Origin of the sequence: Bacillus sp. FSL M8-0025, from assembly GCF_037975475.1 — a bacterium.
Taxonomy (GTDB): domain Bacteria; phylum Bacillota; class Bacilli; order Bacillales; family Bacillaceae; genus Bacillus; species Bacillus subtilis.
In genome coordinates, this window is record NZ_CP150258.1 from 92672 (window position 1) to 149400 (window position 56729).

61 protein-coding genes, 9 tRNA genes, 5 rRNA genes, 1 pseudogene and 2 other annotated features (1 of these 78 cut by a window edge) are annotated in these 56729 nt (G+C 43.9%); all 76 genes and pseudogenes read left to right on the top strand.

Annotation, left to right across the window (positions count from 1 at the left end; translation table 11 throughout):
• Positions 1-1966, top strand: a 23S ribosomal RNA gene (locus MKX38_RS00490) (it extends 962 nt beyond the left edge of the window).
• Between the two features lie 55 nt (positions 1967-2021).
• Positions 2022-2137: ribosomal RNA gene (gene rrf / locus MKX38_RS00495) — 5S ribosomal RNA — on the top strand.
• A gap of 22 nt (positions 2138-2159) precedes the next feature.
• Positions 2160-2235, top strand: a tRNA-Val gene (locus MKX38_RS00500).
• A gap of 4 nt (positions 2236-2239) precedes the next feature.
• Positions 2240-2315: transfer RNA gene (locus MKX38_RS00505), tRNA-Thr, on the top strand.
• Between the two features lie 36 nt (positions 2316-2351).
• Positions 2352-2427: transfer RNA gene (locus MKX38_RS00510), tRNA-Lys, on the top strand.
• Between the two features lie 6 nt (positions 2428-2433).
• A tRNA-Leu gene (locus MKX38_RS00515) sits at positions 2434-2516 on the top strand.
• Positions 2517-2556: 40 nt separating this feature from the next.
• Positions 2557-2631: transfer RNA gene (locus MKX38_RS00520), tRNA-Gly, on the top strand.
• Between the two features lie 14 nt (positions 2632-2645).
• Positions 2646-2731 (top strand) — tRNA-Leu (locus tag MKX38_RS00525).
• A 9-nt stretch (positions 2732-2740) separates the two neighbouring features.
• Positions 2741-2817, top strand: a tRNA-Arg gene (locus tag MKX38_RS00530).
• Positions 2818-2844: 27 nt separating this feature from the next.
• Positions 2845-2921: transfer RNA gene (locus MKX38_RS00535), tRNA-Pro, on the top strand.
• Positions 2922-2929: 8 nt separating this feature from the next.
• Positions 2930-3005 (top strand) — tRNA-Ala (locus MKX38_RS00540).
• Between the two features lie 171 nt (positions 3006-3176).
• Positions 3177-4726 (top strand): 16S ribosomal RNA (locus MKX38_RS00545).
• 170 nt (positions 4727-4896) lie between these two features.
• A 23S ribosomal RNA gene (locus tag MKX38_RS00550) occupies positions 4897-7824 on the top strand.
• Between the two features lie 55 nt (positions 7825-7879).
• Positions 7880-7995: ribosomal RNA gene (gene rrf, locus MKX38_RS00555) — 5S ribosomal RNA — on the top strand.
• The 16S, 23S and 5S rRNA genes sit together here with 9 tRNA genes alongside, the layout of an rRNA operon.
• Positions 7996-8235: 240 nt before the next feature.
• Positions 8236-8700, top strand: coding sequence for a transcriptional regulator CtsR (ctsR, locus tag MKX38_RS00560; RefSeq protein ID WP_003225724.1), 465 nt, complete (start codon positions 8236-8238; stop codon positions 8698-8700).
• Between the two features lie 13 nt (positions 8701-8713).
• Entirely contained in the window at positions 8714-9271 is a 558-nt protein-coding gene (mcsA, locus tag MKX38_RS00565; RefSeq protein WP_015252993.1) for a protein-arginine kinase activator protein McsA, read from the top strand.
• The gene (locus MKX38_RS00570) at positions 9271-10362 is read left to right on the top strand and encodes a protein arginine kinase (protein ID WP_003235007.1); all 1092 of its coding nucleotides are present in this window, start codon (positions 9271-9273) and stop codon (positions 10360-10362) included. Before mcsA ends, MKX38_RS00570 begins: the two co-directional genes overlap by 1 nt.
• On the top strand, positions 10359-12791 hold the full coding sequence (clpC, locus tag MKX38_RS00575) for an ATP-dependent protease ATP-binding subunit ClpC (RefSeq protein WP_003235011.1): 2433 nt from the start codon (positions 10359-10361) through the stop codon (positions 12789-12791). Before MKX38_RS00570 ends, clpC begins: the two co-directional genes overlap by 4 nt.
• 91 nt (positions 12792-12882) lie before the next feature.
• Positions 12883-14259, top strand: a complete 1377-nt coding sequence (gene radA / locus MKX38_RS00580) for a DNA repair protein RadA (RefSeq protein ID WP_038428273.1) — start codon at positions 12883-12885, stop codon at positions 14257-14259.
• A 3-nt stretch (positions 14260-14262) separates the two neighbouring features.
• Complete coding sequence (disA, locus tag MKX38_RS00585; protein ID WP_003225736.1) at positions 14263-15345, top strand: DNA integrity scanning diadenylate cyclase DisA; 1083 nt, start codon at positions 14263-14265, stop codon at positions 15343-15345.
• A gap of 115 nt (positions 15346-15460) precedes the next feature.
• Positions 15461-16561 (top strand): PIN/TRAM domain-containing protein, encoded by a 1101-nt coding sequence (locus MKX38_RS00590; RefSeq protein WP_003235014.1) that lies wholly within the window; start codon positions 15461-15463, stop codon positions 16559-16561.
• 14 nt (positions 16562-16575) lie between these two features.
• The gene (gene ispD, locus MKX38_RS00595; RefSeq protein ID WP_032726598.1) at positions 16576-17274 is read left to right on the top strand and encodes a 2-C-methyl-D-erythritol 4-phosphate cytidylyltransferase; all 699 of its coding nucleotides are present in this window, start codon (positions 16576-16578) and stop codon (positions 17272-17274) included.
• Positions 17267-17743: a 2-C-methyl-D-erythritol 2,4-cyclodiphosphate synthase gene (gene ispF, locus MKX38_RS00600; RefSeq protein WP_014475594.1), complete on the top strand. Its 477-nt coding sequence runs from the start codon at positions 17267-17269 to the stop codon at positions 17741-17743. Before ispD ends, ispF begins: the two co-directional genes overlap by 8 nt.
• Before the next feature lie 90 nt (positions 17744-17833).
• The gene (gene gltX, locus MKX38_RS00605; protein WP_014478617.1) at positions 17834-19285 is read left to right on the top strand and encodes a glutamate--tRNA ligase; all 1452 of its coding nucleotides are present in this window, start codon (positions 17834-17836) and stop codon (positions 19283-19285) included.
• A gap of 2 nt (positions 19286-19287) precedes the next feature.
• Positions 19288-19518, top strand: a binding site (T-box leader).
• Positions 19519-19586: 68 nt separating this feature from the next.
• Complete coding sequence (cysE, locus tag MKX38_RS00610; RefSeq protein ID WP_003225749.1) at positions 19587-20240, top strand: serine O-acetyltransferase; 654 nt, start codon at positions 19587-19589, stop codon at positions 20238-20240.
• The gene (cysS, locus tag MKX38_RS00615) at positions 20237-21637 is read left to right on the top strand and encodes a cysteine--tRNA ligase (protein ID WP_014478619.1); all 1401 of its coding nucleotides are present in this window, start codon (positions 20237-20239) and stop codon (positions 21635-21637) included. The genes cysE and cysS overlap by 4 nt, the downstream gene beginning before the upstream one ends.
• Positions 21638-21640: 3 nt before the next feature.
• Positions 21641-22072 carry a mini-ribonuclease 3 gene (locus MKX38_RS00620; RefSeq protein WP_004399685.1) on the top strand — a complete coding sequence of 144 codons (432 nt, stop codon included), beginning with the start codon at positions 21641-21643 and terminating at the stop codon, positions 22070-22072.
• Entirely contained in the window at positions 22056-22805 is a 750-nt protein-coding gene (rlmB, locus tag MKX38_RS00625; RefSeq protein WP_014475598.1) for a 23S rRNA (guanosine(2251)-2'-O)-methyltransferase RlmB, read from the top strand. Before MKX38_RS00620 ends, rlmB begins: the two co-directional genes overlap by 17 nt.
• Positions 22806-22811: 6 nt before the next feature.
• Complete coding sequence (gene rae1, locus MKX38_RS00630; RefSeq protein ID WP_003235032.1) at positions 22812-23324, top strand: ribosome-dependent mRNA decay endonuclease Rae1/YacP; 513 nt, start codon at positions 22812-22814, stop codon at positions 23322-23324.
• A gap of 62 nt (positions 23325-23386) precedes the next feature.
• On the top strand, positions 23387-24043 hold the full coding sequence (gene sigH / locus MKX38_RS00635; RefSeq protein ID WP_003225758.1) for an RNA polymerase sporulation sigma factor SigH: 657 nt from the start codon (positions 23387-23389) through the stop codon (positions 24041-24043).
• 92 nt (positions 24044-24135) lie between these two features.
• Complete coding sequence (rpmG, locus tag MKX38_RS00640; RefSeq protein WP_003156421.1) at positions 24136-24285, top strand: 50S ribosomal protein L33; 150 nt, start codon at positions 24136-24138, stop codon at positions 24283-24285.
• Positions 24286-24318: 33 nt separating this feature from the next.
• The gene (secE, locus tag MKX38_RS00645; protein WP_004399676.1) at positions 24319-24498 is read left to right on the top strand and encodes a preprotein translocase subunit SecE; all 180 of its coding nucleotides are present in this window, start codon (positions 24319-24321) and stop codon (positions 24496-24498) included.
• 178 nt (positions 24499-24676) lie between these two features.
• Positions 24677-25210: a transcription termination/antitermination protein NusG gene (nusG, locus tag MKX38_RS00650; RefSeq protein ID WP_003225764.1), complete on the top strand. Its 534-nt coding sequence runs from the start codon at positions 24677-24679 to the stop codon at positions 25208-25210.
• A gap of 167 nt (positions 25211-25377) precedes the next feature.
• The gene (gene rplK, locus MKX38_RS00655) at positions 25378-25803 is read left to right on the top strand and encodes a 50S ribosomal protein L11 (RefSeq protein WP_003156430.1); all 426 of its coding nucleotides are present in this window, start codon (positions 25378-25380) and stop codon (positions 25801-25803) included.
• A gap of 94 nt (positions 25804-25897) precedes the next feature.
• Positions 25898-26596 (top strand): 50S ribosomal protein L1, encoded by a 699-nt coding sequence (gene rplA, locus MKX38_RS00660; protein ID WP_003235040.1) that lies wholly within the window; start codon positions 25898-25900, stop codon positions 26594-26596.
• Between the two features lie 45 nt (positions 26597-26641).
• Positions 26642-26782 (top strand) — a sequence feature (ribosomal protein L10 leader region).
• Positions 26783-26847: 65 nt separating this feature from the next.
• Positions 26848-27348, top strand: coding sequence for a 50S ribosomal protein L10 (rplJ, locus tag MKX38_RS00665; RefSeq protein ID WP_003235042.1), 501 nt, complete (start codon positions 26848-26850; stop codon positions 27346-27348).
• Positions 27349-27393: 45 nt separating this feature from the next.
• Entirely contained in the window at positions 27394-27765 is a 372-nt protein-coding gene (gene rplL, locus MKX38_RS00670; RefSeq protein ID WP_003156436.1) for a 50S ribosomal protein L7/L12, read from the top strand.
• Positions 27766-27854: 89 nt separating this feature from the next.
• Entirely contained in the window at positions 27855-28460 is a 606-nt protein-coding gene (locus tag MKX38_RS00675) for a class I SAM-dependent methyltransferase (protein ID WP_339188304.1), read from the top strand.
• Positions 28461-28705: 245 nt separating this feature from the next.
• Positions 28706-32287 carry a DNA-directed RNA polymerase subunit beta gene (gene rpoB / locus MKX38_RS00680; RefSeq protein ID WP_009966326.1) on the top strand — a complete coding sequence of 1194 codons (3582 nt, stop codon included), beginning with the start codon at positions 28706-28708 and terminating at the stop codon, positions 32285-32287.
• A gap of 61 nt (positions 32288-32348) precedes the next feature.
• Positions 32349-35948: a DNA-directed RNA polymerase subunit beta' gene (gene rpoC, locus MKX38_RS00685; protein ID WP_004399688.1), complete on the top strand. Its 3600-nt coding sequence runs from the start codon at positions 32349-32351 to the stop codon at positions 35946-35948.
• Positions 35949-36126: 178 nt separating this feature from the next.
• Complete coding sequence (locus MKX38_RS00690; protein ID WP_003225778.1) at positions 36127-36375, top strand: 50S ribosomal protein L7ae-like protein; 249 nt, start codon at positions 36127-36129, stop codon at positions 36373-36375.
• Positions 36376-36488: 113 nt separating this feature from the next.
• Positions 36489-36905, top strand: coding sequence for a 30S ribosomal protein S12 (gene rpsL, locus MKX38_RS00695; protein ID WP_003225781.1), 417 nt, complete (start codon positions 36489-36491; stop codon positions 36903-36905).
• A gap of 41 nt (positions 36906-36946) precedes the next feature.
• Positions 36947-37417, top strand: coding sequence for a 30S ribosomal protein S7 (gene rpsG / locus MKX38_RS00700; protein WP_003225784.1), 471 nt, complete (start codon positions 36947-36949; stop codon positions 37415-37417).
• 53 nt (positions 37418-37470) lie between these two features.
• Entirely contained in the window at positions 37471-39549 is a 2079-nt protein-coding gene (fusA, locus tag MKX38_RS00705) for an elongation factor G (protein ID WP_003235056.1), read from the top strand.
• Positions 39550-39668: 119 nt separating this feature from the next.
• A complete protein-coding gene (gene tuf / locus MKX38_RS00710) occupies positions 39669-40859 on the top strand; it encodes an elongation factor Tu (RefSeq protein WP_003235058.1) in 1191 nt (396 codons plus the stop codon).
• Between the two features lie 98 nt (positions 40860-40957).
• Positions 40958-41914: an alpha/beta hydrolase gene (locus tag MKX38_RS00715; RefSeq protein WP_339188306.1), complete on the top strand. Its 957-nt coding sequence runs from the start codon at positions 40958-40960 to the stop codon at positions 41912-41914.
• 236 nt (positions 41915-42150) lie between these two features.
• Positions 42151-42459 (top strand): 30S ribosomal protein S10, encoded by a 309-nt coding sequence (rpsJ, locus tag MKX38_RS00720; protein ID WP_003156464.1) that lies wholly within the window; start codon positions 42151-42153, stop codon positions 42457-42459.
• Between the two features lie 39 nt (positions 42460-42498).
• Complete coding sequence (gene rplC, locus MKX38_RS00725) at positions 42499-43128, top strand: 50S ribosomal protein L3 (RefSeq protein WP_004399671.1); 630 nt, start codon at positions 42499-42501, stop codon at positions 43126-43128.
• 27 nt (positions 43129-43155) lie between these two features.
• Positions 43156-43779, top strand: a complete 624-nt coding sequence (gene rplD, locus MKX38_RS00730) for a 50S ribosomal protein L4 (protein WP_003225792.1) — start codon at positions 43156-43158, stop codon at positions 43777-43779.
• The gene (gene rplW / locus MKX38_RS00735; RefSeq protein ID WP_003156467.1) at positions 43779-44066 is read left to right on the top strand and encodes a 50S ribosomal protein L23; all 288 of its coding nucleotides are present in this window, start codon (positions 43779-43781) and stop codon (positions 44064-44066) included. The genes rplD and rplW overlap by 1 nt, the downstream gene beginning before the upstream one ends.
• Before the next feature lie 31 nt (positions 44067-44097).
• A complete protein-coding gene (gene rplB, locus MKX38_RS00740) occupies positions 44098-44931 on the top strand; it encodes a 50S ribosomal protein L2 (protein ID WP_003225795.1) in 834 nt (277 codons plus the stop codon).
• A 57-nt stretch (positions 44932-44988) separates the two neighbouring features.
• The gene (gene rpsS, locus MKX38_RS00745) at positions 44989-45267 is read left to right on the top strand and encodes a 30S ribosomal protein S19 (RefSeq protein WP_003156472.1); all 279 of its coding nucleotides are present in this window, start codon (positions 44989-44991) and stop codon (positions 45265-45267) included.
• A gap of 16 nt (positions 45268-45283) precedes the next feature.
• Positions 45284-45625 carry a 50S ribosomal protein L22 gene (rplV, locus tag MKX38_RS00750; protein ID WP_003156475.1) on the top strand — a complete coding sequence of 114 codons (342 nt, stop codon included), beginning with the start codon at positions 45284-45286 and terminating at the stop codon, positions 45623-45625.
• Between the two features lie 3 nt (positions 45626-45628).
• Positions 45629-46285 (top strand): 30S ribosomal protein S3, encoded by a 657-nt coding sequence (gene rpsC, locus MKX38_RS00755; RefSeq protein ID WP_003242001.1) that lies wholly within the window; start codon positions 45629-45631, stop codon positions 46283-46285.
• A gap of 1 nt (position 46286) precedes the next feature.
• Positions 46287-46721, top strand: coding sequence for a 50S ribosomal protein L16 (gene rplP / locus MKX38_RS00760; protein WP_003225801.1), 435 nt, complete (start codon positions 46287-46289; stop codon positions 46719-46721).
• Entirely contained in the window at positions 46711-46911 is a 201-nt protein-coding gene (rpmC, locus tag MKX38_RS00765) for a 50S ribosomal protein L29 (RefSeq protein WP_003156482.1), read from the top strand. Before rplP ends, rpmC begins: the two co-directional genes overlap by 11 nt.
• Positions 46912-46933: 22 nt before the next feature.
• Complete coding sequence (gene rpsQ / locus MKX38_RS00770; RefSeq protein ID WP_003225804.1) at positions 46934-47197, top strand: 30S ribosomal protein S17; 264 nt, start codon at positions 46934-46936, stop codon at positions 47195-47197.
• A 40-nt stretch (positions 47198-47237) separates the two neighbouring features.
• The gene (rplN, locus tag MKX38_RS00775; protein ID WP_003225805.1) at positions 47238-47606 is read left to right on the top strand and encodes a 50S ribosomal protein L14; all 369 of its coding nucleotides are present in this window, start codon (positions 47238-47240) and stop codon (positions 47604-47606) included.
• Between the two features lie 36 nt (positions 47607-47642).
• Positions 47643-47954, top strand: a complete 312-nt coding sequence (rplX, locus tag MKX38_RS00780; RefSeq protein ID WP_003156486.1) for a 50S ribosomal protein L24 — start codon at positions 47643-47645, stop codon at positions 47952-47954.
• Between the two features lie 26 nt (positions 47955-47980).
• Positions 47981-48520, top strand: coding sequence for a 50S ribosomal protein L5 (gene rplE / locus MKX38_RS00785; RefSeq protein WP_003225809.1), 540 nt, complete (start codon positions 47981-47983; stop codon positions 48518-48520).
• A 22-nt stretch (positions 48521-48542) separates the two neighbouring features.
• Complete coding sequence (gene rpsN, locus MKX38_RS00790; RefSeq protein WP_003156488.1) at positions 48543-48728, top strand: 30S ribosomal protein S14; 186 nt, start codon at positions 48543-48545, stop codon at positions 48726-48728.
• A 31-nt stretch (positions 48729-48759) separates the two neighbouring features.
• Positions 48760-49158: a 30S ribosomal protein S8 gene (gene rpsH / locus MKX38_RS00795; protein WP_003241998.1), complete on the top strand. Its 399-nt coding sequence runs from the start codon at positions 48760-48762 to the stop codon at positions 49156-49158.
• A 29-nt stretch (positions 49159-49187) separates the two neighbouring features.
• Positions 49188-49727 carry a 50S ribosomal protein L6 gene (gene rplF / locus MKX38_RS00800; protein WP_004399690.1) on the top strand — a complete coding sequence of 180 codons (540 nt, stop codon included), beginning with the start codon at positions 49188-49190 and terminating at the stop codon, positions 49725-49727.
• Positions 49728-49759: 32 nt separating this feature from the next.
• Complete coding sequence (gene rplR, locus MKX38_RS00805; protein WP_003225816.1) at positions 49760-50122, top strand: 50S ribosomal protein L18; 363 nt, start codon at positions 49760-49762, stop codon at positions 50120-50122.
• A 24-nt stretch (positions 50123-50146) separates the two neighbouring features.
• Positions 50147-50647, top strand: coding sequence for a 30S ribosomal protein S5 (gene rpsE / locus MKX38_RS00810; RefSeq protein ID WP_003328273.1), 501 nt, complete (start codon positions 50147-50149; stop codon positions 50645-50647).
• Between the two features lie 13 nt (positions 50648-50660).
• Positions 50661-50840 (top strand): 50S ribosomal protein L30, encoded by a 180-nt coding sequence (gene rpmD, locus MKX38_RS00815; protein ID WP_003156497.1) that lies wholly within the window; start codon positions 50661-50663, stop codon positions 50838-50840.
• 30 nt (positions 50841-50870) lie between these two features.
• Positions 50871-51311: a 50S ribosomal protein L15 gene (gene rplO, locus MKX38_RS00820; RefSeq protein ID WP_003225819.1), complete on the top strand. Its 441-nt coding sequence runs from the start codon at positions 50871-50873 to the stop codon at positions 51309-51311.
• 1 nt (position 51312) lies between these two features.
• Positions 51313-52608 (top strand): preprotein translocase subunit SecY, encoded by a 1296-nt coding sequence (secY, locus tag MKX38_RS00825; protein WP_004399662.1) that lies wholly within the window; start codon positions 51313-51315, stop codon positions 52606-52608.
• A gap of 54 nt (positions 52609-52662) precedes the next feature.
• Positions 52663-53316: an adenylate kinase gene (locus MKX38_RS00830; protein WP_004399686.1), complete on the top strand. Its 654-nt coding sequence runs from the start codon at positions 52663-52665 to the stop codon at positions 53314-53316.
• Entirely contained in the window at positions 53313-54059 is a 747-nt protein-coding gene (map, locus tag MKX38_RS00835) for a type I methionyl aminopeptidase (protein ID WP_003225828.1), read from the top strand. Before MKX38_RS00830 ends, map begins: the two co-directional genes overlap by 4 nt.
• A gap of 25 nt (positions 54060-54084) precedes the next feature.
• A pseudogene (locus MKX38_RS00840) lies at positions 54085-54410 on the top strand (RNA-binding protein).
• Positions 54388-54606: a translation initiation factor IF-1 gene (infA, locus tag MKX38_RS00845; protein WP_003156508.1), complete on the top strand. Its 219-nt coding sequence runs from the start codon at positions 54388-54390 to the stop codon at positions 54604-54606. Before MKX38_RS00840 ends, infA begins: the two are co-directional and overlap by 23 nt.
• Before the next feature lie 33 nt (positions 54607-54639).
• A complete protein-coding gene (rpmJ, locus tag MKX38_RS00850) occupies positions 54640-54753 on the top strand; it encodes a 50S ribosomal protein L36 (RefSeq protein ID WP_003156543.1) in 114 nt (37 codons plus the stop codon).
• 22 nt (positions 54754-54775) lie between these two features.
• Complete coding sequence (rpsM, locus tag MKX38_RS00855; RefSeq protein ID WP_003235095.1) at positions 54776-55141, top strand: 30S ribosomal protein S13; 366 nt, start codon at positions 54776-54778, stop codon at positions 55139-55141.
• A 20-nt stretch (positions 55142-55161) separates the two neighbouring features.
• A complete protein-coding gene (gene rpsK / locus MKX38_RS00860; RefSeq protein WP_009966385.1) occupies positions 55162-55557 on the top strand; it encodes a 30S ribosomal protein S11 in 396 nt (131 codons plus the stop codon).
• Positions 55558-55733: 176 nt separating this feature from the next.
• Positions 55734-56678 (top strand): DNA-directed RNA polymerase subunit alpha, encoded by a 945-nt coding sequence (locus MKX38_RS00865; protein ID WP_003225835.1) that lies wholly within the window; start codon positions 55734-55736, stop codon positions 56676-56678.
• Positions 56679-56729 lie beyond the last annotated feature (51 nt).

The window sequence follows — 56729 nt, forward strand, 5'->3', positions numbered from 1 at the left end:
GAATGCCAATGACTTATCCTTGGGAGTCAGACTGCGAGTGATAAGATCCGTAGTCGAAAGGGAAACAGCCCAGACCGCCAGCTAAGGTCCCAAAGTATACGTTAAGTGGAAAAGGATGTGGAGTTGCTTAGACAACCAGGATGTTGGCTTAGAAGCAGCCACCATTTAAAGAGTGCGTAATAGCTCACTGGTCGAGTGACTCTGCGCCGAAAATGTACCGGGGCTAAACGTATCACCGAAGCTGCGGACTGTTCTTCGAACAGTGGTAGGAGAGCGTTCTAAGGGCTGTGAAGCCAGACCGGAAGGACTGGTGGAGCGCTTAGAAGTGAGAATGCCGGTATGAGTAGCGAAAGAGGGGTGAGAATCCCCTCCACCGAATGCCTAAGGTTTCCTGAGGAAGGCTCGTCCGCTCAGGGTTAGTCGGGACCTAAGCCGAGGCCGAAAGGCGTAGGCGATGGACAACAGGTTGATATTCCTGTACCACCTCCTCACCATTTGAGCAATGGGGGGACGCAGGAGGATAGGGTAAGCGCGGTATTGGATATCCGCGTCCAAGCAGTTAGGCTGGGAAATAGGCAAATCCGTTTCCCATAAGGCTGAGCTGTGATGGCGAGCGAAATATAGTAGCGAAGTTCCTGATTCCACACTGCCAAGAAAAGCCTCTAGCGAGGTGAGAGGTGCCCGTACCGCAAACCGACACAGGTAGGCGAGGAGAGAATCCTAAGGTGATCGAGAGAACTCTCGTTAAGGAACTCGGCAAAATGACCCCGTAACTTCGGGAGAAGGGGTGCTCTGTTAGGGTGCAAGCCCGAGAGAGCCGCAGTGAATAGGCCCAGGCGACTGTTTAGCAAAAACACAGGTCTCTGCGAAGCCGTAAGGCGAAGTATAGGGGCTGACGCCTGCCCGGTGCTGGAAGGTTAAGAGGAGCGCTTAGCGTAAGCGAAGGTGCGAATTGAAGCCCCAGTAAACGGCGGCCGTAACTATAACGGTCCTAAGGTAGCGAAATTCCTTGTCGGGTAAGTTCCGACCCGCACGAAAGGCGCAACGATCTGGGCACTGTCTCAACGAGAGACTCGGTGAAATTATAGTACCTGTGAAGATGCAGGTTACCCGCGACAGGACGGAAAGACCCCGTGGAGCTTTACTGCAGCCTGATATTGAATGTTGGTACAGCTTGTACAGGATAGGTAGGAGCCTTGGAAACCGGAGCGCCAGCTTCGGTGGAGGCATCGGTGGGATACTACCCTGGCTGTATTGACCTTCTAACCCGCCGCCCTTATCGGGCGGGGAGACAGTGTCAGGTGGGCAGTTTGACTGGGGCGGTCGCCTCCTAAAAGGTAACGGAGGCGCCCAAAGGTTCCCTCAGAATGGTTGGAAATCATTCGCAGAGTGTAAAGGCACAAGGGAGCTTGACTGCGAGACCTACAAGTCGAGCAGGGACGAAAGTCGGGCTTAGTGATCCGGTGGTTCCGCATGGAAGGGCCATCGCTCAACGGATAAAAGCTACCCCGGGGATAACAGGCTTATCTCCCCCAAGAGTCCACATCGACGGGGAGGTTTGGCACCTCGATGTCGGCTCATCGCATCCTGGGGCTGTAGTCGGTCCCAAGGGTTGGGCTGTTCGCCCATTAAAGCGGTACGCGAGCTGGGTTCAGAACGTCGTGAGACAGTTCGGTCCCTATCCGTCGCGGGCGCAGGAAATTTGAGAGGAGCTGTCCTTAGTACGAGAGGACCGGGATGGACGCACCGCTGGTGTACCAGTTGTTCTGCCAAGGGCATCGCTGGGTAGCTATGTGCGGACGGGATAAGTGCTGAAAGCATCTAAGCATGAAGCCCCCCTCAAGATGAGATTTCCCATTCCGCAAGGAAGTAAGATCCCTGAAAGATGATCAGGTTGATAGGTCTGAGGTGGAAGTGTGGCGACACATGGAGCTGACAGATACTAATCGATCGAGGACTTAACCATATTTTTGAATGATGTCACACCTGTTATCTAGTTTTGAGAGAACACTCTCAATTTGTTTGGTGGCGATAGCGAAGAGGTCACACCCGTTCCCATACCGAACACGGAAGTTAAGCTCTTCAGCGCCGATGGTAGTCGGGGGTTTCCCCCTGTGAGAGTAGGACGCCGCCAAGCAATTGCACGTTAGTGCAATTATGGAGGATTAGCTCAGCTGGGAGAGCATCTGCCTTACAAGCAGAGGGTCGGCGGTTCGAGCCCGTCATCCTCCACCATTATGCCGGTGTAGCTCAATTGGTAGAGCAACTGACTTGTAATCAGTAGGTTGGGGGTTCAAGTCCTCTTGCCGGCACCACTTTTATATGATATAATACTCAAGTCTCTTGTAGAAGAGCCATTAGCTCAGTTGGTAGAGCATCTGACTTTTAATCAGAGGGTCGAAGGTTCGAGTCCTTCATGGCTCACCATTTTACGCGGGTGTGGCGGAATTGGCAGACGCGCTAGACTTAGGATCTAGTGTCTTTATGACGTGGGGGTTCAAGTCCCTTCACCCGCATTATATAGGATAACAGTTAGAAAAACTGGACATCCTGTCTGCGGAAGTAGTTCAGTGGTAGAACACCACCTTGCCAAGGTGGGGGTCGCGGGTTCGAATCCCGTCTTCCGCTCCAACTATACCATCCACGCCGGGGTGGTGGAATTGGCAGACACACAGGACTTAAAATCCTGCGGTAGGTGACTACCGTGCCGGTTCAAGTCCGGCCCTCGGCATTATGTTTTGCGCCCGTAGCTCAATTGGATAGAGCGTTTGACTACGGATCAAAAGGTTAGGGGTTCGACTCCTCTCGGGCGCGCCATATCTTTTAATAGAATAGATGGGAAATCGGGAAGTAGCTCAGCTTGGTAGAGCACATGGTTTGGGACCATGGGGTCGCAGGTTCGAATCCTGTCTTCCCGACCATTTTTTATGGGGCCTTAGCTCAGCTGGGAGAGCGCCTGCTTTGCACGCAGGAGGTCAGCGGTTCGATCCCGCTAGGCTCCACCAAAAGTTTTTAAAAAGTTGTTGACTTTGAAGAAGTGACGTTGTACACTAAGAAAGTTGCTTTAACAAAGCAAGCAAACAAAATGATCTTTGAAAACTAAACAAGACAAAACGTACCTGTTAATTCATTTTTTTATAAATCGCACAGCGATGTGCGTAGTCAGTCAAACTACTTTATCGGAGAGTTTGATCCTGGCTCAGGACGAACGCTGGCGGCGTGCCTAATACATGCAAGTCGAGCGGACAGATGGGAGCTTGCTCCCTGATGTTAGCGGCGGACGGGTGAGTAACACGTGGGTAACCTGCCTGTAAGACTGGGATAACTCCGGGAAACCGGGGCTAATACCGGATGGTTGTTTGAACCGCATGGTTCAAACATAAAAGGTGGCTTCGGCTACCACTTACAGATGGACCCGCGGCGCATTAGCTAGTTGGTGAGGTAACGGCTCACCAAGGCAACGATGCGTAGCCGACCTGAGAGGGTGATCGGCCACACTGGGACTGAGACACGGCCCAGACTCCTACGGGAGGCAGCAGTAGGGAATCTTCCGCAATGGACGAAAGTCTGACGGAGCAACGCCGCGTGAGTGATGAAGGTTTTCGGATCGTAAAGCTCTGTTGTTAGGGAAGAACAAGTACCGTTCGAATAGGGCGGTACCTTGACGGTACCTAACCAGAAAGCCACGGCTAACTACGTGCCAGCAGCCGCGGTAATACGTAGGTGGCAAGCGTTGTCCGGAATTATTGGGCGTAAAGGGCTCGCAGGCGGTTTCTTAAGTCTGATGTGAAAGCCCCCGGCTCAACCGGGGAGGGTCATTGGAAACTGGGGAACTTGAGTGCAGAAGAGGAGAGTGGAATTCCACGTGTAGCGGTGAAATGCGTAGAGATGTGGAGGAACACCAGTGGCGAAGGCGACTCTCTGGTCTGTAACTGACGCTGAGGAGCGAAAGCGTGGGGAGCGAACAGGATTAGATACCCTGGTAGTCCACGCCGTAAACGATGAGTGCTAAGTGTTAGGGGGTTTCCGCCCCTTAGTGCTGCAGCTAACGCATTAAGCACTCCGCCTGGGGAGTACGGTCGCAAGACTGAAACTCAAAGGAATTGACGGGGGCCCGCACAAGCGGTGGAGCATGTGGTTTAATTCGAAGCAACGCGAAGAACCTTACCAGGTCTTGACATCCTCTGACAATCCTAGAGATAGGACGTCCCCTTCGGGGGCAGAGTGACAGGTGGTGCATGGTTGTCGTCAGCTCGTGTCGTGAGATGTTGGGTTAAGTCCCGCAACGAGCGCAACCCTTGATCTTAGTTGCCAGCATTCAGTTGGGCACTCTAAGGTGACTGCCGGTGACAAACCGGAGGAAGGTGGGGATGACGTCAAATCATCATGCCCCTTATGACCTGGGCTACACACGTGCTACAATGGACAGAACAAAGGGCAGCGAAACCGCGAGGTTAAGCCAATCCCACAAATCTGTTCTCAGTTCGGATCGCAGTCTGCAACTCGACTGCGTGAAGCTGGAATCGCTAGTAATCGCGGATCAGCATGCCGCGGTGAATACGTTCCCGGGCCTTGTACACACCGCCCGTCACACCACGAGAGTTTGTAACACCCGAAGTCGGTGAGGTAACCTTTTAGGAGCCAGCCGCCGAAGGTGGGACAGATGATTGGGGTGAAGTCGTAACAAGGTAGCCGTATCGGAAGGTGCGGCTGGATCACCTCCTTTCTAAGGATATTATACGGAATATAAGACCTTGGGTCTTATAAACAGAACGTTCCCTGTCTTGTTTAGTTTTGAAGGATCATTCCTTCGAAACGTGTTCTTTGAAAACTAGATAACAGTAGACATCACATTCAATTAGTAACACAAGATATCACATAGTGATTCTTTTTAACGGTTAAGTTAGAAAGGGCGCACGGTGGATGCCTTGGCACTAGGAGCCGATGAAGGACGGGACGAACACCGATATGCTTCGGGGAGCTGTAAGCAAGCTTTGATCCGGAGATTTCCGAATGGGGAAACCCACCACTCGTAATGGAGTGGTATCCATATCTGAATTCATAGGATATGAGAAGGCAGACCCGGGGAACTGAAACATCTAAGTACCCGGAGGAAGAGAAAGCAAATGCGATTCCCTGAGTAGCGGCGAGCGAAACGGGATCAGCCCAAACCAAGAGGCTTGCCTCTTGGGGTTGTAGGACACTCTGTACGGAGTTACAAAGGAACGAGGTAGATGAAGAGGTCTGGAAAGGCCCGCCATAGGAGGTAACAGCCCTGTAGTCAAAACTTCGTTCTCTCCTGAGTGGATCCTGAGTACGGCGGAACACGTGAAATTCCGTCGGAATCCGGGAGGACCATCTCCCAAGGCTAAATACTCCCTAGTGACCGATAGTGAACCAGTACCGTGAGGGAAAGGTGAAAAGCACCCCGGAAGGGGAGTGAAAGAGATCCTGAAACCGTGTGCCTACAAGTAGTCAGAGCCCGTTAACGGGTGATGGCGTGCCTTTTGTAGAATGAACCGGCGAGTTACGATCCCGTGCAAGGTTAAGCAGAAGATGCGGAGCCGCAGCGAAAGCGAGTCTGAATAGGGCGCATGAGTACGTGGTCGTAGACCCGAAACCAGGTGATCTACCCATGTCCAGGGTGAAGTTCAGGTAACACTGAATGGAGGCCCGAACCCACGCACGTTGAAAAGTGCGGGGATGAGGTGTGGGTAGGGGTGAAATGCCAATCGAACCTGGAGATAGCTGGTTCTCTCCGAAATAGCTTTAGGGCTAGCCTCAAGGTAAGAGTCTTGGAGGTAGAGCACTGATTGGACTAGGGGCCCCTACCGGGTTACCGAATTCAGTCAAACTCCGAATGCCAATGACTTATCCTTGGGAGTCAGACTGCGAGTGATAAGATCCGTAGTCGAAAGGGAAACAGCCCAGACCGCCAGCTAAGGTCCCAAAGTATACGTTAAGTGGAAAAGGATGTGGAGTTGCTTAGACAACCAGGATGTTGGCTTAGAAGCAGCCACCATTTAAAGAGTGCGTAATAGCTCACTGGTCGAGTGACTCTGCGCCGAAAATGTACCGGGGCTAAACGTATCACCGAAGCTGCGGACTGTTCTTCGAACAGTGGTAGGAGAGCGTTCTAAGGGCTGTGAAGCCAGACCGGAAGGACTGGTGGAGCGCTTAGAAGTGAGAATGCCGGTATGAGTAGCGAAAGAGGGGTGAGAATCCCCTCCACCGAATGCCTAAGGTTTCCTGAGGAAGGCTCGTCCGCTCAGGGTTAGTCGGGACCTAAGCCGAGGCCGAAAGGCGTAGGCGATGGACAACAGGTTGATATTCCTGTACCACCTCCTCACCATTTGAGCAATGGGGGGACGCAGGAGGATAGGGTAAGCGCGGTATTGGATATCCGCGTCCAAGCAGTTAGGCTGGGAAATAGGCAAATCCGTTTCCCATAAGGCTGAGCTGTGATGGCGAGCGAAATATAGTAGCGAAGTTCCTGATTCCACACTGCCAAGAAAAGCCTCTAGCGAGGTGAGAGGTGCCCGTACCGCAAACCGACACAGGTAGGCGAGGAGAGAATCCTAAGGTGATCGAGAGAACTCTCGTTAAGGAACTCGGCAAAATGACCCCGTAACTTCGGGAGAAGGGGTGCTCTGTTAGGGTGCAAGCCCGAGAGAGCCGCAGTGAATAGGCCCAGGCGACTGTTTAGCAAAAACACAGGTCTCTGCGAAGCCGTAAGGCGAAGTATAGGGGCTGACGCCTGCCCGGTGCTGGAAGGTTAAGAGGAGCGCTTAGCGTAAGCGAAGGTGCGAATTGAAGCCCCAGTAAACGGCGGCCGTAACTATAACGGTCCTAAGGTAGCGAAATTCCTTGTCGGGTAAGTTCCGACCCGCACGAAAGGCGCAACGATCTGGGCACTGTCTCAACGAGAGACTCGGTGAAATTATAGTACCTGTGAAGATGCAGGTTACCCGCGACAGGACGGAAAGACCCCGTGGAGCTTTACTGCAGCCTGATATTGAATGTTGGTACAGCTTGTACAGGATAGGTAGGAGCCTTGGAAACCGGAGCGCCAGCTTCGGTGGAGGCATCGGTGGGATACTACCCTGGCTGTATTGACCTTCTAACCCGCCGCCCTTATCGGGCGGGGAGACAGTGTCAGGTGGGCAGTTTGACTGGGGCGGTCGCCTCCTAAAAGGTAACGGAGGCGCCCAAAGGTTCCCTCAGAATGGTTGGAAATCATTCGCAGAGTGTAAAGGCACAAGGGAGCTTGACTGCGAGACCTACAAGTCGAGCAGGGACGAAAGTCGGGCTTAGTGATCCGGTGGTTCCGCATGGAAGGGCCATCGCTCAACGGATAAAAGCTACCCCGGGGATAACAGGCTTATCTCCCCCAAGAGTCCACATCGACGGGGAGGTTTGGCACCTCGATGTCGGCTCATCGCATCCTGGGGCTGTAGTCGGTCCCAAGGGTTGGGCTGTTCGCCCATTAAAGCGGTACGCGAGCTGGGTTCAGAACGTCGTGAGACAGTTCGGTCCCTATCCGTCGCGGGCGCAGGAAATTTGAGAGGAGCTGTCCTTAGTACGAGAGGACCGGGATGGACGCACCGCTGGTGTACCAGTTGTTCTGCCAAGGGCATCGCTGGGTAGCTATGTGCGGACGGGATAAGTGCTGAAAGCATCTAAGCATGAAGCCCCCCTCAAGATGAGATTTCCCATTCCGCAAGGAAGTAAGATCCCTGAAAGATGATCAGGTTGATAGGTCTGAGGTGGAAGTGTGGCGACACATGGAGCTGACAGATACTAATCGATCGAGGACTTAACCATATTTTTGAATGATGTCACACCTGTTATCTAGTTTTGAGAGAACACTCTCAATTTGTTTGGTGGCGATAGCGAAGAGGTCACACCCGTTCCCATACCGAACACGGAAGTTAAGCTCTTCAGCGCCGATGGTAGTCGGGGGTTTCCCCCTGTGAGAGTAGGACGCCGCCAAGCAAGCTTAAACCCAGCTCATTGAGCTGGGTTTTTTGTATTTTGGTTTATTGGTATCATAAAATTCCACTTAACTGTATAATATAATAACTTTATACCGAATTTTAAATCAGCAATCAGGTTTTGTGGACCGGGAAAATGGAAATAATGAAGGATAGAGCGAGAAAGTTGAAAATTCTCGAGAAACGGCTTATAGTAAGATTAAAGTCAAATATAGTCAAAGTCAGTAAAGGAGGGGGTTGAGTGGGACATAATATTTCTGACATCATTGAACAATATTTAAAACGAGTGTTAGATCAAAATGGCAAGGAAATTTTAGAGATTAAACGAAGTGAAATTGCAGATAAATTTCAATGCGTTCCTTCCCAAATAAATTATGTCATCAACACCAGATTTACAAGCGAAAGAGGATATATTGTTGAGAGCAAACGCGGGGGCGGCGGTTACATCAGAATCATTAAAATTAAAATGAACAATGAAGTTGTCCTGATCAATAATATTATTTCTCAAATTAATACCCATTTGTCTCAAGCAGCCTCTGATGATATTATTTTAAGGCTATTAGAAGACAAGGTAATTTCAGAAAGAGAAGCAAAAATGATGGTCAGCGTAATGGACCGCTCAGTTTTACACATTGACTTGCCTGAACGTGATGAATTAAGAGCGAGAATGATGAAGGCAATGCTGACTTCTTTAAAATTAAAATAAGCGGGTGAAAAGATTGATTTGTCAAGAGTGCCACGAGAGACCAGCCACTTTTCACTTTACAAAGGTTGTTAACGGAGAAAAAATAGAAGTTCATATTTGTGAACAATGTGCCAAAGAAAATAGTGATTCATATGGTATAAGTGCAAATCAGGGTTTCTCTATTCATAATTTACTTTCGGGTTTACTGAACATGGATTCTTCATTTCAAAATGCAGGAACTCAAATGTTCAGTCACTCGGAGCAAATATCTGCTTGTCCGAAATGCGGAATGACTTTTCAGCAATTCAGAAAAATTGGTCGTTTTGGATGTTCTGAATGTTACAAAACATTTCATAGCAACATTACACCAATCCTACGTAAAGTGCACAGCGGAAACACTGTGCATGCAGGTAAGATACCGAAACGAATAGGCGGCAATCTTCATGTCAGACGGCAGATTGATATGCTAAAAAAGGAATTGGAATCCTTAATCCATCAAGAAGAATTTGAAAATGCAGCTCATGTAAGAGATCAAATTCGTTCATTAGAACAATCACTCAAAAGTACAGATAGTGAGGAGGAACAGGAGTAATGTCGCTAAAGCATTTTATTCAGGACGCACTAAGCAGTTGGATGAAGCAGAAAGGACCTGAAAGTGACATTGTACTCAGCAGCCGCATACGTTTAGCAAGGAACTTTGAGCATATTCGGTTCCCTACGCGGTATTCCAATGAAGAAGCCTCATCCATCATACAGCAATTTGAAGATCAGTTTTCAGAGCAAGAAATTCCCGGAATCGGCAAATTTGTTTTGATTAGAATGAATGATGCACAGCCTTTAGAGAAGCGTGTACTTGTTGAAAAACATCTAATCAGTCCGAATCTGACAGAGTCTCCTTTTGGCGGCTGTTTGCTTTCTGAAAATGAGGAAGTAAGCGTCATGCTAAATGAAGAGGACCATATTAGAATTCAATGTCTTTTCCCTGGATTTCAGCTTTTAGAAGCAATGAAAGCCGCAAACCAGGTCGACGACTGGATTGAAGAAAAAGTTGATTATGCATTCAATGAGCAAAGAGGATACTTAACCAGCTGTCCTACAAACGTAGGTACAGGTTTAAGGGCTTCGGTCATGATGCATCTGCCGGCGCTGGTTTTAACTAGGCAAATAAATCGAATTATACCGGCAATTAATCAATTAGGCTTAGTTGTTAGAGGAATTTATGGGGAAGGCAGCGAAGCAGTAGGGAATATCTTTCAAATTTCAAATCAGATCACGCTTGGTAAGTCAGAGCAGGATATTGTAGAGGATCTTAACAGTGTTGCTGCTCAGTTGATTGAACAAGAACGATCTGCCCGAGAAGCGATTTATCAAACTTCTAAAATCGAACTTGAGGATCGGGTATATCGGTCATATGGGGTCTTGTCTAATTGCCGGATGATAGAATCGAAAGAAACTGCAAAGTGCCTTTCAGATGTTCGGTTAGGCATAGACTTAGGCATAATAAAAGGACTTTCAAGCAACATACTTAACGAACTTATGATTTTGACGCAGCCAGGGTTTTTACAGCAATACTCGGGAGGCGCTTTGCGTCCGAACGAAAGGGACATTCGAAGAGCGGCTCTCATCAGAGAACGGCTTCACTTAGAAATGAATGGGAAAAGACAGGAGGATGAATCGATATGATGTTTGGAAGATTTACAGAACGAGCTCAAAAAGTACTGGCGCTAGCACAGGAAGAAGCACTTCGGTTAGGTCATAATAACATTGGCACTGAGCATATTTTATTAGGACTGGTAAGAGAAGGAGAGGGCATTGCTGCTAAAGCTCTTCAAGCGCTTGGACTCGGTTCAGAAAAAATTCAGAAAGAAGTAGAAAGTTTGATCGGGCGCGGGCAGGAAATGTCTCAAACGATTCATTATACTCCTAGAGCTAAAAAAGTCATTGAGCTTTCAATGGATGAGGCAAGAAAACTCGGTCATTCTTATGTGGGAACAGAACATATTCTTCTTGGTCTGATTCGTGAAGGAGAAGGTGTTGCTGCGAGAGTTCTGAATAATCTCGGTGTCAGCTTAAATAAAGCAAGACAGCAGGTGCTCCAGCTTCTAGGAAGTAATGAAACAGGATCATCAGCGGCAGGAACAAACAGCAATGCGAATACGCCTACGCTTGACAGCTTGGCAAGAGACTTAACTGCTATTGCGAAGGAAGACAGCCTTGACCCTGTAATCGGCAGAAGCAAGGAGATCCAGCGTGTCATTGAAGTGTTAAGCCGCAGAACGAAAAACAACCCTGTTCTCATTGGGGAACCAGGTGTAGGTAAAACGGCTATCGCAGAAGGTTTGGCACAGCAAATTATCAATAATGAAGTACCCGAAATTTTGCGTGATAAACGTGTGATGACATTAGACATGGGAACAGTTGTTGCCGGCACAAAATACCGCGGAGAATTTGAGGATCGCCTGAAGAAGGTCATGGATGAAATTCGCCAGGCAGGAAATATCATTCTATTCATCGATGAGCTCCATACATTAATCGGGGCAGGCGGAGCAGAAGGTGCTATTGATGCATCTAATATTTTAAAACCTTCACTTGCTCGCGGCGAACTCCAATGTATTGGTGCAACGACTCTTGATGAGTACCGTAAATATATTGAAAAAGATGCAGCACTGGAACGCCGTTTTCAGCCGATTCAGGTTGATCAGCCATCTGTAGATGAAAGTATTCAAATTTTACAAGGTCTGCGTGACAGATACGAAGCCCACCACCGCGTTTCTATCACTGATGATGCCATTGAAGCTGCGGTTAAGCTTTCTGACAGATATATTTCTGACCGCTTCCTTCCGGATAAAGCAATTGACTTGATCGATGAAGCAGGTTCAAAGGTGAGACTGCGCTCATTTACAACGCCTCCTAACTTAAAAGAGCTTGAGCAGAAGCTTGATGAGGTTCGTAAAGAGAAGGATGCGGCAGTGCAAAGCCAAGAGTTTGAAAAAGCTGCTTCCTTGCGTGATACTGAACAACGCCTGCGCGAGCAAGTAGAGGATACGAAGAAATCATGGAAAGAGAAGCAAGGGCAGGAAAACTCAGAGGTTACTGTGGATGATATTGCGATGGTTGTATCCAGCTGGACCGGTGTGCCTGTATCTAAAATCGCCCAAACTGAAACTGATAAGCTTCTCAATATGGAAAACATTCTTCATTCCCGCGTCATCGGCCAGGATGAAGCAGTTGTAGCTGTTGCAAAAGCCGTCAGACGTGCGAGAGCAGGATTGAAAGATCCTAAACGCCCAATCGGCTCATTCATTTTCTTAGGCCCTACAGGTGTAGGTAAAACAGAGCTTGCACGAGCACTCGCTGAATCCATTTTTGGCGATGAAGAATCCATGATCAGAATTGATATGTCTGAATACATGGAAAAACACTCAACTTCAAGACTTGTTGGTTCACCTCCGGGTTATGTGGGATATGATGAAGGCGGTCAATTGACAGAGAAAGTCAGAAGAAAACCTTACTCTGTCGTGCTTCTTGATGAGATCGAGAAAGCGCACCCTGATGTCTTCAATATCCTTCTGCAAGTTCTTGAAGACGGACGATTGACTGATTCTAAAGGACGCACAGTCGATTTCCGCAATACCATTCTGATCATGACATCAAACGTCGGAGCAAGTGAGCTGAAACGCAATAAATATGTCGGCTTTAACGTTCAGGATGAAACTCAAAATCATAAAGACATGAAAGATAAAGTGATGGGTGAATTAAAACGAGCGTTCAGACCTGAGTTCATCAACCGTATTGATGAAATCATTGTCTTCCATTCACTTGAGAAAAAACATCTCACTGAGATTGTGTCATTAATGTCTGATCAATTAACGAAACGCTTGAAAGAACAAGATCTTTCTATCGAATTGACAGATGCTGCAAAAGCGAAAGTCGCGGAAGAGGGCGTTGACCTGGAATACGGTGCCCGTCCGTTAAGAAGAGCGATCCAAAAACATGTCGAGGATCGTTTATCTGAAGAACTCCTCAGAGGAAATATTCATAAAGGACAGCATATTGTTCTTGATGTAGAAGATGGCGAATTTGTCGTAAAAACGACTGCTAAAACGAATTAATATAGAAGACGGAAATGAGGCATACAGCATGTAAGTGTATGCCTCACTTTCATATCAAGAAATAGAACAAGGGAGAGGTCTTACACTATATATGGCTAAAACAAAATCGAAATTCATCTGCCAATCCTGCGGCTACGAGTCTCCAAAATGGATGGGGAAATGTCCAGGCTGCGGTGCTTGGAATACAATGGTGGAAGAAATGATTAAAAAAGCACCGGCCAATCGGAGAGCGGCTTTTTCTCATTCTGTTCAAACTGTACAGAAACCTTCACCTATTACATCAATCGAAACATCAGAAGAACCCCGCGTTAAAACCCAGCTTGGCGAGTTTAACAGAGTACTCGGCGGAGGTGTCGTTAAAGGCTCCCTCGTTTTAATTGGCGGTGATCCTGGTATCGGAAAGTCAACGCTATTACTGCAGGTTTCCGCTCAATTATCAGGCTCATCAAACAGTGTCCTGTATATTTCGGGAGAAGAATCTGTAAAGCAAACGAAGCTGCGAGCAGACCGTCTCGGCATTAATAGTCCGTCACTGCATGTTTTATCTGAAACCGATATGGAGTATATTTCGTCTGCTATACAAGAGATGAATCCAGCGTTTGTCGTTGTTGACTCTATTCAAACGGTTTACCAAAGCGATATTACATCGGCTCCAGGCAGTGTGTCACAGGTCAGAGAATGTACCGCTGAGCTGATGAAAATTGCAAAAACAAAAGGTATTCCGATTTTTATCGTAGGGCACGTGACGAAAGAAGGGTCTATTGCAGGTCCGAGACTGTTGGAGCATATGGTTGACACTGTTTTATATTTTGAAGGAGAACGCCACCATACTTTCCGTATTTTGCGGGCTGTAAAAAACCGTTTCGGATCTACAAACGAAATGGGCATTTTCGAAATGCGGGAAGAGGGGCTCACTGAGGTTTTGAATCCTTCGGAAATTTTCTTAGAAGAACGCTCTGCTGGTTCCGCAGGCTCGAGTATCACTGCCTCTATGGAGGGCACTAGACCGATTCTCGTTGAAATTCAGGCGCTCATCTCGCCAACAAGCTTTGGCAACCCAAGGCGTATGGCAACGGGAATAGACCATAACAGGGTTTCTCTGTTAATGGCTGTGTTAGAAAAAAGAGTTGGACTGCTGCTGCAAAATCAGGATGCTTATTTGAAAGTGGCTGGCGGCGTTAAGCTTGATGAACCGGCAATTGATCTTGCGATTGTGATTAGTATTGCATCAAGCTTTAGAGACACACCTCCAAATCCTGCAGATTGTTTTATTGGAGAAGTGGGATTAACCGGAGAAGTCCGGCGGGTTTCAAGAATTGAACAGCGTGTGAAAGAAGCGGCAAAGCTTGGTTTTAAACGCATGATCATACCCGCGGCAAATCTGGATGGATGGACAAAACCAAAAGGGATTGAGGTTATCGGAGTAGCAAATGTTGCAGAAGCGCTTCGTACTTCATTAGGAGGATAATAGATGGAAAAAGAGAAAAAAGGGGCGAAACACGAGTTAGACCTGTCATCTATATTGCAGTTTGTTGCTCCGGGTACACCGCTCAGAGCGGGGATGGAAAACGTCTTGAGAGCAAATACAGGCGGTCTGATTGTTGTTGGATATAATGATAAAGTAAAAGAAGTGGTGGACGGCGGCTTTCACATAAACACGGCTTTTTCTCCGGCGCATTTATATGAGTTGGCTAAAATGGATGGAGCGATCATTTTAAGTGATTCGGGTCAAAAGATCCTCTACGCGAATACTCAGCTGATGCCGGATGCCACAATTTCTTCATCAGAAACAGGAATGCGGCACAGAACTGCCGAAAGAGTAGCTAAGCAAACTGGCTGTCTTGTAATCGCTATTTCTGAAAGAAGAAATGTCATAACGTTATATCAGGAAAACATGAAGTATACACTAAAAGACATAGGATTTATTTTAACCAAGGCGAACCAAGCCATTCAAACACTTGAAAAGTATAAGACAATCCTCGATAAAACGATTAATGCACTGAACGCGTTAGAGTTTGAGGAACTTGTTACCTTCAGTGATGTCTTGTCTGTCATGCATCGTTATGAAATGGTACTGAGAATCAAAAACGAAATTAATATGTATATCAAAGAGCTGGGGACAGAAGGGCATCTGATCAAACTGCAAGTCATTGAATTGATTACGGATATGGAAGAAGAGGCCGCTTTATTTATTAAGGACTATGTAAAAGAAAAGATTAAAGATCCGTTTGTTCTCTTGAAGGAGCTGCAGGATATGTCCAGTTATGATCTGCTGGATGATTCCATTGTGTATAAGCTTCTCGGTTACCCTGCTTCTACTAATCTTGATGATTATGTATTGCCGAGAGGATACAGGCTGTTAAATAAGATACCGCGTCTTCCGATGCCGATTGTTGAAAATGTTGTAGAAGCATTTGGAGTCCTGCCAAGGATTATTGAGGCGAGTGCAGAAGAATTAGATGAAGTAGAGGGAATCGGTGAAGTACGAGCCCAAAAAATCAAAAAAGGATTAAAACGCCTGCAAGAGAAGCATTATTTAGACAGACAACTGTGATTTCGGTTAAAACCTTATGAATACGGGTATATTAATGTTGGTTTTTGTTTATTCTGATATTCGTAGGATGCATAAGACTTTGTGAAATTAAAATGTTAAAAAAGGAGGTGGGGGTATGTTAAAACGAATAGTTCAGGCGTTCTTCATTATTTTTGGCGGCGTTGTTGGTATATTTTTGATACCTGAATTGTTTGTACTGTTAAATATACAGGACATACCTTTAATAACAAACGCATATACGTCTGCGGCAATAGGAGCAATTATCTTTTTTCTCATCAGTATATGGGGTACAGAATACGTTGTGAACTGGGTGAAGTGGATAGAGGATTCATTGTTAAAAGCGCCGGTTCCAGATTTGTTATTTGGAAGTCTTGGCTTAGTTTTTGGACTTATAATTGCTTATCTTATCGTAAATGTTATTCCTTTAGACAATATACCTTACCGCATATTCAGCACAATAATTCCTGTATTTTTGGCTTTCTTCCTCGGTTACCTCGGCTTCCAGGTGGGCTTTAAGAAAAAGGATGAATTGATCAGCCTGTTTTCCATTTCCGCCAGAATGCAAAAGAAAAAAGGAACAGCTGATGAAGAACATGAGGTTCAAGACAAGAAGCTGAAAATTTTGGACACTAGTGTTATTATTGATGGGAGAATAGCAGATATTTGTCAGACTGGTTTTTTAGAGGGAGTTATCGTGATTCCGCAGTTTGTCCTTGAGGAATTGCAGCATATTGCAGACTCTTCAGATGTTTTAAAACGAAACAGAGGACGCCGCGGTCTTGATATCCTGAACCGCATTCAGAAAGAATTAGACATTGAAGTTGAAATTTACGAAGGCGACTTTGAAGATATTCAGGAGGTTGACAGCAAGCTCGTCAAACTTGCTAAGCTGACATCCGGGGTCGTTGTGACGAATGATTTTAATTTAAATAAAGTGTGCGAGCTTCAGAAGGTAGCAGTATTAAACATTAATGACCTTGCCAATGCGGTCAAGCCTGTTGTGCTTCCTGGCGAGGAAATGAATGTTCAGGTCATTAAGGACGGGAAAGAGCATAATCAGGGAGTTGCCTACTTGGATGACGGTACGATGATTGTCGTTGAAGAAGGACGCAATTATATCGGCAAGCATATTGATGTACTCGTCACAAGTGTGCTGCAGACAGCAGCGGGACGAATGATTTTTGCGAAGCCTAAGCTGTTGGAGAAGGCGCTGTAAAGGGAGAAAAAACAATGAGTTATGATGTGGTGATTCCTGCAGCCGGTCAGGGAAAGCGGATGAAGGCAGGGAGAAATAAACTGTTCATTGAGCTGAAAGGAGACCCGGTGATCATACACACGTTAAGAGTGTTTGACAGCCACCGGCAGTGCGAAAAAATCATCTTGGTGATTAACGAGCAGGAGCGGGAGCACTTTCAGCAAATGCTGACCGATTATCCGTTTCAAACATCGATTGAGCTTGTTGCAGGCGGAGATGAGCGTCAGCACAGTGTGTATAAGGGGCTGAAAGCCGTAAAGCAGGAAAAGATTGTCCTTGTACATGACGGTGCCCGCCCATTTATAAAACATGAACAAATTGACGAACTGATCGCAGAGGCGGAACAGACAGGAGCGGCCATCCTTGCTGTTCCGGTAAAAGATACGATTAAACGCGTTCAAGATTTACAAGTCAGTGAGACGATTGAACGTTCAAGCTTGTGGGCTGTCCAAACGCCACAAGCTTTTCGTCTTTCTTTATTGATGAAGGCTCACGCTGAGGCCGAGCGCAAGGGATTTTTAGGGACGGATGACGCCAGCCTCGTTGAACAGATGGAGGGCGGTTCGGTCCGTGTTGTAGAAGGCAGCTATACAAATATTAAGCTGACGACGCCAGACGATTTGACGTCAGCTGAAGCTATCATGGAATCAGAAAGTGGGAATAAACATGTTTAGAATTGGACAAGGATTTGATGTGCATCAATTAGTTGAGGGCCGTCCTCTCATTATTGGCGGAATTGAAATCCCGTACGAAAAAGGGCTGCTTGGCCATTCTGATGCAGACGTATTGCTGCATACTGTCGCTGACGCCTGCCTGGGAGCTGTGGGTGAAGGAGACATCGGCAAGCATTTTCCTGACACAGATCCCGAGTTCAAGGACGCAGATTCTTTCAAATTACTTCAGCATGTCTGGGGAATCGTGAAACAGAAGGGGTATGTCCTTGGGAACATTGATTGCACCATCATAGCGCAAAAGCCGAAGATGCTGCCGTACATAGAAGATATGAGAAAAAGAATTGCTGAAGGCCTTGAGGCAGAAGTTTCTCAAGTAAATGTAAAAGCAACAACGACAGAAAAGCTTGGATTTACAGGCCGGGCGGAAGGAATAGCGGCTCAGGCGACAGTACTGATACAAAAAGGCTAACTTGTTTTGATGCCGGGTCTATTTGGTGGTAGAATAGATTCATACATTTTTGCCTGAGGCCATACATGACATGAAAGGAAGTATTTGAAAATGGGAAACGAAGTACGCGTCCGTTATGCACCGAGTCCAACCGGACATTTGCATATTGGAAATGCCAGAACGGCGCTTTTTAATTATTTATTTGCCCGCAATCAAGGCGGTAAGTTTATCATTCGAGTTGAGGATACAGATAAAAAGCGCAATATTGAGGGCGGAGAACAAAGCCAGCTGAATTATCTGAAGTGGCTAGGTATTGACTGGGATGAGAGTGTGGATGTCGGAGGAGAGTACGGCCCATACCGTCAGTCCGAGCGTAACGATATCTATAAAGTGTACTATGAAGAGCTTCTTGAAAAAGGGCTTGCTTATAAATGTTACTGTACGGAAGAAGAGCTTGAAAAAGAGCGTGAAGAACAGATTGCCCGCGGAGAAATGCCTCGTTATTCCGGAAAACACAGAGACCTGACTCAGGAAGAACAGGAGAAATTTATCGCTGAAGGCAGAAAACCAAGTATTCGTTTCCGCGTGCCGGAAGGAAAAATTATCGCCTTCAATGATATCGTAAAAGGCGAAATTTCTTTTGAATCAGATGGCATCGGCGACTTCGTTATTGTTAAAAAGGACGGAACGCCTACTTATAACTTCGCGGTAGCGATTGATGACTACTTAATGAAAATGACACACGTGCTGCGCGGTGAGGATCATATTTCTAACACACCGAAACAGATTATGATCTATCAAGCATTCGGGTGGGATATTCCTCAGTTCGGACACATGACGCTGATCGTAAACGAAAGCCGTAAAAAGCTCAGCAAACGTGATGAATCCATTATTCAATTCATCGAGCAGTACAAAGAGCTTGGCTACTTGCCAGAAGCGCTGTTCAACTTTATCGGACTGCTAGGCTGGTCACCGGTTGGAGAAGAAGAGCTTTTCACAAAAGAGCAGTTTATTGAAATTTTTGATGTAAATCGTTTATCTAAATCACCAGCTTTGTTTGATATGCATAAGCTAAAATGGGTTAACAACCAATATGTGAAGAAGCTGGATCTTGATCAGGTTGTTGAACTGACGCTTCCGCATTTGCAAAAAGCGGGCAAAGTTGGCACTGAGCTTTCTGCTGAAGAACAAGAGTGGGTTCGTAAACTGATTTCCCTGTATCATGAGCAATTAAGCTACGGTGCGGAAATTGTTGAGCTGACTGATTTGTTCTTTACGGATGAGATCGAGTATAATCAAGAAGCGAAAGCTGTTCTGGAAGAAGAACAGGTTCCTGAAGTGCTCAGTACATTCGCAGCGAAGCTTGAAGAGCTTGAGGAGTTCACTCCGGATAACATCAAAGCATCGATCAAAGCAGTGCAGAAAGAAACTGGCCATAAAGGGAAAAAACTGTTTATGCCGATTCGTGTTGCTGTAACAGGGCAAACTCACGGTCCGGAACTGCCGCAATCAATTGAATTGATCGGTAAAGAGACTGCAATTCAGCGTTTAAAAAATATCTAAATAAATGATTGTTGACAGGGAAGAGTATAAAGCTTTAGGCCATTACAGAAAGGATCTCCATTGGCTGAGAGAGATCCATGAGCCGGGTTTTAGAAGTGCGCCCTTAAGACCTTTGAAGAACGTTTTTTGAAACCAGTATTCAAAGGCGGCCGCCGCCGTTACAGGCTGAAGTTGGGAGAGCAGAAGTCTGCTTTTCAAACAGAGTGGAACCGCGCGGTTAAAGCGTCTCTGTCATGTTTACATGCAGAGGCGCTTTTTTTATTGGGTAGAGGAAATCAGATAGAGAAACGGGGGGAAGCATGTGTTTTTTAGAATGCTCAAAGAAGACATTGATACTGTGTTCGATCAAGATCCCGCAGCAAGAAGCTATTTTGAAGTGATTTTAACTTATTCCGGTTTACATGCTATATGGGCGCATCGGATTGCACATGCTTTATATAAACGAAAATTTTATTTCCTTGCACGCCTTATATCTCAAGTAAGCCGATTTTTTACCGGGATAGAAATCCACCCCGGCGCTACAATCGGGAGAAGATTTTTCATAGACCACGGCATGGGGGTTGTCATTGGGGAGACATGTGAAATCGGCAATAACGTAACCGTTTTTCAGGGGGTTACCCTCGGGGGAACGGGAAAAGAAAAGGGAAAAAGGCACCCAACGATTAAAGATGACGCATTGATAGCCACAGGTGCTAAAGTGCTCGGTTCTATTACGGTCGGTGAAGGCTCAAAGATTGGGGCTGGTTCAGTAGTGCTGCATGATGTTCCTGATTTTTCAACAGTTGTCGGTATCCCTGGACGGGTCGTTGTACAAAATGGCAAGAAAGTAAGACGCGATTTAAACCATCAGGATTTGCCCGATCCAGTTGCTGACCGCTTTAAGTCTTTGGAACAGCAGATTTTAGAGCTGAAGGCAGAACTTGAAGACAGAAAAGAAAGGATCAATCAAAAATGACAATCACACTTTATAATACATTGACTAGACAGAAGGAAACATTCGTTCCTCTTGAAGAGGGAAAAGTGAAAATGTATGTATGCGGACCCACGGTTTACAATTACATTCATATCGGGAACGCGCGTCCGGCAATCGTTTACGATACGGTTCGAAACTATTTAGAGTATAAAGGCTATGATGTGCAGTATGTCTCTAACTTCACAGACGTAGACGATAAATTAATTAAAGCGGCAAATGAACTCGGTGAGGATGTACCCACCATTTCAGAGCGTTTTATTAAAGCATACTTTGAAGACGTAGGTGCGCTCGGCTGCCGAAAAGCCGACCTTCATCCGCGAGTAATGGAGAACATGGATGCCATTATCGAATTCGTAGATCAGCTCGTGAAAAAGGGCTACGCATATGAATCAGAAGGTGACGTATATTTCAAAACCAGAGCGTTTGAAGGGTACGGAAAGCTTTCTCAGCAATCAATCGATGAACTTAGATCAGGTGCACGCATCCGAGTCGGCGAGAAAAAAGAAGATGCTCTTGATTTCGCACTGTGGAAAGCGGCAAAAGAAGGAGAAATCTCTTGGGATAGCCCTTGGGGAAAAGGACGTCCGGGCTGGCACATTGAATGCTCAGCAATGGTGAAAAAGTATCTCGGTGACCAGATTGATATCCATGCGGGCGGACAGGATTTAACATTCCCTCACCATGAAAACGAAATTGCGCAATCTGAGGCGCTAACAGGCAAAACGTTTGCGAAGTATTGGCTTCATAATGGTTATATCAATATTGATAATGAAAAAATGTCAAAATCACTAGGCAACTTTGTGCTTGTGCATGACATCATTAAACAGCATGATCCGCAGCTTTTGAGATTCTTTATGCTATCTGTTCATTATCGCCATCCGATTAACTATTCAGAAGAGCTTCTGGAGAATACGAAAAGCGCGTTCAACCGTTTAAAAACAGCGTACAGCAATCTTCAGCACCGTCTGAACAGCAGTACGAATTTAACCGAAGATGACGATCAATGGCTTGAAAAAGTTGAAGAACACCGCAAAGCATTCGAAGAAGCGATGGACGATGATTTTAATACGGCGAATGCCATTTCAGTCTTGTTTGACTTAGCGAAACACGCCAATTATTATCTTCAGAAAGATCATACGGCTGATCATGTGATTACGGCGTTTATTGAGATGTTTGACCGCATTGTTTCTGTCCTCGGTTTTTCGTTGGGTGAGCAGGAACTTCTCGATCAAGAGATTGAAGACTTAATCGAAAAGCGAAATGAAGCGCGCCGGAATCGCGATTTTGCATTGTCAGACCAGATCCGCGACCAGCTGAAAAGCATGAATATCATTCTTGAAGATACGGCTCAAGGCACTCGCTGGAAACGGGGAGAATAACAGATGCTTGAATTTGATACGATAAAAGATTCTAAGCAGCTTAACGGTCTTGCGCTTGCTTATATAGGTGATGCCATTTTTGAAGTGTATGTCAGGCATCACCTGCTTAAGCAGGGCTTTACCAAACCAAATGATCTTCATAAGAAATCAAGCCGGATTGTTTCAGCAAAGTCACAGGCTGAGATCCTATTTTTTCTGCAGAATCAATCATTTTTTACGGAAGAAGAGGAAGCGGTGCTAAAAAGAGGCAGAAATGCCAAGTCAGGGACAACACCTAAAAATACAGATGTTCAGACGTACCGCTACAGTACAGCATTTGAAGCGCTTCTGGGCTACCTTTTTCTAGAGAAAAAAGAGGAACGACTTAGTCAGCTCGTAGCCGAAGCTATACAATTCGGGACGTCAGGGAGGAAAACAAATGAGTCAGCAACATGATTACGTCATAGGGAAAAATGCAGTGATCGAGACGTTAAAATCTGATCGGAAGCTGTATAAGCTGTGGATGGCGGAAAACACCGTAAAGGGACAAGCACAGCAAGTGATTGAGCTTGCCAAAAAGCAGGGAATCACGATTCAATACGTCCCGAGAAAAAAACTCGATCAAATGGTGACAGGACAGCATCAGGGCGTAGTGGCACAGGTTGCAGCGTATGAATATGCAGAACTGGACGATTTATATAAAGCAGCCGAAGAAAAAAATGAACAGCCTTTCTTCCTCATTCTGGACGAGCTTGAAGACCCTCATAATCTTGGTTCCATTATGAGGACAGCAGATGCGGTCGGCGCTCATGGCATCGTCATTCCAAAACGGAGAGCTGTCGGGCTGACAACAACAGTGGCAAAAGCTTCAACAGGAGCAATTGAGCACATTCCTGTAGCAAGAGTCACCAATTTGGCACGGACGTTAGAAGAGATGAAAGAGCGGGGAATCTGGGTTGTCGGAACGGATGCGTCCGCGCGTGAGGATTACCGTAATATGGACGGCAATATGCCTTTGGCTCTAGTCATCGGAAGTGAAGGAAAAGGGATGGGCCGCCTTGTGAAAGAAAAGTGCGATTTTCTCATTAAACTCCCGATGGCCGGAAAGGTAACTTCACTAAATGCATCTGTCGCGGCTGGTCTTTTGATGTATGAAGTCTACCGGAAACGAAACCCTCTGGGAGAATAAAGACCCATGGATATCCTGTTAGTAGACGGGTACAACATGATTGGAGCCTGGCCGCAGCTGAAGGATTTAAAAGCGAACAGTTTTGAAGAGGCGAGAGACGTACTGATTCAGAAAATGGCGGAATATCAATCGTATACAGGAAACAGGGTTATTGTTGTTTTTGACGCGCATCTCGTAAAAGGGCTTGAGAAAAAACAGACCAACCATAGAGTTGAAGTAATTTTTACAAAAGAAAATGAGACGGCTGATGAGCGGATAGAAAAGCTCGCTCAGGCTTTGAATAATATTGCGACTCAAATTCACGTTGCGACCTCTGACTATACTGAGCAGTGGGCGATTTTCGGACAGGGGGCATTGCGGAAATCGGCCCGGGAGCTTCTGAGAGAGGTAGAAACGATTGAAAGGCGAATAGAGAGACGGGTAAGAAAAATCACTTCCGAAAAGCCGGCGGGTAAAATTGCTTTATCGGAAGAGGTTTTGAAAACGTTTGAAAAGTGGAGGCGGGGAGACTTAGATTAAGTTGACGCTTTTTTGCCCAATACTGTATAATATTTCTATCTACGTGCGCCGGGGGGATCGGAGTGAATCTACAGAACAACAAGGGAAAATTCAACAAAGAGCAGTTTTGCCAGTTGGAGGACGAGCAGGTCATTGAAAAGGTTCATGTTGGGGACAGTGATGCGTTAGATTACTTGATTACGAAGTACCGAAACTTTGTTCGGGCAAAAGCAAGATCCTATTTCTTAATAGGGGCGGACAGAGAGGATATTGTTCAGGAAGGCATGATAGGCCTCTATAAGTCTATTCGTGACTTCAAAGAGGACAAGCTTACCTCATTCAAAGCTTTCGCAGAATTATGTATTACCCGCCAAATTATTACCGCAATAAAGACAGCTACTCGCCAGAAACACATTCCTTTGAATTCCTACGTCTCATTAGATAAACCGATTTTTGATGAAGAATCAGACCGAACGCTGCTGGATGTCATTTCAGGAGCGAAAACCTTAAATCCTGAGGAAATGATCATTAATCAGGAAGAATTTGATGATATTGAAATGAAAATGGGAGAACTATTAAGTGATTTAGAGAGAAAAGTACTCGTCTTATATCTCGACGGGAGAAGTTACCAAGAGATTTCTGATGAACTGAACCGACATGTGAAATCGATCGACAATGCCCTTCAGCGTGTGAAACGCAAGCTGGAGAAGTACTTGGAAATTCGCGAAATCAGTTTGTAATAGGAATTTATGCTATATTGACAGTATTTTTCTGACTATGATATGTTACTAAAGATAAGAACTAATGTCTATTTAGAAAAAGGTGTAATGACATGAGAAAAAAGATTACGTTAGCATGCAAGACATGCGGAAACCGTAATTATACGACAATGAAGAGCTCTGCATCAGCGGCTGAGCGATTAGAAGTAAAGAAATACTGCAGTACTTGCAATTCACATACAGCTCATCTTGAAACAAAATAGTTTTTGCGCTTTTAAATTGTGGAGGTCTTTTACATGCGTATTATGAAATTCTTTAAAGATGTTGGGAAAGAAATGAAAAAGGTAAGCTGGCCTAAAGGAAAAGAGTTAACGCGTTATACCATTACGGTAATTTCAACAGTTATCTTTTTTGTTATCTTTTTTGCCCTCCTTGACACAGGAATTTCTCAATTAATTCGTTTAATAGTTGAATAATGATCAGCAATACGTGCTATAATAGATCATAATATTACTTGCCAAAACCCGTTCAGCGGGTTTTTTATTGTGGCTTAAAATGATAGTTATCATAGGCTTGCCGCCTATTTTTTGAAGCGTTATGGTAATTCACTAAAACCAAATGCGGGGAGGGAAGGACTGGACAGTCCTGAATAGAATGGAAAAGAATTGGTATGTTGTTCACACGTACTCTGGTTATGAGAATAAAGTAAAAGCCAACTTGGAAAAACGTGTTGAATCAATGGGGATGCAGGATAAAATTTTCCGTGTAGTCGTACCCGAAGAAGAAGAAACGGATATCAAAAACGGCAAGAAAAAAGTCGTGAAAAAGAAAGTGTTCCCTGGTTATGTGCTTGTTGAAATTGTAATGACAGACGACTCTTGGTATGTTGTCCGAAACACGCCGGGCGTTACTGGATTCGTAGGATCTGCCGGGTCAGGTTCAAAACCGACGCCGCTTCTTCCGGGCGAAGCAGAAACCATTCTGAAGAGAATGGGCATGGATGAACGAAAAACTGATATTGACTTTGAACTGAAAGAGACAGTGAAAGTAATAGACGGACCTTTTGCTAACTTTACAGGATCAATTGAAGAGATTGATTATGATAAAAGCAAGGTCAAAGTTTTCGTTAATATGTTTGGCCGTGAAACGCCGGTTGAGCTGGAATTTACCCAAATCGATAAATTGTAATGTGAAAAAACTTGAAATTGCTATATATAAATGATAATATAGCAAAGGTACGTCTTGGACTTATCCAAGGCAACTAGCATGATATTTCGTCATTCATATAAAGAATGAAACCTTGAGTGGGAGGGTTTACCCTATTACCACATCACGGACTTAAGGAGGTGTGTCTCGTGGCTAAAAAAGTAGTTAAAGTTGTAAAATTGCAAATTCCTGCTGGAAAAGCTAACCCAGCACCACCAGTTGGACCTGCACTTGGTCAAGCCGGTGTTAACATCATGGGATTCTGTAAGGAGTTTAACGCTCGTACAGCTGACCAAGCTGGTTTAATCATTCCTGTTGAAATTTCGGTTTACGAAGACCGTTCATTTACATTTATTACAAAAACTCCACCTGCTGCAGTATTGCTTAAAAAAGCAGCTGGAATTGAGTCTGGTTCTGGTGAACCAAACCGTAATAAAGTGGCAACCGTTAAGCGCGATAAAGTACGCGAAATCGCTGAAACGAAAATGCCTGACTTAAACGCAGCAGACGTTGAAGCGGCAATGCGCATGGTTGAAGGTACTGCCCGCAGTATGGGTATTGTAATCGAGGATTAATTTGTTTCTTGTCGGGTTGCGAGTTTTAACAAGTTCGCAACCCTTATTCGTGGGAGGTTATTCCGCTATAACCACATAAGGAGGAAATTTTAAAATGGCTAAAAAAGGTAAAAAGTACGTTGAAGCTGCTAAGCTTGTAGACCGTTCTAAAGCTTACGACGTCTCTGAAGCAGTAGCTCTCGTTAAAAAAACAAACACAGCTAAATTCGACGCTACAGTTGAAGTGGCTTTCCGTTTAGGGGTTGACCCTCGTAAAAACGACCAGCAAATCCGTGGAGCAGTTGTGCTTCCAAACGGAACTGGTAAAACTCAGCGCGTTCTCGTTTTCGCAAAAGGCGAAAAAGCGAAAGAAGCTGAAGCTGCTGGTGCAGATTTCGTAGGCGATACTGACTACATCAACAAAATTCAACAAGGCTGGTTCGATTTCGATGTAATCGTAGCTACACCTGACATGATGGGTGAAGTTGGTAAAATCGGTCGTGTACTTGGACCAAAAGGTTTAATGCCAAACCCTAAAACTGGTACAGTTACTTTCGAAGTTGAAAAAGCGATCGGCGAAATCAAAGCGGGTAAAGTTGAATACCGCGTTGATAAAGCTGGAAACATTCATGTTCCTATCGGTAAAGTTTCTTTCGAGGATGAAAAACTTGTTGAGAACTTCACAACAATGTACGATACAATCCTTAAAGCTAAACCTGCTGCAGCTAAAGGCGTTTACGTGAAAAACGTTGCTGTAACTTCTACTATGGGACCTGGTGTCAAAGTAGACTCTTCAACTTTTAACGTAAAATAATATTGACATGACATCAACATTCTGATATTATTCAAAATGTTGTAAAATAGAATATCATTTATACCGTAGACAGTAGGGGCCTAACCGCTTAATTATCCTACCGAGGTGTATATTATCACAGCTATTACGTTACGTATGCTTGTATATACAGCCTCCATGTCTCATGGAGGCTTTTTATATGGAATCCGTCGTCTCAGTCGTGATCACCTAACGGTATAAGTGTTACACAAGAATCTACAGGAGGTGTAACCATGAGCAGCGCAATTGAAACAAAAAAAGTTGTTGTTGAAGAAATTGCTTCTAAACTGAAAGAAAGTAAATCAACGATCATCGTTGACTATCGCGGACTTAACGTTTCTGAAGTAACTGAACTTCGTAAACAGCTTCGCGAAGCTAACGTTGAGTTCAAAGTTTACAAAAATACGATGACTCGCCGTGCGGTTGAACAAGCTGAGCTTAATGGTTTGAATGATTTCTTAACTGGACCGAACGCGATCGCATTCAGCACTGAAGATGTTGTCGCTCCGGCTAAAGTTCTTAATGACTTCGCTAAAAATCACGAAGCTCTTGAAATCAAAGCTGGCGTTATCGAAGGTAAAGTTTCTACTGTTGAAGAAGTGAAAGCTCTTGCTGAACTTCCATCACGCGAAGGCTTGCTTTCTATGTTGCTTAGCGTACTTCAAGCTCCAGTTCGCAACCTTGCTCTTGCTGCAAAAGCTGTGGCAGAACAAAAGGAAGAACAAGGCGCTTAATCTAATCAGTTTTTCATAAATTAAAACAAAATGGAGGAATTACAAATGGCTTTAAATATCGAAGAAATCATTGCTTCCGTTAAAGAAGCAACTGTACTTGAATTGAACGACCTAGTAAAAGCAATCGAAGAAGAATTTGGCGTAACTGCTGCTGCTCCTGTAGCTGTAGCTGGCGGAGCTGCTGCAGGCGGAGCTGCTGAAGAGCAAAGCGAATTCGATCTTATCCTTGCTGGTGCAGGATCTCAAAAAATCAAAGTTATCAAAGTTGTACGTGAAATCACTGGTCTTGGCTTGAAAGAAGCTAAAGAACTTGTTGACAACACTCCAAAACCACTTAAAGAAGGTATTGCTAAAGAAGAAGCTGAAGAGCTTAAAGCTAAACTTGAAGAAGTTGGCGCTTCTGTAGAAGTTAAGTAATCTTCACTTACCTGTAGGGGAAGCTCGCTTTTATGAGGCGAGCTTTTTCTTTGCCATTCTTTAAGCCATGAAAAAAGGAGGTTCTAATAATGAGTGAGCACTATTATTCAGAAAAACCTTCAGTGAAAAGCAACAAGCAAACCTGGTCTTTTAGGCTTCGGAATAAAGATTTCACGTTTACCAGCGACAGCGGGGTTTTTTCTAAAAAAGAAGTTGATTTCGGCTCCCGCCTGCTGATTGATTCTTTTGAAGAGCCTGAGGTTGAGGGCGGCATTTTGGATGTAGGCTGCGGGTACGGCCCGATTGGTTTATCGCTCGCCAGCGACTTTAAAGACCGGACTATCCACATGATTGACGTTAATGAGAGAGCCGTAGAACTATCAAATGAAAATGCGGAACAGAACGGAATAACAAACGTTAAGATTTATCAAAGCGATTTGTTTTCAAACGTTGATTCTGCTCAAACATTTGCTTCTATTCTTACAAATCCCCCAATCCGAGCCGGAAAAAAAGTTGTCCATGCTATCTTTGAGAAAAGCGCTGAACACTTAAAAGATTCAGGTGAATTGTGGATCGTCATACAGAAAAAGCAAGGCGCGCCTTCTGCCATTGAAAAGCTCGAGGAACTGTTCGATGAAGTTTCCGTCGTTCAAAAAAAGAAAGGCTATTATATCATAAAAGCAAAAAAAGTTTGACTCGGTATTTTAACTATGTTAATATTGTAAAATGCCAATGTATATATTTTGCTTGATATGATGAATTGTCAATATCTATGTATAAATTATACAAGTATGGAAATGCTAATAAAATCGGTATTTGTTTTTGGATGTGGTTTTCTTAATTAGAAACCCTTTTTTCTTTTGTCTTGTAAAAGTATTTTCTTTCTTTGGAAGAAATGCTTATTACACATATAATACGCATGATTTGAGGGGTGAATCAGTTGACAGGTCAACTAGTTCAGTATGGACGACACCGCCAGCGCAGAAGCTATGCTCGCATTAGCGAAGTGTTAGAATTACCAAATCTCATTGAAATTCAAACCTCTTCTTATCAGTGGTTTCTTGATGAGGGTCTTAGAGAGATGTTTCAAGACATATCACCAATTGAGGATTTCACTGGTAACCTCTCTCTTGAGTTCATTGATTATAGTTTAGGTGAGCCTAAATATCCTGTAGAGGAATCAAAAGAACGTGATGTGACTTACTCAGCTCCGCTAAGAGTGAAGGTTCGTTTAATTAACAAAGAAACTGGAGAGGTAAAAGACCAAGATGTCTTCATGGGTGATTTCCCTATTATGACAGATACAGGTACTTTTATCATTAACGGTGCGGAACGCGTTATCGTTTCCCAGCTTGTTCGGTCTCCAAGTGTATATTTCAGTGGTAAAGTAGACAAAAACGGTAAAAAAGGTTTTACCGCAACTGTCATTCCAAACCGTGGCGCATGGTTAGAATACGAAACTGATGCGAAAGATGTTGTTTATGTCCGCATTGATCGCACACGTAAGTTGCCGGTTACGGTTCTTTTGCGTGCTCTCGGCTTCGGCTCCGATCAAGAGATTCTTGATCTCATAGGAGAAAACGAATACCTGCGAAATACGCTTGATAAAGATAACACAGAAAACAGCGACAAAGCGTTGCTGGAAATTTACGAGCGTCTCCGTCCTGGAGAGCCGCCTACAGTAGAAAATGCGAAAAGCTTGCTTGATTCTCGTTTCTTTGATCCGAAACGATACGATCTTGCCAATGTAGGACGCTATAAAATTAATAAAAAACTTCATATTAAGAATCGCCTCTTCAATCAGAGACTTGCTGAAACGCTTGTTGATCCTGAAACAGGAGAAATCCTTGCTGAAAAAGGCCAGATTCTTGATAGAAGAACGCTTGATAAAGTACTGCCATACTTAGAAAACGGAATCGGTTTTAGAAAGCTGTATCCGAATGGCGGCGTTGTTGAAGATGAAGTGACTCTTCAATCAATTAAAATCTTTGCTCCGACTGATCAAGAAGGAGAACAGGTTATCAATGTAATCGGCAATGCTTACATCGAAGAAGAGATTAAAAACATCACGCCTGCTGATATTATTTCTTCAATCAGCTACTTCTTCAACCTGCTGCACGGAGTAGGCGACACAGATGATATCGATCATCTTGGAAACCGCCGTTTACGTTCTGTAGGCGAGCTTCTCCAGAACCAATTCCGTATCGGTTTAAGCCGTATGGAGCGTGTGGTTCGTGAGAGAATGTCAATTCAAGATACGAATACAATTACGCCTCAGCAGCTGATCAATATTCGTCCTGTTATTGCATCCATTAAAGAGTTCTTTGGAAGCTCACAGCTTTCTCAATTCATGGATCAGACGAACCCGCTTGCTGAATTAACGCACAAGCGTCGTCTGTCAGCATTAGGACCGGGCGGATTGACACGTGAGCGTGCCGGAATGGAAGTGCGTGACGTTCACTACTCCCACTATGGCCGTATGTGTCCGATTGAAACGCCTGAGGGCCCGAACATCGGTTTGATCAACTCACTATCATCTTATGCAAAAGTAAACCGTTTTGGCTTTATTGAAACGCCATATCGCCGCGTTGACCCTGAAACAGGGAAGGTAACGGGCAGAATCGATTACTTAACTGCTGATGAAGAGGATAACTATGTTGTCGCTCAAGCGAATGCTCGTCTTGATGACGAAGGCGCCTTTATTGATGACAGCATCGTAGCTCGTTTCCGCGGGGAGAACACCGTTGTTTCCAGAAATCGTGTAGACTACATGGATGTATCGCCTAAGCAGGTTGTATCTGCTGCGACAGCATGTATCCCGTTCTTAGAAAACGATGACTCCAACCGTGCCCTCATGGGAGCGAACATGCAGCGTCAGGCTGTGCCTTTGATGCAGCCGGAAGCGCCATTTGTTGGAACTGGTATGGAATACGTATCAGGAAAAGACTCTGGTGCCGCTGTTATTTGTAAACACCCTGGTATCGTTGAACGCGTAGAAGCGAAAAACGTTTGGGTTCGCCGTTATGAAGAAGTAGACGGTCAAAAAGTAAAAGGAAACCTGGATAAATACAGCCTGCTGAAATTTGTCCGCTCTAACCAAGGTACGTGCTACAACCAGCGTCCGATCGTAAGTGTCGGCGATGAAGTGGTAAAAGGAGAAATCCTTGCTGACGGTCCTTCTATGGAGCTTGGTGAACTTGCACTTGGCCGTAACGTAATGGTCGGCTTCATGACATGGGATGGCTACAACTATGAGGATGCCATCATCATGAGTGAACGCCTAGTGAAGGATGATGTTTATACATCTATCCACATTGAAGAATACGAATCAGAAGCACGTGATACGAAACTTGGACCTGAAGAAATCACTCGCGATATTCCAAACGTCGGTGAAGATGCGCTTCGCAATCTTGATGACCGCGGAATCATCCGTATTGGGGCAGAAGTAAAAGACGGAGATCTTCTTGTTGGTAAAGTAACGCCTAAAGGCGTAACTGAACTGACTGCAGAAGAACGCCTTCTTCACGCCATCTTCGGCGAGAAAGCCCGCGAGGTTCGTGATACTTCTCTTCGTGTGCCTCATGGCGGCGGCGGAATTATCCATGACGTTAAAGTCTTCAACCGTGAAGACGGAGACGAACTTCCTCCGGGTGTTAACCAGTTAGTACGCGTATATATCGTTCAGAAACGTAAGATTTCTGAAGGGGATAAAATGGCCGGTCGTCACGGTAACAAAGGTGTTATCTCTAAGATTCTTCCTGAAGAGGATATGCCTTACCTTCCTGACGGCACACCAATTGATATCATGCTTAACCCGCTGGGCGTACCATCACGTATGAACATCGGGCAGGTATTGGAACTTCACATGGGTATGGCCGCTCGTTACCTTGGCATTCACATTGCATCTCCTGTATTTGACGGAGCGCGAGAAGAGGATGTCTGGGAAACACTTGAAGAAGCCGGCATGTCTCGTGACGCCAAAACAGTGCTTTACGACGGACGTACTGGAGAGCCGTTTGATAACCGTGTATCTGTCGGTATCATGTACATGATCAAACTGGCTCACATGGTTGACGATAAACTTCACGCACGCTCTACAGGCCCTTACTCACTTGTTACGCAGCAGCCTCTTGGCGGTAAAGCGCAATTTGGCGGACAGCGTTTTGGTGAGATGGAGGTTTGGGCACTTGAAGCTTACGGTGCGGCTTACACTCTTCAAGAAATTCTGACTGTTAAGTCTGATGACGTGGTTGGACGTGTGAAAACATACGAAGCCATCGTTAAAGGCGACAATGTTCCTGAACCAGGTGTTCCGGAATCATTCAAAGTATTAATCAAAGAACTTCAAAGCTTAGGTATGGATGTCAAAATCCTTTCTGGTGATGAAGAAGAAATAGAAATGAGAGATTTAGAAGACGAAGAAGATGCGAAACAAGCTGACGGCCTGGCATTATCAGGTGATGAAGAGCCGGAAGAAACAGCATCTGCAGACGTTGAACGCGATGTAGTAACAAAAGAATAATCTCTAGTTATAAAGGCAAGTGACATCGGTTAATCCGAAGATAAAAAGGGAGGTAGGCCCCTTGCTAGATGTGAACAATTTTGAGTATATGAACATCGGTCTTGCTTCACCAGATAAAATCCGTTCATGGTCTTTTGGTGAAGTGAAAAAGCCTGAAACGATAAACTATCGTACGTTAAAACCTGAAAAGGACGGTCTATTCTGCGAACGCATTTTCGGACCGACTAAGGACTGGGAATGTCATTGCGGGAAGTACAAGCGAGTTCGTTATAAAGGCGTAGTTTGTGACCGCTGCGGAGTCGAAGTAACACGGGCTAAAGTCCGTCGTGAGAGAATGGGGCACATTGAACTGGCTGCCCCAGTTTCCCACATTTGGTATTTCAAAGGTATTCCAAGCCGTATGGGTCTTGTGCTGGATATGTCACCTCGTGCTTTAGAAGAAGTCATTTACTTTGCTTCTTACGTTGTAACTGATCCGGCGAATACACCGCTTGAAAAGAAACAGCTTCTGTCTGAGAAAGAATACCGTGCTTATCTTGATAAATACGGTAATAAATTCCAAGCATCTATGGGTGCTGAAGCAATTCATAAACTTCTTCAAGATATCGATCTTGTCAAAGAAGTTGATATGTTAAAAGAAGAGCTGAAAACTTCACAAGGACAACGCCGTACTCGTGCGATCAAACGTCTTGAAGTTTTAGAAGCCTTCCGTAACTCAGGAAACAAGCCTTCTTGGATGATCCTTGATGTGCTTCCTGTTATTCCTCCGGAGCTTAGACCGATGGTTCAGCTAGATGGCGGACGTTTTGCGACTTCTGATTTGAATGACCTTTATCGTCGTGTCATCAACCGTAACAATCGTTTGAAACGCCTTTTGGACCTTGGTGCGCCTAGCATCATCGTTCAAAACGAAAAGCGTATGCTTCAAGAGGCTGTCGATGCCCTAATTGACAACGGCCGCCGCGGACGCCCTGTAACAGGTCCTGGTAACAGACCGTTAAAATCTCTTTCTCACATGCTGAAAGGGAAGCAAGGCCGTTTCCGTCAAAACCTTCTTGGTAAACGTGTCGATTACTCCGGACGTTCTGTAATCGTTGTTGGTCCTCATTTGAAAATGTACCAATGCGGATTACCGAAGGAAATGGCACTTGAACTTTTCAAACCTTTCGTTATGAAAGAACTTGTTGAAAAAGGTCTTGCTCACAACATTAAGAGTGCGAAACGCAAAATTGAGCGCGTACAGCCTGAAGTTTGGGATGTACTAGAATCAGTTATTAAGGAGCACCCGGTACTGCTGAACCGTGCCCCTACTCTTCACAGATTAGGTATCCAGGCGTTTGAACCAACGCTTGTTGAAGGACGCGCAATCCGTCTTCACCCGCTCGTATGTACAGCTTACAACGCTGACTTTGACGGTGACCAAATGGCGGTTCACGTACCATTATCTGCTGAAGCACAAGCTGAAGCACGCATCTTGATGCTTGCTGCTCAAAACATCTTGAACCCTAAAGATGGTAAACCGGTTGTAACACCGTCTCAGGATATGGTACTGGGTAACTATTACCTGACACTTGAGCGTGCCGGTGCTGTCGGTGAAGGCATGGTCTTCAAGAATACAGACGAAGCGCTGCTTGCTTATCAAAACGGATATGTTCACCTTCATACGAGAGTAGCTGTTGCAGCTAACTCACTTAAGAATGTGACATTTACCGAAGAACAGCGCTCAAAATTGTTAATTACAACTGTCGGTAAGCTTGTCTTCAATGAAATTCTTCCGGAATCATTCCCTTACATGAATGAACCAACGAAGAGCAACATTGAAGAGAAAACACCTGACCGTTTCTTCTTAGAAAAAGGTGCTGATGTTAAAGCTGTTATCGCACAGCAGCCAATCAATGCGCCGTTTAAAAAAGGCATTCTGGGTAAAATCATCGCGGAAATCTTTAAACGATTCCATATTACGGAAACGTCTAAAATGCTTGACCGCATGAAAAACCTAGGTTTCAAATATTCAACTAAAGCTGGTATTACAGTTGGGGTTTCTGACATCGTCGTACTCGATGATAAACAAGAAATTCTTGAGGAAGCGCAAAGCAAAGTTGACAACGTTATGAAGCAATTCCGCCGCGGTCTTATCACTGAAGAAGAACGCTATGAGAGAGTCATCTCTATCTGGAGTGCTGCAAAAGACGTTATCCAAGGCAAACTGATGAAATCACTTGATGAACTCAACCCGATCTACATGATGAGTGACTCTGGTGCCCGTGGTAACGCATCTAACTTTACGCAGCTTGCCGGAATGCGCGGCCTGATGGCCAACCCGGCTGGACGTATCATTGAGTTGCCGATCAAATCAAGTTTCCGTGAAGGTCTGACAGTATTGGAGTACTTTATCTCCACACACGGTGCGCGTAAAGGTCTTGCCGATACCGCTCTTAAAACTGCTGACTCAGGTTACCTTACACGCCGTCTCGTTGACGTTGCTCAGGATGTTATCATCCGTGAAACTGATTGCGGAACTGACCGAGGCATTCTTGCTAAGCCTCTTAAAGAAGGAACTGAAACAATTGAGCGCTTAGAAGAACGCTTAATCGGACGTTTTGCAAGAAAACAAGTGAAGCACCCTGAAACAGGTGAAGTGCTTGTGAATGAAAACGAACTGATCGATGAAGATAAAGCACTGGAGATTGTCGAAGCCGGCATTGAAGAAGTGTGGATCCGTTCTGCCTTCACATGTAATACGCCTCATGGTGTATGTAAACGATGCTATGGCCGAAATCTTGCAACTGGCTCCGATGTTGAAGTCGGTGAAGCTGTCGGAATCATTGCTGCCCAATCAATCGGTGAGCCTGGTACACAGTTAACAATGCGTACATTCCATACAGGCGGGGTTGCCGGAGACGATATCACACAGGGTCTTCCGCGTATCCAAGAGCTTTTCGAAGCGCGTAATCCGAAAGGTCAGGCAACAATTACAGAAATCGACGGTACAGTCGTTGAGATCAATGAAGTTCGTGATAAGCAACAGGAAATTGTGGTTCAAGGCGCAGTGGAAACACGTTCTTATACGGCACCTTACAACTCCCGCCTGAAAGTAGCGGAAGGAGATAAAATTACTCGAGGCCAAGTACTGACAGAAGGTTCAATCGATCCGAAAGAACTTCTTAAAGTGACTGACCTGACGACTGTTCAAGAGTATCTTCTCCATGAGGTTCAAAAGGTTTACCGTATGCAGGGTGTTGAAATCGGTGATAAACACGTAGAAGTAATGGTTCGCCAGATGCTTCGTAAAGTACGCGTGATTGATGCCGGTGACACTGATGTGCTTCCAGGTACATTGCTTGATATTCACCAATTTACTGAAGCGAACAAAAAGGTATTGCTTGAAGGCAATCGACCTGCTACAGGCCGTCCTGTCTTACTCGGTATTACAAAAGCATCTCTTGAAACTGATTCATTCTTATCTGCTGCTTCCTTCCAGGAAACAACACGTGTCCTTACAGATGCAGCGATCAAAGGTAAGCGTGACGAGCTTCTCGGCTTGAAAGAGAATGTTATCATCGGTAAGCTTGTTCCAGCTGGTACAGGAATGATGAAATACCGTAAAGTAAAACCAGTATCAAATGTTCAGCCGACTGACGATATGGTCCCGGTTGAATAACTGATTTAACTCTGCTGAAAGACTGCAAAAACAGTCTTTCAGCAGATATATTTATGAAAAAGTCACTCTATGAGAAGAACGAATCTAAAAAATGTCATACCTTGTTGACATTCGTCTCCTAGAATGATAATATAACCAAGGTGCTCGAAATAAACCTGTTACTTTGGAGGATATGTTTATGTCTTATGATAAAGTATCACAGGCCAAATCAATTATTATTGGTACGAAGCAAACAGTGAAAGCTCTAAAGCGAGGTTCAGTAAAGGAAGTAGTCGTTGCAAAAGACGCAGATCCGATACTCACGTCAAGTGTTGTTTCACTTGCTGAAGATCAAGGTATCTCTGTCTCAATGGTTGAATCCATGAAAAAGCTCGGCAAAGCCTGCGGAATTGAGGTAGGAGCAGCCGCTGTTGCCATTATTTTATAACGTACTTTTGTTTTTGCGTAAGATTCCATCTTGTGTAAAGACATTGTTTTTTGCCTTTTGATGAACCACCTGGGTATGTGGGTTATAAAACGTAATGAAGGGAGGAAAAATTCATGCCTACAATTAATCAGCTAATTCGCAAAGGACGCGTGAGTAAAGTAGAAAACTCAAAGTCTCCTGCACTTAACAAAGGATACAACAGCTTTAAAAAAGAGCACACTAACGTATCTTCTCCACAAAAACGCGGGGTATGTACTCGTGTTGGTACAATGACACCGAAAAAACCGAACTCAGCACTTCGTAAATATGCTCGTGTTCGTTTGACTAACGGAATCGAGGTTACTGCTTACATTCCTGGTATCGGTCACAACCTGCAAGAGCACAGTGTTGTACTTATCCGCGGCGGACGTGTAAAAGACTTACCAGGGGTACGTTACCACATCGTTCGTGGTGCGCTTGATACTGCTGGAGTTGAAAACCGTGCACAAGGCCGTTCTAAATACGGTACGAAAAAACCTAAAGCAAAATAATATACGAAAATACGCATAATTGATGAAGGGAGGATATTCAGATGCCACGTAAAGGTCCTGTAGCAAAAAGAGATGTTTTACCTGATCCGATTTACAACTCTAAGCTTGTATCTCGTTTAATCAACAAAATGATGATCGATGGTAAAAAAGGTAAGTCTCAAACGATCCTATACAAGTCATTCGATATCATTAAAGAACGTACTGGCAATGATGCAATGGAGGTTTTCGAACAAGCATTGAAAAACATCATGCCTGTACTTGAAGTAAAAGCACGCCGTGTAGGTGGTGCGAACTACCAAGTTCCTGTAGAAGTTCGTCCTGAACGTCGTACGACTCTTGGACTTCGCTGGTTAGTTAACTACGCTCGTCTTCGTGGAGAAAAAACGATGGAAGAGCGTTTAGCTAACGAAATCCTTGACGCAGCTAACAACACTGGTGCTGCTGTTAAGAAACGTGAAGACACTCATAAGATGGCTGAAGCAAACAAAGCATTTGCTCACTATCGCTGGTAGGATTTATAGATTAACAAAACACAATTTCCTAATAAGGAAGGAGAAATTACCCAATGGCAAGAGAGTTCTCCTTAGAAAAAACTCGTAATATCGGTATCATGGCTCACATCGATGCCGGTAAAACGACTACTACAGAACGTATCTTGTTCTATACTGGTCGTATCCACAAAATTGGTGAAACTCATGAAGGAGCTTCACAAATGGACTGGATGGAGCAGGAACAAGAACGTGGTATCACAATCACTTCCGCTGCGACAACTGCACAGTGGAAAGGATACCGCGTAAACATCATCGATACTCCAGGACACGTAGACTTCACAGTTGAAGTTGAACGTTCTCTTCGTGTACTTGATGGTGCTGTTGCTGTACTTGACGCGCAATCAGGCGTTGAGCCTCAAACAGAAACTGTTTGGCGTCAGGCAACAACTTATGGAGTACCGCGTATCGTTTTTGTTAACAAAATGGACAAAATCGGTGCAGACTTCCTTTACTCTGTAGGAACTTTAAGAGACCGTCTTCAAGCAAACGCTCATGCAATTCAATTGCCGATCGGTGCTGAAGATAACTTCGAAGGTATCATTGACCTTGTAGAAAACGTTGCGTATTTCTACGAAGATGACCTCGGAACTCGTTCTGATGCAAAAGAAATCCCTGAAGAGTACAAAGAGCAAGCTGAAGAGCTTCGCAACAGCCTTATTGAAGCTGTATGTGAGCTTGATGAAGAGCTTATGGATAAGTACCTTGAGGGTGAAGAAATCACAATTGACGAGTTAAAAGCAGGAATTCGTAAAGGTACATTAAATGTTGAATTCTACCCTGTTCTTGTTGGTTCTGCCTTCAAAAACAAAGGTGTTCAACTAGTACTTGATGCTGTTCTTGACTACCTTCCTGCACCAACTGACGTTGCTGCAATCAAAGGTACACGTCCTGATACAAATGAAGAGATTGAGCGTCATTCTTCTGACGAAGAGCCATTCTCTGCATTAGCATTTAAAGTTATGACTGACCCTTACGTTGGTAAGTTGACGTTCTTCCGTGTGTACTCTGGAACACTTGATTCTGGTTCATACGTGAAAAACTCTACTAAAGGCAAACGTGAGCGTGTTGGACGTATTCTTCAAATGCACGCTAACAGCCGTGAAGAAATCTCTACTGTATACGCAGGGGATATCGCAGCTGCTGTAGGTCTAAAAGATACAACTACTGGAGATACTCTATGTGATGAGAAGGATCTTGTTATCCTTGAGTCAATGGAATTCCCAGAACCAGTTATCGACGTTGCTATTGAGCCTAAATCAAAAGCTGACCAAGATAAAATGGGTATCGCTTTAGCGAAACTTGCTGAAGAAGATCCTACATTCCGTACTCAAACAAACCCAGAAACTGGCCAAACGATCATCTCTGGTATGGGTGAACTTCACCTTGATATCATTGTTGACCGTATGAAACGCGAATTTAAAGTAGAAGCCAATGTTGGTGCTCCTCAAGTTGCGTACCGTGAAACATTCCGTACCGGTGCAAAAGTTGAAGGTAAATTCGTACGTCAGTCTGGTGGACGCGGTCAGTTCGGACACGTTTGGATCGAATTCGAACCAAACGAAGAAGGCGCTGGCTTTGAATTTGAAAACGCGATTGTCGGTGGGGTTGTTCCTCGTGAATACATCCCAGCTGTTCAAGCAGGTCTGGAAGATGCACTTGAAAATGGTGTACTAGCAGGCTTCCCGCTTATCGACATTAAAGCTAAACTTTTCGACGGTTCTTACCATGATGTTGACTCAAACGAAATGGCATTTAAAGTTGCTGCTTCTATGGCATTGAAAAATGCAGTCAGCAAATGTAACCCAGTTCTTCTTGAACCAATCATGAAAGTAGAAGTGGTTATTCCAGAAGAATATATGGGAGATATCATGGGTGATATTACTTCACGTCGCGGACGCGTAGAAGGTATGGAAGCACGCGGTAACGCTCAAGTTGTTCGCGCTATGGTTCCTCTTGCTGAAATGTTCGGTTACGCTACTGCACTTCGTTCTAATACGCAAGGTCGCGGTACGTTCACTATGCACATGGATCACTACGAAGAAGTGCCGAAGAGCGTCGCAGAAGAAATTATCAAAAAAAATAAAGGCGAATAATTGATTTTGCCGCTTAACTCAAGTATAACTACTATTGTAAGATGAGGAAGTGAAAGCTTTCTTTCACTTCCTATCACTCTATACATTACTAATTAAAAGCTCTTAAGGAGGATTTTAGAATGGCTAAAGAAAAATTCGACCGTTCCAAATCACATGCCAATATTGGTACAATTGGACACGTTGACCATGGTAAAACAACTTTAACTGCTGCTATCACAACAGTACTTCATAAGAAATCTGGTAAAGGTACAGCTATGGCGTACGATCAAATTGATGGTGCTCCAGAAGAACGCGAGCGCGGTATCACAATCTCTACTGCACACGTTGAGTACGAAACTGAAACTCGTCACTATGCACACGTTGACTGCCCAGGACACGCTGACTATGTTAAAAACATGATCACTGGTGCTGCGCAAATGGACGGAGCTATCCTTGTAGTATCTGCTGCTGATGGCCCAATGCCACAAACTCGTGAGCACATCCTTCTTTCTAAAAACGTTGGTGTACCATACATCGTTGTATTCTTAAACAAATGCGACATGGTAGACGACGAAGAGCTTCTTGAACTAGTTGAAATGGAAGTTCGCGATCTTCTTAGCGAATACGACTTCCCTGGTGATGATGTACCAGTTGTTAAAGGTTCTGCTCTTAAAGCTCTTGAAGGAGACGCTGAGTGGGAAGCTAAAATCTTCGAACTTATGGATGCGGTTGATGAGTACATCCCAACTCCAGAACGCGACACTGAAAAACCATTCATGATGCCAGTTGAGGACGTATTCTCAATCACTGGTCGTGGTACAGTTGCTACTGGCCGTGTAGAACGCGGACAAGTTAAAGTCGGTGACGAAGTTGAAATCATCGGTCTTCAAGAAGAGAACAAGAAAACAACTGTTACAGGTGTTGAAATGTTCCGTAAGCTTCTTGATTACGCTGAAGCTGGTGACAACATTGGTGCCCTTCTTCGCGGTGTATCTCGTGAAGAAATCCAACGTGGTCAAGTACTTGCTAAACCAGGTACAATCACTCCACACAGCAAATTCAAAGCTGAAGTTTACGTTCTTTCTAAAGAAGAGGGTGGACGTCATACTCCATTCTTCTCTAACTACCGTCCTCAGTTCTACTTCCGTACAACTGACGTAACTGGTATCATCCATCTTCCAGAAGGCGTAGAAATGGTTATGCCTGGAGATAACACTGAAATGAACGTTGAACTTATTTCTACAATCGCTATCGAAGAAGGAACTCGTTTCTCTATTCGTGAAGGCGGACGTACTGTTGGTTCAGGCGTTGTTTCTACAATCACTGAGTAATAGTATGATTTTAAACGAGACCCCTACGGGTCTCGTTTTTTGTTTGCTTATCTTTTTCTTGTATAATAGGATCTATCATATTCGAGGGGTTAATATTTATGATTCCTGAAAAGAAATCAATCGCAATCATGAAAGAACTAAGCATTGGAAATACAAAGCAAATGCTGATGATTAATGGAGTTGACATGAAAAATCCATTGCTGCTTTTTTTACATGGCGGGCCGGGAACGCCGCAAATCGGATATGTTAGACATTATCAAAAAGAGCTGGAACAGTATTTTACAGTAGTTCATTGGGATCAGAGAGGATCGGGGCTTTCTTATTCTAAGCGAATTCCGCATCACTCTATGACAATAAATCACTTCATTAAAGATACAATCCAAGTCACTCAATGGCTTTTAGCTCATTTTTCAAAATCAAAACTTTACCTAGCCGGTCATTCTTGGGGGTCAATACTGGCGCTTCATGTTCTGCAGCAGTGTCCTGATTTATTTTACGCGTATTATGGAATCAGCCAGGTTGTTAACCCTCACGATGAAGAATCAACTGCTTATCAACATATTCGTGAAATTTCTGAATCAAAAAAAGCCAGCTTATTATCTTTCCTCACACGTTTCATTGGTGCTCCGCCTTGGAAGCAGGATATCCAGCACCTTATCTATCGGTTTTGTGTCGAGCTTAGCAGGGGAGGATTCACTCGTCGTCATCGTCAATCTCTAGCTGTTATATTTCAAATGCTTACTGGCAATGAGTATGGAGTGCGGAATATGCACAGCTTCTTTAATGGATTGCGCTTCAGTAAAAAACATTTAACTGATGAGTTGTACCGGTTTAATGCTTTTACATCAGTTCCTTCTATTAAAGTACCGTGTGTTTTCATTTCAGGGAAACATGACTTAATTGTTCCTGCTGAAATATCGAAACAGTATTATCATAAACTTGAGGCACCCGAAAAGCGCTGGTTTCAATTTGAGAACTCAGCTCACACCCCGCATATTGAGGAACCGTCATTATTCGCGAACACATTAAGTCGGCATGCACGACACCATTTATGATAGATCCTTGATAAATAAGAAAAACCCCTGTATAATAAAAAAAGTGTGCAAACCATGCATATTTTAAATAAGTCTTGCAACATGCGCCTATTTTCTGTATAATGGTGTATGTTGGTCTTTGACTGCGATGAAGTGAGAGGTTGCTGACACACCCGGCCGCTTTGCCATGGCAAGGTGTTCAGGTTTTTCTCACGGAGAACTGTCTAACGTGATGTAGGCGAAAAGGAGGGAAAATAATGGCAAAACAAAAAATTCGTATTCGTTTGAAAGCATATGATCATAGAATCCTTGATCAATCTGCAGAGAAGATTGTTGAAACGGCAAAACGTTCTGGTGCCAGCGTATCTGGTCCGATTCCGTTGCCAACTGAAAAATCAGTTTACACAATCCTTCGTGCGGTGCACAAATACAAAGATTCTCGTGAGCAATTTGAAATGCGTACACATAAACGTTTAATCGACATTGTGAACCCAACACCACAAACTGTTGATGCTCTTATGCGATTAGACTTACCATCTGGTGTCGATATCGAAATTAAACTTTAATTCTAAAATATAGAATGATCTTAATAGGAGGTGTGACGAATGACCAAAGGAATCTTAGGAAGAAAAATTGGTATGACGCAAGTATTCGCTGAGAATGGTGATCTTATTCCGGTAACTGTTATCGAGGCTGCTCCAAACGTTGTTCTTCAAAAGAAAACAGCTGAAAACGACGGTTATGAAGCAATCCAGCTTGGTTTTGACGACAAGCGTGAAAAGCTTTCTAACAAACCTGAAAAAGGGCACGTTGCAAAAGCGGAAACTGCTCCTAAGCGCTTCGTTAAAGAATTACGCGGAGTGGAAATGGATGCGTATGAAGTTGGTCAGGAAGTCAAGGTTGAAATTTTCTCTGCTGGAGAAATCGTAGATGTAACAGGAGTATCTAAAGGTAAAGGTTTCCAAGGTGCGATCAAGCGCCACGGACAATCTCGCGGACCTATGTCTCACGGTTCACGCTACCACCGTCGTCCTGGTTCAATGGGACCTGTAGATCCTAACCGTGTATTCAAAGGTAAATTATTACCTGGACGTATGGGCGGAGAGCAAATCACTGTTCAAAACCTTGAAATCGTAAAAGTTGATGCAGAACGCAATCTTCTTTTGATCAAAGGTAACGTACCTGGTGCGAAGAAATCTTTAATCACTGTTAAAAGTGCTGTTAAATCTAAATAATTCTCTTAGGAAAGGAGGAAATTGATTATGCCAAAAGTAGCATTATACAACCAAAACGGTTCTACTGCTGGTGACATCGAATTAAACGCTTCTGTATTTGGTATCGAACCAAATGAGAGTGTTGTATTCGACGCTATTCTTATGCAAAGAGCTTCCTTACGTCAAGGAACTCACAAAGTAAAAAATCGTTCTGAAGTACGCGGCGGAGGTCGTAAACCATGGCGTCAAAAAGGTACTGGACGTGCCCGTCAAGGTTCAATCCGTTCACCGCAATGGCGCGGAGGTGGTGTCGTATTCGGCCCAACACCACGCAGCTATTCTTATAAATTACCTAAAAAAGTTCGCCGCTTGGCAATCAAATCAGTATTGTCTTCTAAAGTGAACGACAACAACATCATCGTTCTTGAAGATCTTACTCTTGATACGGCTAAAACAAAAGAAATGGCCGCTATCCTTAAAGGGTTATCTGTTGAGAAAAAAGCTTTAATCGTAACTGCGGATGCAAACGAAGCAGTAGCTTTATCTGCTCGTAACATTCCTGGAGTTACTGTTGTTGAAGCTAACGGAATCAACGTTTTAGACGTTGTCAACCACGAGAAGCTTCTGATTACAAAAGCAGCGGTTGAAAAAGTAGAGGAGGTGCTTGCATAATGAAAGATCCTCGTGATGTTCTAAAGCGCCCCGTCATTACTGAACGTTCTGCTGATTTAATGACTGAAAAGAAATATACTTTTGAAGTTGATGTAAGAGCTAACAAAACAGAAGTGAAAGACGCGGTTGAAAGCATCTTTGGAGTGAAAGTTGACAAAGTCAACATCATGAACTACAAAGGCAAATCAAAACGTGTTGGACGCTACACTGGTATGACTAGCCGTCGCAGAAAAGCGATCGTAAAACTTACTGCAGACAGCAAAGAAATCGAAATTTTTGAAGCTTAATTATCTGTAAAAAGAAGGAGGGAAATTCAAAATGGCGATTAAAAAGTATAAACCGACCTCTAATGGACGTCGTGGCATGACAACTTCAGATTTTGCTGAAATCACGACTGACAAGCCGGAAAAATCCTTGCTTGCTCCCCTTCACAAAAAAGGCGGACGTAACAACCAAGGTAAATTGACTGTACGTCACCAAGGTGGCGGACATAAACGCCAATACCGTGTTATCGACTTCAAACGCGATAAAGATGGTATACCTGGACGCGTTGCTACAGTTGAATACGATCCAAACCGTTCAGCTAACATCGCTCTAATCAACTATGCAGACGGAGAAAAACGTTACATTCTTGCTCCTAAAGGAATTCAAGTAGGTACTGAAATCATGTCAGGTCCTGAAGCTGACATTAAAGTAGGTAATGCACTACCACTTATCAACATCCCTGTTGGTACAGTTGTGCATAACATTGAATTAAAACCTGGTAAAGGCGGACAGCTTGTACGTTCAGCTGGTACATCTGCTCAGGTTCTTGGTAAAGAAGGTAAATACGTTCTTGTACGTCTTAACTCTGGTGAAGTTCGCATGATCCTTTCTGCTTGCCGTGCTTCTATCGGTCAAGTAGGTAACGAACAGCACGAACTTATCAACATTGGTAAAGCTGGACGTTCTCGCTGGAAAGGCATCCGTCCTACAGTTCGTGGTTCTGTAATGAACCCTAACGATCACCCACACGGTGGTGGTGAAGGACGTGCGCCAATCGGACGTAAATCACCAATGTCTCCATGGGGCAAACCAACTCTTGGATTCAAGACTCGTAAGAAAAAGAACAAATCCGATAAATTTATCGTACGTCGTCGTAAAAATAAATAACGGGGTTGTCTACGGTTCTTTTCGGACCGTAGTGCAATCACGAAGGGAGGTTCCAAAATGGCTCGCAGCTTAAAAAAAGGACCATTTGTCGATGGACACTTGATGACTAAAATCGAGAAATTAAATGAAACAGACAAGAAACAAGTCGTAAAAACTTGGTCTCGTCGTTCTACTATTTTCCCACAGTTTATTGGTCACACAATCGCAGTCTATGACGGACGTAAACACGTGCCTGTATTCATCTCTGAAGATATGGTAGGGCACAAGTTGGGTGAATTCGCTCCAACTCGTACGTACAAAGGTCATGCTAGTGATGACAAAAAAACAAGACGCTAAGAGAGGAGGCTTTTAAATGCAAGCTAAAGCTGTTGCAAGAACAGTCCGTATTGCTCCTCGTAAAGCACGTCTAGTAATGGACCTGATTCGAGGTAAGCAAGTAGGTGAGGCAGTATCAATCTTGAACCTTACACCAAGAGCTGCTTCTCCAATTATCGAGAAAGTATTAAAATCCGCTATTGCAAATGCTGAGCATAACTATGAAATGGACGCTAACAACCTGGTTATTTCTCAAGCATTCGTTGACGAAGGCCCTACGTTAAAAAGATTCCGCCCACGTGCTATGGGACGTGCGAGCCAAATCAACAAACGTACGAGCCACATTACAATCGTTGTATCAGAAAAGAAGGAGGGATAAGTAGTGGGTCAAAAGGTAAATCCAGTCGGTCTTCGTATCGGAGTCATTCGTGATTGGGAATCTAAGTGGTACGCTGGTAAAGATTACGCTGACTTCCTGCACGAAGATTTAAAAATTCGTGAATACATTAGCAAACGCCTTTCTGACGCTTCTGTTTCTAAAGTAGAAATCGAGCGTGCAGCAAACCGCGTTAACATTACGATCCACACAGCTAAGCCTGGTATGGTTATCGGTAAAGGCGGTTCTGAAGTCGAAGCACTTCGCAAAGCCCTTAACAGCCTTACTGGCAAGCGTGTACACATTAACATTCTTGAAATCAAAAGAGCAGATCTTGATGCACAGCTAGTTGCTGACAACATCGCTCGTCAATTAGAAAACCGTGTTTCTTTCCGCCGTGCGCAGAAACAACAAATCCAACGTACTATGCGTGCTGGAGCACAAGGTGTGAAAACAATGGTTTCTGGTCGTCTTGGCGGTGCAGATATCGCTCGTTCTGAATACTACAGTGAAGGAACTGTTCCATTGCACACATTACGTGCGGACATTGACTATGCAACATCTGAAGCTGATACTACTTACGGTAAGCTTGGTGTAAAAGTCTGGATCTATCGTGGAGAGGTTCTTCCTACTAAGAAGAAAACTGAGGAAGGAGGAAAATAATATGTTATTACCAAAACGCGTTAAATATCGCAGAGAGCATCGCGGAAAAATGCGTGGCCGTGCGAAAGGCGGTACTGAAGTACATTTCGGAGAATTCGGTATCCAAGCTCTAGAAGCTTCTTGGATTACTAACCGTCAAATCGAAGCTGCACGTATTGCGATGACTCGTTACATGAAACGTGGCGGTAAAGTTTGGATCAAAATTTTCCCTTCTAAACCTTACACTGCTAAACCACTTGAGGTACGTATGGGATCCGGTAAAGGGGCTCCAGAAGGTTGGGTAGCTGTTGTAAAACCGGGCAAAGTTTTATTTGAAATTTCTGGTGTGTCTGAAGAGGTTGCTCGTGAAGCGCTTCGCCTTGCATCTCACAAATTGCCAATTAAAACGAAGTTCGTAAAACGTGAAGAAATTGGTGGTGAATCAAATGAAAGCTAATGAAATTCGTGACCTTACCACTGCTGAAATTGAACAAAAAGTAAAGTCTCTTAAAGAAGAACTTTTCAATCTTCGCTTTCAATTAGCGACAGGACAACTTGAAAATACTGCTCGCATTCGTGAAGTGCGCAAAGCTATCGCGCGCATGAAAACTGTGATTCGTGAAAGAGAAATTGCTGCTAATAAATAATCACTGAGGGGAGGTCGTGAGCATGAGCGAACGTAACCAACGCAAAGTTTACCAAGGCCGTGTTGTTTCTGACAAAATGGATAAAACCATTACTGTTGTTGTTGAGACATACAAAAAACATACACTTTACGGTAAACGCGTAAAATACTCAAAAAAATTCAAAGCACATGATGAAAATAATCAAGCTAAAATCGGTGACATCGTTAAGATCATGGAAACTCGTCCATTGTCTGCAACTAAGCGTTTCCGTCTAGTTGAAGTTGTCGAAGAAGCTGTTATTATCTAATAAAGTTCGGAATTCTTTTTCCGAAGGGAGGTAACAAATAATGATTCAACAAGAGACTCGTTTAAAAGTAGCTGACAACTCTGGCGCACGTGAAGTACTTACTATTAAAGTTCTTGGTGGTTCTGGACGTAAAACAGCTAACATTGGTGATGTAATTGTTTGCACGGTTAAACAAGCAACACCAGGAGGCGTTGTCAAAAAAGGTGAAGTCGTAAAAGCTGTTATCGTTCGCACTAAAAGCGGAGCGCGCAGAAGTGACGGTTCATACATCAGCTTCGATGAGAATGCATGTGTTATCATCCGTGACGACAAGAGCCCACGCGGAACTCGTATCTTCGGACCAGTTGCTCGTGAATTGCGTGAAAACAACTTTATGAAAATTGTTTCTCTAGCTCCAGAAGTTATCTAATGAAATAAATGCCTTACTCAAGGAGGTGCGATCAGGATGCATGTAAAAAAAGGCGATAAAGTTATGGTTATCTCTGGTAAAGATAAAGGCAAACAAGGAACAATCCTTGCTGCTTTCCCTAAAAAGGACCGCGTTTTAGTTGAAGGTGTTAACATGGTAAAGAAACACTCTAAACCAACTCAAGCTAACCCTCAAGGCGGTATTTCTAATCAAGAGGCGCCAATTCATGTATCAAACGTTATGCCGCTCGATCCTAAAACAGGTGAAGTGACTCGCGTAGGATACAAAGTGGAAGATGGCAAAAAAGTTCGTGTAGCAAAAAAATCTGGGCAAGTTCTAGATAAATAGTATTAAAAGGAAGGGAGGTCTATCTCATGAACCGCCTTAAAGAAAAGTACAATAAAGAAATTGCACCTGCTTTAATGACTAAGTTCAACTATGATTCAGTCATGCAAGTGCCTAAAATCGAAAAAATCGTAATCAACATGGGTGTTGGTGACGCTGTTCAAAACGCCAAAGCAATCGACAGTGCTGTTGAAGAATTAACGTTTATCGCAGGTCAAAAACCTGTCGTTACTCGTGCGAAGAAATCAATTGCTGGATTCCGTCTTCGTGAGGGAATGCCTATCGGTGCGAAAGTAACTCTTCGCGGAGAGCGCATGTATGATTTCCTTGATAAACTTATTTCTGTATCTTTACCGCGTGTACGTGACTTCCGCGGGGTTTCTAAAAAATCTTTCGACGGTCGCGGTAACTACACACTTGGTATCAAAGAACAGTTAATCTTCCCTGAAATTGACTACGATAAAGTAACAAAGGTTCGCGGAATGGACATCGTTATCGTAACAACTGCTAATACTGACGAAGAAGCTCGTGAGCTATTAACTCAAGTAGGTATGCCGTTCCAGAAATAATCAATGAAAGGGAGGCGAAATCGTGGCTAAAAAGTCTATGATTGCGAAACAACAACGTACACCAAAGTTTAAAGTACAAGAGTACACACGCTGTGAACGCTGCGGACGTCCGCATTCAGTCATTCGTAAATTTAAACTTTGCCGTATTTGTTTCCGTGAGCTTGCATATAAAGGACAAATTCCTGGCGTGAAAAAAGCCAGCTGGTAATCCCCAAGAAAGGGAAGGAGGTAATTATATAATGGTTATGACAGATCCAATTGCAGATATGCTAACTCGTATTCGCAATGCAAACATGGTACGTCATGAGAAGCTTGAAATTCCTGCTTCTAAATTGAAAAGAGAAATTGCTGAAATTTTAAAGCGTGAAGGTTTCATTCGTGACGTTGAGTTCGTAGAAGACAGCAAACAAGGTATCATCCGCGTTTTCTTGAAATACGGACAAAACAACGAGCGCGTTATCACTGGTCTTAAAAGAATCAGCAAGCCTGGTTTGCGTGTTTATGCTAAATCTAATGAAGTACCTCGCGTACTTAACGGTCTTGGAATCGCGATTATTTCTACATCACAAGGTGTTTTAACGGACAAAGAAGCCCGTGCAAAACAAGCTGGTGGAGAAGTTCTAGCATACGTTTGGTAAGAAGTTTAACATGAATGGAGGTGTTTGGTATGTCTCGTGTAGGTAAGAAGCTACTTGAGATTCCTTCTGATGTTACAGTAACGTTAAATGATAACAACACTGTAGCTGTGAAAGGACCAAAAGGAGAATTAACTCGTACGTTTCACCCTGATATGGAGATTAAAGTAGAGGACAATGTGCTTACAGTCGCTCGTCCTTCTGATCAAAAAGAGCACCGTGCCCTGCATGGTACGACTCGCAGTCTGCTTGGCAACATGGTTGAAGGTGTATCTAAAGGATTTGAAAGAGGTTTGGAATTAGTCGGTGTCGGTTACCGTGCTTCTAAATCCGGAAATAAACTTGTTTTAAACGTTGGATACTCTCATCCTGTTGAGATCGTTCCTGAAGAAGGCATCGAAATCGAAGTTCCTTCTCAAACAAAAGTAGTTGTAAAAGGTACAGACAAAGAACGCGTAGGAGCTATTGCTGCTAACATCCGCGCTGTACGTTCTCCAGAGCCTTACAAAGGTAAAGGAATCCGCTACGAAGGTGAAGTTGTTCGCCGTAAAGAAGGTAAATCTGCTAAGTAAGATCGCTTAAAGTGAAGAAAGGAGTGACCTAGATGATTACGAAAACTAGCAAAAATGCTGCTCGTCTTAAAAGACACGCTCGTGTTCGCGCTAAACTTTCCGGTACTGCTGAAAGACCGCGCCTGAACGTTTTCCGTTCTAACAAGCACATTTACGCTCAAATCATCGATGATGTAAATGGTGTAACACTTGCTAGTGCATCTACTCTCGATAAAGACTTGAACGTTGAAAGCACTGGAGATACTTCTGCTGCTACTAAAGTTGGAGAATTAGTTGCAAAACGCGCTGCTGAAAAAGGCATTTCTGACGTAGTATTTGACCGTGGCGGATACTTATACCATGGACGTGTAAAAGCTTTGGCTGATGCCGCTCGTGAAGCTGGACTTAAATTTTAATAAAAGAAGGAGGGACACATGATTATGCGTCGTATTGACCCAAGCAAATTAGAGTTAGAAGAACGCTTAGTTACGGTTAACCGCGTAGCGAAAGTTGTTAAAGGTGGTCGTCGTTTCCGCTTCGCAGCTCTAGTCGTTGTCGGTGACAAAAACGGACACGTAGGATTCGGTACTGGTAAAGCACAAGAAGTACCAGAAGCGATCCGCAAAGCTGTTGAAGATGCGAAAAAGAATTTGATTGAAGTACCAATGGTTGGAACTACAATTCCACACGAAATCATCGGACGTTTCGGTGCAGGTAACATCTTGTTAAAACCTGCTTCTGAAGGTACTGGAGTTATCGCTGGAGGCCCTGTACGTGCGGTACTTGAGCTAGCTGGTGTAGCTGATATCCTTTCTAAGTCTTTAGGTTCTAACACACCGATCAACATGATTCGTGCAACACTTCAAGGTTTAAGTGAACTTAAACGTGCTGAAGACGTTGCGAAGCTTCGTGGAAAATCTGTAGAAGAACTGTTAGGATAAGGAGGGAACATTAATGGCTAAATTAGAAATTACCCTCAAACGAAGTGTAATCGGTCGCCCGGAAGACCAACGCGTTACTGTAAGAACACTTGGTTTAAAGAAAACAAACCAAACTGTTGTTCATGAAGACAACGCTGCGATCCGTGGTATGATTAATAAAGTATCTCATTTAGTTTCTGTTAAAGAACAATAAAAATATTTGATCGGATAAGGAGGTGTCCTAATGAAACTTCATGAATTAAAACCTTCAGAAGGTTCACGCAAAACGCGTAATCGCGTAGGTCGTGGTATTGGTTCTGGCAACGGTAAAACAGCTGGTAAAGGTCACAAAGGTCAAAACGCTCGTTCTGGCGGCGGTGTACGCCCTGGATTCGAGGGGGGACAAATGCCTTTATTCCAACGTCTTCCTAAACGCGGTTTCACTAACATCAACCGCAAGGAATACGCTGTAGTCAACCTAGACAAATTGAACGGTTTTGCAGAAGGAACGGAAGTCACTCCTGAACTTCTTCTAGAGACTGGTGTTATTAGCAAACTTAATGCAGGAGTAAAGATTCTTGGCAACGGTAAATTAGAGAAAAAATTAACTGTAAAAGCCAATAAATTCTCTGCTTCTGCGAAAGAAGCTGTTGAAGCTGCTGGCGGTACAGCTGAGGTGATCTAACTTGTTTAAAACAATCTCCAACTTTATGCGTGTGAGTGATATCAGGAATAAAATCATATTCACTTTACTCATGCTTATCGTCTTTCGCATAGGTGCGTTTATTCCTGTGCCTTACGTTAACGCTGAAGCGTTACAGGCACAGTCTCAAATGGGTGTTTTTGATCTCCTTAATACATTTGGCGGCGGTGCGCTTTACCAATTTTCCATTTTCGCAATGGGAATTACTCCTTATATCACGGCTTCGATCATCATTCAGCTGCTTCAGATGGATGTGGTACCGAAGTTTACCGAGTGGTCTAAGCAAGGTGAAGTTGGCCGCCGTAAATTAGCTCAGTTCACAAGGTACTTTACGATTGTGCTTGGTTTCATCCAAGCATTAGGTATGTCATATGGATTCAACAATCTGGCAAACGGTATGCTGATCGAAAAATCCGGTGTATCGACATATCTTATCATTGCTTTAGTGCTCACTGGCGGAACTGCCTTTTTAATGTGGCTTGGGGAACAAATTACTTCTCATGGAGTAGGCAACGGAATATCGATCATTATCTTCGCGGGGATTGTGTCTAGTATTCCAAAAACAATTGGGCAAATATATGAGACTCAATTTGTCGGCAGCAACGATCAGTTGTTTATTCATATTGTGAAAGTCGCACTTCTTGTGATTGCGATTTTAGCAGTTATTGTTGGAGTTATTTTCATTCAGCAAGCCGTACGGAAAATTGCGATTCAATATGCTAAAGGCACAGGTCGTTCACCTGCTGGCGGAGGTCAGTCTACACACCTTCCATTGAAAGTGAATCCTGCAGGGGTTATTCCGGTAATCTTTGCGGTTGCGTTTTTGATAACGCCGCGGACGATCGCGTCATTCTTTGGAACAAACGATGTGACAAAGTGGATTCAAAACAACTTTGATAATACGCATCCGGTGGGTATGGCGATATATGTTGCGTTGATTATTGCCTTTACGTACTTTTATGCTTTTGTACAGGTAAACCCTGAACAAATGGCTGATAACCTTAAAAAACAGGGTGGCTATATCCCGGGGGTTCGTCCAGGGAAAATGACTCAAGATAGAATTACGAGCATTTTGTATCGACTTACGTTTGTGGGTTCTATATTCTTAGCCGTGATTTCCATTCTTCCTATCTTTTTCATTCAATTCGCTGGATTGCCTCAAAGTGCACAAATTGGCGGAACATCTTTGTTAATTGTTGTCGGGGTAGCCTTGGAGACAATGAAACAACTAGAAAGCCAGTTGGTGAAACGAAACTACCGTGGATTTATGAAAAACTAGAGGAAATGGATTTATCCATTCCCTCTTAATAAAGAGAGGACGGGGGAAATCCGAATGAACTTAGTCTTAATGGGGCTTCCTGGTGCCGGTAAAGGCACACAGGGCGAACGAATTGTTGAGGATTATGGGATTCCTCATATCTCAACAGGAGATATGTTCCGTGCTGCTATGAAAGAAGAAACACCACTCGGACTCGAAGCAAAATCTTATATTGATAAGGGAGAGCTCGTACCTGACGAAGTCACAATCGGAATTGTAAAAGAGAGACTTGGCAAAGATGATTGTGAAAGAGGTTTTCTTCTGGACGGATTTCCGCGAACAGTCGCTCAAGCCGAAGCTCTTGAAGAAATTCTTGAGGAATACGGCAAGCCGATTGATTATGTCATTAACATTGAAGTCGACAAAGATGTTCTGATGGAACGTCTGACTGGACGCAGAATTTGCAGTGTTTGCGGCACAACCTATCATTTAGTCTTTAATCCGCCGAAAACGCCGGGTATTTGTGATAAAGACGGAGGCGAACTCTATCAACGGGCAGATGATAATGAGGAAACAGTCTCTAAACGGCTTGAGGTAAACATGAAGCAAACTCAGCCTTTACTCGATTTCTATTCAGAGAAAGGTTATCTTGCAAACGTGAATGGCCAGCAGGACATTCAAGACGTTTATGCAGATGTGAAGGATCTTCTTGGAGGATTAAAAAAATGATTATCTGTAAAACCCCACGTGAACTTGGTATCATGCGGGAAGCAGGGCGAATCGTGGCTTTAACTCATGAAGAGTTAAAAAAGCACATTAAACCAGGAATCTCGACAAAAGAATTGGATCAAATTGCCGAACGTTTTATTAAGAAGCAGGGTGCAATCCCATCTTTTAAGGGGTATAATGGGTTTCGCGGGAGCATTTGCGTATCAGTTAATGAAGAACTCGTTCACGGCATACCTGGCAGCAGGGTGCTGAAGGACGGTGACATCATCAGTATTGATATCGGTGCTAAATTAAATGGTTATCATGGTGACTCTGCATGGACATATCCGGTAGGAAACATCAGCGATGATGACAAAAAACTTCTGGAAGTGACAGAGGAGTCTTTATATAAAGGCTTGCAGGAAGCAAAACCAGGTGAACGTTTGTCGAATATTTCCCACGCAATACAAACGTATGTCGAAAATGAGCAGTTTTCAGTTGTTAGGGAGTATGTCGGACATGGTGTTGGTCAAGACTTGCATGAGGACCCGCAAATTCCTCATTACGGTCCGCCCAACAAAGGACCACGGCTTAAACCTGGCATGGTTCTCGCTATTGAACCTATGGTGAACGCTGGCAGCCGCTACGTGAAAACATTGGCTGATAACTGGACGGTTGTAACGGTAGATGGGAAAAAGTGTGCTCATTTTGAACATACGATTGCGATTACGGAAACGGGTTTTGATATACTGACGAGAGTCTAGATGATGAAAATAATTCCGAAGACAGATGTTTTTCAAGCTTGATAGGGCAGAAAGCTTGATAGGGCAGAAAGCTTGGGTGAACATTGGCAAGACCGAATTCATCTTGCTGCTTGTCGTTGGAATTTTAACCATCATCAATGTACTAACAGCAGACGGAGAAAAGCGTACATTTCATTCTCCTAAGAAAAAGAATATCAATCATTTAACCCTTTATGATTGCGTATCTCCGGAAGTTCAGAACAGTATAAACGAAACAGGGCGTGTGACAAACTTCTTTTGAAATTTGTCAGAAAGCAAGTTACTGATTTGAAGAAGGGAGAACACTTGAATGGCGAAAGACGATGTAATTGAAGTGGAAGGTACTATAGTCGAAACACTGCCAAACGCGATGTTCAAAGTTGAACTTGAAAATGGCCACACTGTTTTGGCTCATGTATCTGGTAAAATCCGCATGCACTTCATTCGCATTTTACCTGGAGACAAAGTTACGGTAGAATTATCTCCATATGACTTAACTCGTGGCAGGATTACGTACCGTTACAAATAAAGCACTCCGGAAACTGAAGGAGGTTGGAAACACATGAAAGTGAGACCATCAGTTAAACCAATCTGCGAAAAATGTAAAGTTATTCGCAGAAAAGGAAAAGTAATGGTGATCTGTGAAAATCCAAAGCATAAACAAAAACAAGGATAATTTATAAGGAGGTGCCCAGAGAATGGCTCGTATTGCTGGTGTAGATATCCCACGTGACAAACGTGTTGTTATTTCTTTAACATACATCTTCGGAATTGGCCGCACAACGGCTCAGCAAGTTTTAAAAGAAGCTGGAGTTTCAGAAGATACTCGTGTGCGCGATCTTACTGAAGAAGAACTTGGTAAAATCCGTGATATTATTGACAAACTGAAAGTAGAAGGTGACCTTCGCCGTGAAGTTTCTCTTAATATCAAACGTCTGATCGAAATCGGAAGCTACCGCGGAATCCGTCATCGCAGAGGATTACCTGTTCGCGGACAAAACTCTAAAAACAACGCGCGTACTCGTAAAGGTCCGCGTCGTACTGTAGCTAACAAGAAAAAATAAGTAAGGGAGGTTCTTAAACAATGGCTGCTGCTCGTAAATCTAACACGCGTAAACGTCGCGTGAAAAAGAATATTGAGTCTGGAATTGCTCATATTCGTTCAACTTTCAATAACACGATCGTTACGATCACTGACACTCATGGTAATGCTATTTCTTGGTCTAGTGCCGGAGCTTTAGGATTCAGAGGTTCTCGTAAATCTACTCCTTTTGCTGCGCAAATGGCTGCAGAAACAGCTGCTAAAGGTTCAATCGAACATGGTCTTAAAACTCTAGAGGTTACTGTTAAAGGACCTGGTTCAGGCCGTGAAGCTGCAATCCGTGCACTTCAAGCTGCTGGACTAGAAGTCACTGCTATCAGAGACGTAACTCCTGTTCCTCATAACGGATGCCGTCCACCAAAACGTCGCCGCGTGTAATTTGTTTGTATAGATTTTGTGTCCCTGTCAATAATGGGTTATGATACAGTTATTTATGAAACGAATGCACCGACTCGTTGCCTGAGCACATACGGGACTAAACAATGGGGAATTTCGGATGGAATCTCATATGATTCTATTCGAGGTTTCGACGTTTTGAAGGAGGGTTTTAAGTAATGATCGAGATTGAAAAACCAAAAATCGAAACGGTTGAAATCAGCGACGATGCCAAATTTGGTAAGTTTGTCGTAGAGCCACTTGAGCGTGGATATGGTACAACTCTGGGTAACTCCTTACGTCGTATCCTCTTATCCTCACTCCCTGGTGCCGCTGTAACATCAATCCAGATAGATGGTGTACTGCACGAATTCTCGACAATTGAAGGCGTTGTGGAAGATGTTACAACGATTATCTTACACATTAAAAAGCTTGCATTGAAAATCTACTCTGATGAAGAGAAGACGCTAGAAATTGATGTACAGGGTGAAGGAACTGTAACGGCAGCTGATATTACACACGATAGTGATGTAGAGATCTTAAATCCTGATCTTCATATCGCGACTCTTGGTGAGAATGCGAGTTTCCGAGTTCGCCTTACTGCTCAAAGAGGACGTGGGTATACGCCTGCTGACGCAAACAAGAGAGACGATCAGCCAATCGGCGTGATTCCGATTGATTCTATCTATACGCCAGTTTCTCGTGTATCTTATCAGGTAGAGAACACTCGTGTAGGCCAAGTTGCAAACTATGATAAACTTACACTTGATGTTTGGACTGATGGAAGCACTGGACCGAAAGAAGCAATTGCGCTTGGTTCAAAGATTTTAACTGAACACCTTAATATATTCGTTGGTTTAACTGACGAAGCTCAACATGCTGAAATCATGGTTGAAAAAGAAGAAGATCAAAAAGAGAAAGTTCTTGAAATGACAATTGAAGAATTGGATCTTTCTGTTCGTTCTTACAACTGCTTAAAGCGTGCGGGTATTAACACGGTTCAAGAGCTTGCGAACAAGACGGAAGAAGATATGATGAAAGTTCGAAATCTAGGACGCAAATCACTTGAAGAAGTGAAAGCGAAACTAGAAGAACTTGGACTCGGACTTCGCAAAGACGATTGACTAGTTTCCCTTGTGAACTAGGATTTTCGTGTGTTTATTATTCAGAAACAG

Bases quoted from the DNA above. Each gene is read 5' to 3' on its own strand.
- infA (WP_003156508.1), top strand. From the start codon at position 54,388: ATGGCGAAAGACGATGTAATTGAAGTGGAAGGTACTATAGTCGAAACA.
- rplF (WP_004399690.1), top strand. From the start codon at position 49,188: ATGTCTCGTGTAGGTAAGAAGCTACTTGAGATTCCTTCTGATGTTACA.
- rplX (WP_003156486.1), top strand. From the start codon at position 47,643: ATGCATGTAAAAAAAGGCGATAAAGTTATGGTTATCTCTGGTAAAGAT.
- tuf (WP_003235058.1), top strand. From the start codon at position 39,669: ATGGCTAAAGAAAAATTCGACCGTTCCAAATCACATGCCAATATTGGT.
- secE (WP_004399676.1), top strand. From the start codon at position 24,319: ATGCGTATTATGAAATTCTTTAAAGATGTTGGGAAAGAAATGAAAAAG.
- rplL (WP_003156436.1), top strand. From the start codon at position 27,394: ATGGCTTTAAATATCGAAGAAATCATTGCTTCCGTTAAAGAAGCAACT.
- rpsJ (WP_003156464.1), top strand. From the start codon at position 42,151: ATGGCAAAACAAAAAATTCGTATTCGTTTGAAAGCATATGATCATAGA.
- rplB (WP_003225795.1), top strand. From the start codon at position 44,098: ATGGCGATTAAAAAGTATAAACCGACCTCTAATGGACGTCGTGGCATG.
- rplO (WP_003225819.1), top strand. From the start codon at position 50,871: ATGAAACTTCATGAATTAAAACCTTCAGAAGGTTCACGCAAAACGCGT.
- rplJ (WP_003235042.1), top strand. From the start codon at position 26,848: ATGAGCAGCGCAATTGAAACAAAAAAAGTTGTTGTTGAAGAAATTGCT.
- rplD (WP_003225792.1), top strand. From the start codon at position 43,156: ATGCCAAAAGTAGCATTATACAACCAAAACGGTTCTACTGCTGGTGAC.
- rplC (WP_004399671.1), top strand. From the start codon at position 42,499: ATGACCAAAGGAATCTTAGGAAGAAAAATTGGTATGACGCAAGTATTC.
- nusG (WP_003225764.1), top strand. From the start codon at position 24,677: ATGGAAAAGAATTGGTATGTTGTTCACACGTACTCTGGTTATGAGAAT.
- rplP (WP_003225801.1), top strand. From the start codon at position 46,287: ATGTTATTACCAAAACGCGTTAAATATCGCAGAGAGCATCGCGGAAAA.
- clpC (WP_003235011.1), top strand. From the start codon at position 10,359: ATGATGTTTGGAAGATTTACAGAACGAGCTCAAAAAGTACTGGCGCTA.
- rplV (WP_003156475.1), top strand. From the start codon at position 45,284: ATGCAAGCTAAAGCTGTTGCAAGAACAGTCCGTATTGCTCCTCGTAAA.
- rpmG (WP_003156421.1), top strand. From the start codon at position 24,136: ATGAGAAAAAAGATTACGTTAGCATGCAAGACATGCGGAAACCGTAAT.
- rpmC (WP_003156482.1), top strand. From the start codon at position 46,711: ATGAAAGCTAATGAAATTCGTGACCTTACCACTGCTGAAATTGAACAA.
- MKX38_RS00675 (WP_339188304.1), top strand. From the start codon at position 27,855: ATGAGTGAGCACTATTATTCAGAAAAACCTTCAGTGAAAAGCAACAAG.
- MKX38_RS00690 (WP_003225778.1), top strand. From the start codon at position 36,127: ATGTCTTATGATAAAGTATCACAGGCCAAATCAATTATTATTGGTACG.
- disA (WP_003225736.1), top strand. From the start codon at position 14,263: ATGGAAAAAGAGAAAAAAGGGGCGAAACACGAGTTAGACCTGTCATCT.
- rplN (WP_003225805.1), top strand. From the start codon at position 47,238: ATGATTCAACAAGAGACTCGTTTAAAAGTAGCTGACAACTCTGGCGCA.
- rpmJ (WP_003156543.1), top strand. From the start codon at position 54,640: ATGAAAGTGAGACCATCAGTTAAACCAATCTGCGAAAAATGTAAAGTT.
- radA (WP_038428273.1), top strand. From the start codon at position 12,883: ATGGCTAAAACAAAATCGAAATTCATCTGCCAATCCTGCGGCTACGAG.
- rlmB (WP_014475598.1), top strand. From the start codon at position 22,056: ATGAGTCAGCAACATGATTACGTCATAGGGAAAAATGCAGTGATCGAG.
- rpmD (WP_003156497.1), top strand. From the start codon at position 50,661: ATGGCTAAATTAGAAATTACCCTCAAACGAAGTGTAATCGGTCGCCCG.
- MKX38_RS00620 (WP_004399685.1), top strand. From the start codon at position 21,641: ATGCTTGAATTTGATACGATAAAAGATTCTAAGCAGCTTAACGGTCTT.
- fusA (WP_003235056.1), top strand. From the start codon at position 37,471: ATGGCAAGAGAGTTCTCCTTAGAAAAAACTCGTAATATCGGTATCATG.
- gltX (WP_014478617.1), top strand. From the start codon at position 17,834: ATGGGAAACGAAGTACGCGTCCGTTATGCACCGAGTCCAACCGGACAT.
- MKX38_RS00865 (WP_003225835.1), top strand. From the start codon at position 55,734: ATGATCGAGATTGAAAAACCAAAAATCGAAACGGTTGAAATCAGCGAC.
- rpsH (WP_003241998.1), top strand. From the start codon at position 48,760: ATGGTTATGACAGATCCAATTGCAGATATGCTAACTCGTATTCGCAAT.
- rpsE (WP_003328273.1), top strand. From the start codon at position 50,147: ATGCGTCGTATTGACCCAAGCAAATTAGAGTTAGAAGAACGCTTAGTT.
- rplA (WP_003235040.1), top strand. From the start codon at position 25,898: ATGGCTAAAAAAGGTAAAAAGTACGTTGAAGCTGCTAAGCTTGTAGAC.
- ispF (WP_014475594.1), top strand. From the start codon at position 17,267: ATGTTTAGAATTGGACAAGGATTTGATGTGCATCAATTAGTTGAGGGC.
- MKX38_RS00830 (WP_004399686.1), top strand. From the start codon at position 52,663: ATGAACTTAGTCTTAATGGGGCTTCCTGGTGCCGGTAAAGGCACACAG.
- rpsK (WP_009966385.1), top strand. From the start codon at position 55,162: ATGGCTGCTGCTCGTAAATCTAACACGCGTAAACGTCGCGTGAAAAAG.
- ispD (WP_032726598.1), top strand. From the start codon at position 16,576: ATGAGTTATGATGTGGTGATTCCTGCAGCCGGTCAGGGAAAGCGGATG.
- rpsG (WP_003225784.1), top strand. From the start codon at position 36,947: ATGCCACGTAAAGGTCCTGTAGCAAAAAGAGATGTTTTACCTGATCCG.
- MKX38_RS00590 (WP_003235014.1), top strand. From the start codon at position 15,461: ATGTTAAAACGAATAGTTCAGGCGTTCTTCATTATTTTTGGCGGCGTT.
- rpsL (WP_003225781.1), top strand. From the start codon at position 36,489: ATGCCTACAATTAATCAGCTAATTCGCAAAGGACGCGTGAGTAAAGTA.
- map (WP_003225828.1), top strand. From the start codon at position 53,313: ATGATTATCTGTAAAACCCCACGTGAACTTGGTATCATGCGGGAAGCA.
- rplR (WP_003225816.1), top strand. From the start codon at position 49,760: ATGATTACGAAAACTAGCAAAAATGCTGCTCGTCTTAAAAGACACGCT.
- rplW (WP_003156467.1), top strand. From the start codon at position 43,779: ATGAAAGATCCTCGTGATGTTCTAAAGCGCCCCGTCATTACTGAACGT.
- rplE (WP_003225809.1), top strand. From the start codon at position 47,981: ATGAACCGCCTTAAAGAAAAGTACAATAAAGAAATTGCACCTGCTTTA.
- rpsS (WP_003156472.1), top strand. From the start codon at position 44,989: ATGGCTCGCAGCTTAAAAAAAGGACCATTTGTCGATGGACACTTGATG.
- MKX38_RS00570 (WP_003235007.1), top strand. From the start codon at position 9,271: ATGTCGCTAAAGCATTTTATTCAGGACGCACTAAGCAGTTGGATGAAG.
- rpsM (WP_003235095.1), top strand. From the start codon at position 54,776: ATGGCTCGTATTGCTGGTGTAGATATCCCACGTGACAAACGTGTTGTT.
- rpsQ (WP_003225804.1), top strand. From the start codon at position 46,934: ATGAGCGAACGTAACCAACGCAAAGTTTACCAAGGCCGTGTTGTTTCT.
- MKX38_RS00715 (WP_339188306.1), top strand. From the start codon at position 40,958: ATGATTCCTGAAAAGAAATCAATCGCAATCATGAAAGAACTAAGCATT.
- rae1 (WP_003235032.1), top strand. From the start codon at position 22,812: ATGGATATCCTGTTAGTAGACGGGTACAACATGATTGGAGCCTGGCCG.
- cysS (WP_014478619.1), top strand. From the start codon at position 20,237: ATGACAATCACACTTTATAATACATTGACTAGACAGAAGGAAACATTC.